Below are 40850 nucleotides of genomic sequence, written 5' to 3' on the forward strand. Positions count from 1 at the left end.
CTTCAAGCATCTAAAGCAGCGCTTAAAAGTATCGACATTCATAGGGACTTCTGAAAATGCAGTGATGATCCAGATCTGGACTTCACTCATTGGCATATTACTGTTAAAATACTTGCAAAAAAAGGCCAAATATGACTGGAACCTGTCCAATCTGGTCGCATTCATCAGAATGAATATCTTCGTGAAAATAAACATCTGGCAATGGATAGATGATCCCTTTTTCAGGCCGCCTATAAAAGGAAAAAAGGGACAGCTAAAGATCTTCGCAGATTGAAAAATAGGGGTCAATATCGAAATGATGAAAAAAGCTATGCCTGTACCACAGAAATCCAATCCTAAAATTTATTTAGGACACATGTGGCTGCATATATTCGTTTTGGTTTAGATAATATGATAACGATCTATGTTGTGAAAATATTGTTTCAAGTTTGTTACAACTTTAAATACAATGATTTTGAGTGTGTTTTTTAAATTTTCTTACTTGAAATAGAAAAATTAGATCGAAAGGCCGAAGGAACAAATTGATGTTTTTCAACGCTTATAGTTCCTTATTTTTGCTAACTACTGGGCAAATATTGTCTTTAAAGGGTATTGGTCTTTTTTATCATTCCCAAATCTTTCCATATTTCAGACGGAGGTTTGTGATATGGAAAACAATAAACTTACTTCTCGGTGCTTGCGCGCATGTTTATTTATATGTGCTATAACTTGTTCTATCGTCGCTCTAGCACAAGAAAATAAATCCCTACCAGATAAAGTACATCATGCCGAACCGTTATATAATGATCTTGTCCGGGATCTTGGTGCGCGGAAAGGGGAGAAGGAATTTAATGTCGGCGCTGATATTAAAAGAACACATTCGGCAGATGAATTTGGCTATCTCATGGAATATGAATTTGCGCCTATAGATCGATTGGGATTGGAAGCGGAGACAGATTTTGCATATTCAAAGAGCCGCATCGCCAATGAGTCTTCCAGCAATCAATTGGAAAGGTTGCGTTTATCTTCGCAATATTCTTTTTATGTTTCCAAAAAACATGCAACGACTTTAGCTGTTGGATATACGCAGATCTTTAATTTTGTCGATGGGGGTACAGCTTTTAACCCATTCTTTATTGCTGCCAAAAACTGGAACAGTAATTGGCATGCATTGGTTTATACAGGTCCAGAATTGGCGTATCATTATGCTTCATCCAGAATGGATATGATGTGGCAGGTGAATACCTCATTTCATTATACCATACCGCAGACAGATCACTTTATCGGTATTGAGGTCAATCAGGAAATTTCTTCTGAGGGCATTGAGACTGTCCTGCACCCGCAGGTCAAGCTGGGGCTTAGCAACCGATTGGCTATTGGTATGGCGGTGGGACTGCCAATTAGCGGGCATGAAAAGGCTCTTAGCTCGTTTTGGCGGTTAATTTATCAATTGTAAGGTCGAATAAAGACCTTGTTCATTATTTTTTGAAATTTGAAGAAGATCGTCGGTGATGATTCGAAAAAAATAAATGGGGCGAACGCCTTCGCCCCATTATATCCATTAATATTATCAAGTCGAACGCAAAAAAAATGACCTGATGGGGCGAAAATAACAAAAATAATATGAAACTTACAATATGAAAATTTTCCGTAGTCGTGTAAAATTGTAAAAGGTAGATGGGGAGCTACAAAATTTTTATAAAAAAAGCGGCTTGATGTAAATCAAGCCGCTTGTAAAGTTTGTTGTTGTATAAAACTGTCTTATTGGCGTACGCAACGCACGTTTTTGAATCTTGTTTCCAATACGTCTATCCCAACTGCACTTACATTTAGGAGATTAGTTTGTCTTACCGAAGTTGCAGCTCCTCCAACTGCTGCATTGTAACCTTCAAATGACACGGCTCCTAGTGAGGCTAGACCTAAAAGGTCAAGCCCTGCAGTTTCTGTCCATTGTTCAATTCTTGAGCCATTGTTACCTAGGTTTAGACTGATAATGCCACTTACTAAACCGAGTGATGTACCTCCTCCATTCATATAGAAACGTAAATTTTTACTCTCATAAGGAGCTCCTGTATTCGTGCTGAGACCAGCATATTCGTAGAAATTAGTTCCTTTTGTAGGGGTTAACTGATTAAGATACCCCAATAATAAAGTGTAAGGTCCCGAAATTTCACCATAATTCTCCGAACTAGCTACTTTCCATGTTCCAGCAGGATAAACTTGCGCACATGCATCAGAATTTACACCAAAATTACTTGACGTTAGTGCTTTGAATGAAAAATATGTTCCTCTATCTGTAGATGCTTTATTCGTATGATGGAAGCGATAAGGATTGTGTGGATTATTGCTTATATAATATAAGTTGTGCCTAGCCCATTGTGCTCCATTTGTCTTAATTTGTACCGGAGATTCTATTAAATTAGTTAACAAACGATAGCTTTTACCCATTACAGGTGTAATCGGGAAAGTGAAATTAGCCGTTTGTGTAAAATTACGATCACTGCTATCATCGAGTTTGATTGTCAGGTTGGAAACTGCAACCTTAACTTCAGATTGAGCGTTATTGGCAGTATAGATATATGCAATTTTAGCGTCACCATACGATGGATCAACATTGGAGAAACTTGCGTAATTAATCGTTTGCGGATCGCTGACGAAATCTTTCAATCCGCCATCGAACATTTGGATGGTGGCTTTCGTTACCGAAAGTCCGGATACCACGACATTTGCATTTACCATATCCGCAAACATTCCCATGGTGTTTAATTCGATACCAAGACGAGAGTATTTGCGTTTAAACGTGATATTGATGCTAGAACTGTTTCCGTTGGCAATTGTTACATCGCCATTTGCGTATAGGACATCTTTCCCGCTTGGTAGTACGATATCTGTGCTCCCCCCAACGGTAAGGTCGTCTACCGTATTCTCATCGTTATACGATAAAGCCGCCCATTTGTAAGTGCCAGGACTCAATGCAATAGAGCCAGCACTACCAGCAGTCATTGATTCTGAACTAACGAAGGTTCCATCTTGTTTAAAGATAAAGAGACGATATTTGACTAGGTTAGTCATATTTTCCGCTTTTGCACCTGAGCTCGAAATGTTAGATGACAAATTAAAATTACCACCTTGAGTGATTTTAGCTATAGGACTTGCTGGTAGTTCGTTGTCAATACTAACCGTTGCGTCAAATTCGGGGTAAGTGACAATCTTGGGCGCTTTTGTTGTGGCTGCAGTTATGCTTCCTTTTGTGTTGATGGATGATTGCTCATCGGCAATGCCGCTTACTTTTACAATTAGTTTTGTTCCTTGTTCATCTATGATTTCTTGTTTACTTTCAGACTTGGAACAGCTTACTGTTGCTACAGTGCCAAGGGCTAATAGCGACATAGCTATAACCCAATTCGAGTTTTTAATATTGAATATTTTCATAATTTTCTGGATTTGTAGTCAATTATAGGCTTCCGTTTTGTGAGCCCCCAGTGTCATTAGTCCAATCGTCAATACCAGGATTACTTGAAGTTGATCCTGTTCCTCCTCCTGAACCTGCAGCAATGCCTTGCTCCAGTTCTACTACGTGCTCCTTGATGGACGGAGCAACGTACATTTTTTTTGCGTTCTTATTCATGATAATATTATTTGGATAATCCACGTCGTTGCCAACGTGGGGTTTAAATTTAATGGACAATTTTAACCCTTTTTTATGTTCAAAAATACAATCGTTGCTGAACAGCGTTGTCTTTGCGTATAGACAAGTAATGCTGTGCTCACGAATGTGTTTTGAGATTTATTTATCTGTTTCTGTGTTTCTAATTTAATTGTTAATACTTTATGCTATTAGCGGTTAGCAATACTTTTATGAATTATATTGTAATATTACGACTCAATATCAACTTGTGCAAAAAAAAAATATAAAACTTTTTTTAGAATAATATTAAGTTCATAATAAAAGGAATTTCTTTATTATAATAATTTTAACTTTTTTGTCGATTCAATATGCTTTTAAATTGCGTTAAGCATCCATAGTTTAATGTGTAGCGCTGGCATAGTGTTTTCCGAATAATTATCTAACAAAGTTAATTTGAGTTTGTTTTTGTTTTCTATAATTTTTTTTAGGCTTATTGTGGTTTTATAATTAAAATGTTTAAACATAGGTGTTTTCCTCCGATTTGCGCTTAATTTATGTGCTATGTTCTGTTTGCATTTTTAAATTTTTTAATATAATATATTGGATATATATTTGTTTGTTAATCATTTTATTATCTAGTATTTTTTACGATTCGTTGCCTGTGTTTATTTTTAGGTGTTGTATGTAATTATTTGCGTGTTTTGGTTAAATATACATTCTTAATTCAAGTTTTTATTGTGTGCTATTTTAATTTTAGAATGTTTTCATTTTTAGGAAAATTGTATTGACAACTATATTGGTAAAACCACACATAAAATTCACAGCTCTTTGGAATTTCAATTCGTAATGGTTCTTTCTTCCCCTTCTTTATATGTTTTAGGTAATAGATGCAGTTAAGGAAGGTCGGTTGGCTAATGGTTTGAAATGCAATTATATAGCATATTATGCCTACTTTTTTTTTCTTTTGGGTGTCTTTTGATCCTATTTATTACTATTTCTATTTCTTATTTAACCTAACGATCCGGTCTTTTAATAGTCATGTAATCTACCATTTTATATATTAAATTTTTCAACCAAAATTTCAGTAATAAGAGTGTGTTTTCTCATTTAAATGTCATGTAATTGATTTTATCATGTGGTTTTTGTAGTTGATTAGCTACAAGAAAATAAACACCTGTTAAAATCTTATCTCAAAACCCAAATATTATCTACTTTCGTTTAAACATCTGAAAAGGATAGCCATATTTATTTTCTTTAATAAACTCTTTATCAGTAGTATACGAATGATTTATAAATGTGATATAATCACTTGATTAAATAAATATTAGCATATTTTAAAATACAAAAAAATGAAAATGAACAAAGAAAACTTCGCTATTTCATATAGCAAAATGGTTTATGAGGCGCCTAGCCTACATGTACAGAAAGTTGAATTGGAATATGGCATCGCGGCTGCTTCGGTAGACCCTGGGGCAAGTAAGCAATGGGAAAGCAGAGAAACGCAGTCTCATGAGGTGGTGAATGATTATTGGGACTAACATTTATTTTTTAACCGAACTAATTAGTTATGAAACTAAATAATACTAAAAGCTTATTGTCGCTCATGGCCGCGATGACCATGTTTATCTTTTCTTGTCAAAAGGACAATAATACAGCTGAGCTATCAACAGGAAAAGCAATTGTCAATGTTAAATTGGGTGGTATTGGACCTGAAGATGGCTCGAAATTGGCCAAGGGATCCATTGGTGGTTCTAGTGCCACAACTGCTGTAGCGCAGCAAATAACAGTGCCATTTGGTGAGGATCTTGTTGTAAGGGCTACTTTGACTGAAGTGAAAGCTTCTGCTGGAACGAGTTTCCGCGCTGCGGCAAACAAGGCGGCAACAACTTCAACAGAATCTGGAGAGATTGTAGCTTTCAATGGTAACTATACCATCCGAGCGTATAAAAAAATTGATGCGAGTAATGAAATATTGGTGCAGACAGTTAACGGTTTAAGTACTAAGAGTAATCAGTTTGAACTTGAACCCGGAAACTATAAGTTTGTTTTCTCAGCATATGGCAACCCCACTGCGACAGGTGAAGATAAGGATCCCTTGTCGCAAGTAATTGAACAAACGGTAACTCCTGGTAATAATACACTTAACGTTATTTTGAAACACAAGCTGACAGAAGTAACAGTAAAATTTGATGCAGGTAGCGGCCGTACAATTAATGCTATCAGCGGTAGTACAGTTAAACCAAACTATAATTATACATTCGATGAGGGGACCGGAGTTGTAACTTTTGGAGCTGAACTTGCAGCAAAAGGCTTTACTTTCCCAACGCAGGCAGCAGCGCAGACTTGGACGAGCACTCCAGTATTGATCGCTGTTGATAATTCAAATGGTGCTGGTGAAGTGAAATTGGCGAATGTAACAATCAATAATAAAGCAGGAAATGTGTCATTAACCGGATTGACTTTGAAAAAAGGTGTTCAATATGTATTGGAGCTGAATTTAGGAGCTAAACAAGGTTTTGAAATTGGTGGGGAAACTTGGTCAAGTGGCAATTTGGAATATAATCCGTCGACAGGGGTTTATAGTTTTGGAAGTGTCAATAGTATAGGTAATTATTTTTATGCTGGATTTTTGCGTCCGAAAGTCTTGCCTCCAGATCCAAATGCAACTGATGCATGGACTTATAATTGCCCTACAGAAGAACGTAACGTAGCAGGGAAAGACCCTTGTGCTTTAGTGGCTCCGAACAATACGTGGAGACTTCCTGAAAAAGCGGAATTCCTGCAACTGCAATCAAGTACTGCAGAAGGAGGAACTAACAATCCTGGGGTTCCAGTTGCATGGAATGCTGCCAGGTATGTAGATACCTATACCCCTAATGTTGGCTCTGCTCTGGGTGTTTTCTTTGGTACACAAGTGCATCCTGGTGTGACAAATCGCGATAAATATCTGTTTTTATTGCTGAGTGGAGAATATGCCGGAAATAATACCATTGGTGCAATGAACACACAAGGTTATTATCTAGTGTCATCAGGGACTGGTTATGAGCATGTGCAAATAGGAGGACAAAAGGGGCAGCCGGCCTGGGACTTTGATTTTAAACTGGGACAAGAAGGTCGTCAATGTCATGCTGTTCAAGTGCGCTGTGTAAAAAAATAGTTCTCAACTAAGCAATAATTATAATTTATTTGGATAATAAATTTGGTGAAAACGCATTCCTCTGTTTGGGGAATGCGTTTTCTGTTTCTCCTCCAGCCTATGCTATCGCTGCATCAGGTTTTTTATGAATGTTTTCCTAAATTAGACGATCCATCACATTGGATCGACCAAAATGACCTTTCGCTACGATATTGGACTACTGAGAGCAATAGCTGTTTTAGCTGTACTGCTATACCATTATGAAATCCCAGGTTTCAAAGGTGGATTTATTGGTGTCGATATCTTTTTCGTGATTTCGGGTTTTCTAATGACACAGATCGTGCTTTCAGGTATGGGAAAAGGCGATTTTTCTTATAAGAAATTCATCACAAAACGTATAAAACGGATTGTACCGGCCCTGTTAGTGGTAAGTGCCTGTCTGCTGCTGTTTATCCCTTTTTTTTACTTTACTTCGGATCTTAGGTTAAATGCCAAGTATATCGGTCTTGGGTTATCCTTTTCCTCCAATAACTATTATGCCTTTCGTTCTGGTGCTTACTTTTCTCCGGATGCAATAGACAATATTTTCCTTCACACCTGGACCCTGGCGGTGGAAATGCAATTTTATGTGCTGTATCCATTGCTACTCCTTGCACTTCGAAAGTTATATCTATATAAATTTTTGCGATTCCGTTTTATCTATGTAGGACTGACCTTACTTTCTTTCCTTTTATGTATGTACTGGCTTAAGACTAAAGCAGATTATGCCTTTTACCTGATGCCGGCCCGAGGTTGGGAGTTTATGCTAGGCGGACTCGCATTTTTATATACGAAAGAAATTAGGGGGACTTTGAATCGCGTGTCTTCTGTTTTATTGTATGGATTATTAATGCTATTGATCTGTTCGATAATCGGAGCTTCGGGAAGATATGCCTGGCCCTCATTATTTGCGCTATTGCCGACTTTGGCAACGGCACTTATTCTTGGGTTGGCGCAGGAATTGGCCTGGCTCCGTGATCGTGGTATTCAATTCTTGGGGAATATTTCCTATTCATTATACCTCTGGCATTGGCCTGTCTATGTTTTATATAGAAAGTATGAATTTGCATTTCCATACAAATTCGGTATAGTCGTGCCCCTGCTGCTTTCTGTCGTGCTCGCTTCGCTATCTTATTATTGGGTTGAAAAAAATAAAGAACAGGTGAACGTGCGTTCTTTGAGGATTGCTTTCCCTGCTTTGACAGGATTGGCTGTTTTGTTGTATCTTGGTGCGGAATGGCCCTTATGGGGGCGGATTCGTTTACTCGGTACAGAATATGCCAATTACTTTGAATACGATGAGCATACGCATCTAAATCCCTGTAATTGTTATATCACAGATAGTAAAAATTACAATTTCTTTGATGCTGATCAGTGTTTGGCGATTGATTCTGCCAAACAGAATATTTTATTAATGGGGGATAGTCATGCGGCAGAGCTTTCGACCGCTTTTCGAAAAGAGTTAAATAAGAACCAGAGATTACAGGAGATTAGTCTGAGTCTTACCTTTCCCTTTCCTAATCCTAGGGGCTACGGCAAATCGGTCGATTTATGGCGCTATTTTTATAAAAAGTACCTTCCTGAAAATTACCAGCATATAGACAAAATCTTTGTTTCCGTGCATTGGCTAATGTATCATTACGAAGGAATGAATTATACAAAAGAGGAGATCAGACAAGGCGTCGGACAGATGCTAAGTATTTTTGAACAGTATGGCTTGGACTATTATTTTATCGGACAGACAGAAGAATATTTGCTTCCATACCACAAAGTTGCTTTGAAGATGAAAACAAATAAAATATTGGATGAAAGTCATTATGTAAATCCTGTTGGTGCTCGGGTAAATTCATACTTAAAGACAATCATTCCTAAGGGACGTTATATTGCTATTTATCAGCTGAAAGAATTGGTGCATGACAGCGATAGCTTGGGGGGACCTTATATGTTTGATACGCATCATCTCAGTCCTGCCGGAGCCAGTCAGGTGATCAATTATCTTAAGCAAAAAAACTATTTTTGAAAAAAAATCCTCCTCTGCTGGGGCTATCAGTTGCCGGATCATTGTAATCATTGGTGCTTATACAATATAAGCCCTGTTTTTATGTTCGGTATTTATTTGCTAAATTGCTTCACGCCTAAGCACGTAAAATGTTTTTCAGGCATTACATGCGGTAAATAATTATTATGGAATTTGGAGTTCATCGGGTAATTGGTGTAGAGCAGGACTTTTTGGAAATTAGGGACGCAACGGCTAAAGAGAACTATGTCGTTCTTTTTGTGTCAAGTGGCGGCTGTAGCATGCAGATCAATAAACAGATCACTGAGATTGAGGAATATAGTCTAGTTTTGATTCCGCGGGGGATACAAATCGAAGCCAACACAAATGAACAGCGCCCATTTTTGATTATCTATTTTTCGGAAAGTTTTTTTGCACGTACCGAAGTCGACACCGCCTTCCTTCGCAACTTCAAGTCATTTAACAAAAATGAATATACCTATAGAGTACTCAGCGTGCCCAAAGAGTATGCAACTTATTATGAATTTGTCGGCATGCAGCTGAAGCTTTCCAAGCAGAATTACAATCAGGCAATTTATCGGGACTTGGCACATAATATCGTGAAACAGATTGTGCTTCTGGCGGCTATATACGCAGAAGATCGTCAATCGGGCGAACTGCTGGGGCAGTGGACGGAAGTATCATTGGTGCGACGTTTTCAGGAGCTTGTTGAAAAACATGTAAAAAAGGAAAAACAGGTTGCTTTCTACGCGGATCAATTAAATATAGGAAGTAAAAAATTGACCAATCTCACCAAGGAGACCCTGGGTACCACACCCAAAGAACTTATCACCAAAGAATTGCTCCGTGTCAGTAAGAAGCTTCTTGTGGAATCTTCACTCAGTATCAAACAAGTAGCTTGGGAATTAGGTTATAAAGACGTGAATAACTTTAGTACCTTTTTTCTGAAAGAAACATCCCTCACACCAACAGAATACCGTAAGCGTTGGCAGCAATAACTTTTCTGTATTAAAAATATTACATGTTTTCCTATTAAAAAGAATTGTTCTTATTCTTTCTTTTTTTTAAAAAAGGTATATTTATAGTAAAGCAACGAAAACGTATGAAATATTTACGCGGTGAAAATTCACGTTCTTTTGGCGTCAAAATTGATAAAGATTCAATAAGAAATGAGGCTATAGGACAGATTATCATAATATGATGGATGGTTTATACGATTGTAAGGATAAGATAGTAGGCTATGAAAAAGGGAATATTGTTTTTGGGATTGGTTCTTTTAGGAGGTACAGCCTTCGCACAGACTGGCGTGAGATTGAATATTGAGCTCCACGATGTGCAGCATCTTGTTATTAATCCAGATCAATCGATCGTTACCTTGGCCTACCATACCTTAGCCGATTATCAAAATGGCGTTGAGTCTATCCAAAAAGCACATCTTTCGGTATTTAGCACGTCGGGCTATGAGGTGAAGGTCAAAATGGCCAATCAAGATTTTATAAAGCTCGGTCAGGCACAGACAGAAAAAATTCCCGCACCATTGATTCGCGTTAAAGCTACTGCCACTCATATAGGGCAAGTCGTAAATACAGCTAGTAGTGTCCTTTCTACCAATAAGGAAACGATCATTTCTTCAGATTCACCCGCCCTCAACGGACTGTTCGATGTTACCTACACTGGTCCCGGAGCTGACGGCTTAATGCAATACGTAGAGAAAAACAATACCGTTACCTTTACAAACGATGTTCTTTATAGCATCGAAACGAGATAATATTCCTTCAACTCATCTTTCTTGCCCCTCAGTTGCTATACACTGTAGTTGTCGCGCTACAAGCTTTTGTAGCTGTACAGCTACAACATTTTACGCACTCCCTTTTTTATACTTTTTGGGCTCAAATTCATATTTTTTGCTCCATTTCCTGCTGTACTTTTGTTTTGTCCAAAGAGGATAAATAATAACGAATAAGTCATATTAAATTATAAAAATTACAAAATGAAAAAAATTATTTTCTTCGCAGCAGCAATCATTGGTTCAGTAACTGCAGCAAACGCTCAATCACAATCACAAGCAAAGGTAAAAGTGAATGTGGAATTGAAGCCTTTTCAGTCTATTGAAATCGGTAGTGGTAAAGGAACGGGTAACGATGGCGCAGTAACCGATGGTTATGATGACGAGGTAACGTTAAAATATCAAAATATCAATGACTATACGAATGGGGTTGAAAAGAGTGTTTTAAAACAGTTGAAAGTGTCTTCGGTAGGCTCTGGTTACAGAGTAAAAGCTACATTGTCTTCTCCTAATTTTACAAAGACAGCTGGTGCGGGCGCTACAGTATATGATGCAAAGAAATTATTAGAAATTCAAGTGGGGGGTAAGAGCGTTAGTACAGATATTAATATGGATTTTGGTCCTATAGGTGAAAATAGCAATGCAGGTTCTTCTGTACTGAACAATGAATTGGATGTAAAATATATTGGTAAACCACTTAATGAAACAGCTGTTACTGAATTATTGGGTAAAAATGGCGATAGAAACACGATCGCAAAATATACCATCGATGTGGTTTACACTATCGCAGCAAACTAATAGATCTATACTATCCTATGAAAATCATATAGATGCAGGTATCGGAAGATACCTGCTTTTTTATGTATTTTTATACCAAATTGTATTTTTATGAAAAACCTGATTACCTCATTTTTCTTGCTGTTTACGTCATCAATAGCTTTTGCTCAAACAGGATTGACCGTTGGCCCGCCCAGGTTGTATTTTGTGGGCGATGCCGGACAGGCGCAAACGCAGTATGTTGACGTAACAAATCCCAGTAAAGATTATACACTCGAATTGGGTGTTTCTTTTGAAGATTGGTCTTATTCGACTGTTGGTGATAATGAACTGAGTCCAAAAGGGACACTTCCAACTAGCTGTGCAAAATGGCTGTCGGTGTCTGAATCGTATTTTTCACTTAAACCTGGGGAATCAAAGCGATTGCAACTGAATATGCAGGTGCCTAAGGATGCAAAATTTACTGCCGAAGTACCCGTTCATACCGCAATGCTCTTTGTGACGCAGATGAACCCGAGAGCAAGAGAAAAACAGGAAGGGGCTAATATCCGTTTGGCGGTACGCTCGGGTGTAAAGGTGTATCATCGTTTCAATGGAAGGGAAACGCCAGATCTTGAAATTACGAATCTGGTTTATAAAGATGTGGATTCTGTTGGACAGTTTCTGGAGGTCAGTTACGATGTGACCGGAAATATTTGGCTGGAAGGAAGGTTGCGTGCCGAGTTTTTAAATCAGGAAACTGGCGAAAAGGAGGTGGTGGACAATCTTAATTTTTACTGCTTGCCCGGAGATAAGCGTAAACAATATATTGCAATTCCCAAATCGTTGAAATCTGGGAATTACCTCGTTTCAGTATTGGCATTTTATGGCGATCAAGATGTGGTGAAGATCGCGGAATTGGAATTTAAACATGTGGCAAAGAACTAAAATAGTAGTACTCTTGATTTGGGGCTTGTTTTCAGCCATGCCCCTTGTTGCGCAATTGCGGTTTTCGGTCTGGTCGGATAACTATTTCGAAGTGACGTCCTACTTGGGCAAAACAACGCCAGATCGATTCAATGTTTTTCAATTTGATCTGAATGGTCTCAATGTATACGAGAAAAATTGGTCGCTCGCCGTGCGTCTACTAGCTCCAATACGGACCATTGCCGGTGGGAAGAATCGCAGTGGCAATACATTTCCGGTCGACAAGATCAGTCTGCGCTGGACCGGAGACAACAATGAAGCGAATTTTCGCCTTGATGGTATCGGCGCAAGCCGCACGCCGATTATTTTGCAAAATAGTAACGATGTGCTGCTGATTAACCGGGCGAAACAACCCATTAGCTCCAATGGAAACTATTACCAGCAATACCAACTTTATAGTGCGCTGACTGTTGCGCAAGGTAAATACCTGGACGACTATCTAAGTCCTGATCAATATACGTACCTGAAGTACCGCGTTCCTCTGTTGTTTACCCTGTATAGTGAAAGCGGAAAAGTGCTGGGGACGCAGGAGATTAATTATGAAATGCAATTGCCGCCGCGTCTCAGTGACGGTGGGATGGTCGATATGGAGCCTGATTATAGCTTGGAGATTGCCGCGGATGCCGCTAATGCCACCTTGCAGTTTTCGACACAAAAAGACTACATGCAGGGAGTAAGTTCGTTGGTTGCAAATGCAATCCGCGTGAATTCAATAACGGACTACGAGCTCCGTGTTAAGTCGATTGATAGTGAGCTTGTTCGCAATGGTGGCGGAACACTACCGCTGTCGACACTGTCACTTCAATTAACTGCAGGAACGGGAATAAACAAGATAAGATCCAACCCCAAAGTAATTTTAACGACACAGGAACAAGTTGCTGTATCTGCGGCTTCGGTGGATAAAAAGCAAGCGCAAACCTTTAATGTGGAGTATAAAGCGAATCTGACGGCTGATCAGGTGTCGGCTGCTAAATCAGGAAGCTATAGTGTTTCTCTCCTCTATTTATTGATTCCACAATAGTTTGATCCCCATCGCGTGTTTAAATGCTCTTATCATAAGATTAGATTTACAGTCTTCGTGCTGTTATTGCTGCTGATCAGGTTCGTTTGTGCACAGCAGGAAAAACCTGTGTACCTGATTTTGCCTGATCAGCTGCGTTTGGAAGCAGGTCTCAACAGTATTGATCTGCAGCTGGTCAACACGAGTGAAAAGGTTTTTACTGGAGAAATCAATTTGGTGTTGCCTCAAGGTTTACGCGCTCTTGGTTCGGATCGTTTAGCGTTTACCGTATCCGCGGGGAAAAAACGCTTTATTACCCAACGTTTACAAAGTCAGACACCTGCACAGCTCAGGGGGCAGGCAGTAGTTGTTCAGCTTCGGGATCCACAGGGGCATATAGTTGACAACAAGATAATGGCTATCGATGTGCCACCCAAAAAAGCAGTGATCTTGCAGGATGTTTCGGAACCGCAGTATCTGAAGCACGTGGGTGACTCCATCTTTATCCGGACACGGGTGATAAATAATGGTACAACGGACGAAGAGATCAAAATCCTGTTTTCCTCTCCCGATCGAATCGGCAATACCAAATTTAAGGAACAGAGCCTTTTCCTTCCAGCTGGACGTGATACGCTTTTCATACTCCGTTTTGCTGTGGAGAAATATATGTTAAACAGGGCGCAATACACGATCAATATCACTGGGCTATACGATAACGGCGATGTGTTTGGAAATCTATCGGTACTATTGTCCAATATTGCAGCAGATCGAAATTATCAGCAATTATTTGACAATCGGGGTAATTTGGCTGCATACTCGCGTAATTTTTTTGATTTGCAGTTAGATAACCTGCTTGGCGAACAAAAGTCCTACTATTTAAGGTCGGAGGGGGAGTATCGTCTGGCCAATGGACAGATTCGATATAGTGCTTACCTGACCAAAACCGGTGGAATGGACCGGCCTACGTTAAGCAATACCTATGCGGCCTTCCAGAAAGGGAACAATACCTACACGGTTGGAAATCTACAGGAAAGCATGGAGGCGTCGGCTTATGGTAGGGGAATTAAATTTGACCATATTGATACCGCTCGGGCAGCCAATTATACGGTTGGCGTTTTACAGCGTTCGGTAGACTTGTTGGAGTATACCGCAACAGATCCCGGTTATACTGTTTTCGGGAAAATCGTGCTGGCGGAAAATAAGCCCGAGCAACGTCGCTATGAGGGACAACTTTTCTATGATCGTAACGGGCTGGATAGCACCAGCAGTATGCTGTGGACAAATAACTTTGACTTTCTGAAACAAAAATATGCCGGCAACACGGTGCTGCGCGGTTTTGTTGCCGCTGGACTTCAAAGCCAAAACGGTCGACAAATAGGACGGGATTCATCTATGCCTTCATGGGCTTTGGGCGTGCGAATGGACCAGCGTTTTGCCAAATGGAGTTTTAGCTCCGATAATTTCTATAGTTCCCCTTATTATACAGGTAATCGTCGCGGTTCTTTACAGTTTGTTGAACGTTTAAATCGAAATTGGGGTAAGTTATCGGCTGCACTAAGTTATACCTTTTACCGGTATAACCCAAGTTATCTAAATACACATTTTCTCAATTACGCAAGCCAATCTTCCCGCTGGGATTTAAGTATGTATATGCCTCTGAGTTCATTTGTGACGCTATCCGTATTGCCAAACTATAATCGCGAGATTGGAACCTATATGTTTGCTGCAGGTACCCGTGAACTGAAGTCAACCTCATGGCGCCTATTGTCAACTGTGAATGTGCGGTCGCGTAACCTACAGCACAACCTGAACGTAACCACTGAGACGGGGCTTGTGTCAATGACCGATCAAGCTACTGGACTTTTTGCGGTACGGACAGATGTAAATTACAATTATAAGAGTCTGGGACTTTCTGCTTCTTACCAGCAGGGTGCCTTTCAGATTTCGGATCTGGTGAGTGCACTATTAATAGGACGTTCGTTTGGAAACCGTTTTTCTTTAGGACCCCGTGTAAGTGGTACGTTGTTTCAGGAGAGATTACAGTGGACGGCCAATGCCCGGGCGAATCTGAGTAGCAGTTATGGAAATAGTTTTGGGGGGAACGCGAGTGTGAATTACCGTGTACTGAAAAACACCTTACTTACAGGTCTTTTTCAATACAATTATAGTGTCATGAAAACAGGATATGACTATGATTTTAATAATTTACGGATTGGTGTTCGGCAAAACTTAAAAGGATCAAATCTTGATCGACCAGCAATCAAGACCGGGAATTTACGTGTCTTCTGTTTTTATGATAGAAATTTTAATGGAATATTTGATCAAGGGGATATTCCGATGGTTGACCATAGCTTTACGGTAAAAGGGGTTTTGTTTGTAACGGATAAAGCAGGATATGCTTCCTTTAAAAAATTACCATATGGATCATACTTGTTTTTTTCGCCAAAGCAGGGACAGTATATGGCGGTTTCGAAGGAGATCGCGATACAGCAGGCAAATCTAGAAATCCAGGTTCCGCTCCAGCGCGGTGGAATGGTGAAGGGAGCTGTTCGTGTCGAGTATACCCAAGGACTTAGCTTGGAGACTGATCTGAATTTAGATATTTACAAAGTGTTGGCAAAAGACAGGAACGGAAGGATCATCGAAATGTATACTGATAAGGATGGACATTTTGAGTTTGGTCTACCAGAGGGTACCTATAGTTTCTATTTGGATAATGCGAGCTTCCCGGTAAACGTATTTACAGATCAAGAGGCACAATCGGGAACGGTGAAACTTGATGCAGACTTGGTCCTTGAGCCTTTTGTTTTAAAAGTGAAGTCAAAAAAGGTCAATGTCAAGCGCTTTGGACAATAAGTTTCCTATCCGGCGATATGCTGAGACTTGACATCGCTGATATGATCTAATAGTGACTGGTTCAAAATGGGGGATGTTTTTAACATTTCTCGTACGGGATATTTTTCAGCAATATCCGTAAGGGCTTTGAGGTGTTTTTCATGGTGAAGGTCAGTGCCCACAAAATCATACATACCTGATTTCAATAAAGTCATTGCGATAGCTTTGACGTCGACACCATAATAACGGCTGATGGATAGCAGATTCAGCTGGAGCAAACAGCCTGCATCTTTAATCTGCTTATAGATGTTAAAATTACCATGATAATAATTATATCTTTCGGGATGCGCAAGAATAGGTTTATAGCCCAACTTCTGAATATCCAATATGGTGTGGAAAAGGGCCTTTGATTCGGATAAATAAGACATTTCAATAAGAACATAGCCTCCGGGTATAACACAAAGCTCATTATCTCGGACAAGATCCGAAAGTCCGTCATCAATCATGTGTTCAGCAGCTGCAAAAATTTCAACCTTGCTGCCGATATTCTTAAGGCCACTTTCAAGATTAATATGTGCTTCTTCTATACTTGATTTGGTATTCGGATGAACGCCAGCCATAATATGAGGAGTGCAAATAAACTTCTTCAATCCCAAACGTTGCAGCCCATCAATATAAGCAAGCGAATTTTGTACCGAACTGCTTCCATCATCAATAGCAGGCAATAGGTGGTTGTGCATGTCCACCTCCAAAAACTCAAGTTGTGCCAGAGGTCTAATAGATGATTTTTTGTTGGTACCGAACAGATTGCTGAAGAAGCCCATAATGAAATGTTTAAAATACTAAGTTAAATTTTGGATATGTGCTTTTGTTGGTGCTTAATATATGATGATGCTGGCATTTAGATCTGAAATTCATATCCCTAAAAGAACTTTACAAACAATATGCCAGTTTTTTTGTTTATCGGAATGGATGTATAGCTTGAGTAAAGCATTCTTGGGCGGAACAAGCTTGCAAGTAATTTTGTTTATGTTTTTATATTTTAATTTGCCTTTGTAACAGTTTCGGTATAATACTTGCTTGTCCCCCCATAGTGGACAAATAGCAAAGAATAGGTTTTTGTTATTGATATTTTAGGAGATTGTTTAATTGCTTGTTAAATTTTAAGTATCTTGGCGTTCTCTTACAATTATTGCAAAAGCCATATATACTGGGGTTAAGACAAAAACCTAATAAAGTATTATAAAAAAATAAAAATAAAAAAGTGGAATTTATGATGGGTTCTCTGGGAGATTTAAGACGACGGCTTCGAAAGGACAATCCGCGATGGGTTATTTTATTGATCGATATGTGGTTTGTGTTTGCGAGTTATGTGTTTTCAAATTATGTTGTTAACAACTTCAGGGGAGTATTTGACGTAGCTTTGATGTTGAAAAAGGTGGTTCTGGTACTTCCTATTTATCTTATTGCTTTTCTTTGTTACAATACATTTAAGGGTATTGTAAGACAAACTGGGATTCGTGATACGATCAAAATCTTTAAAACAGTGGCTTCATCCTATGTGATTTTAATGGTGCTCACATTTTTGATCAAGGCTGTTTTTGAGAAAGGTACGGTGGCAGGTGATTATCTTCGCTTATCCTATGGCGTTTTGACCATGCAGGCTTGTATTTTATTGGTTATTATGGTAGGCGCACGGGTCGTTTATCGCACCATCTATGAGTATCTCTTTTTACCGGCGAGAAAAGGTGAAAATGTACTGATATTCGGTGCCTCACGCCCAGGTTTGGTTTCTTATTCCTTGTTAAAAGAAGATCAGCGTATCAAATATCAGGTTGTCGCTTTTGTGGAAGATAAGATCTCGCGTATTGGCAAGCGTCTTGCAGGATTGAAAATTCGTGATATTACAGAAATATCAAAAGAATTTGTTGAAAAAAATCAGATTTCCCAAGTTATTATTGCTGTTGAAAACAACGATCCCGAACGATTGGAATATGTGTCGGATTGGTTCCAAAATATTGGACTGGAATTGAAGATTATGCCTTCGGCCCGGATTTTACTTAATTCAGGTGCCAAACGTGAAATCAGGCCATTGAAGATTGAAGATTTATTGGGACGCAAGCCAATCAAATTGGATCACCCCGAGATCGAAGAAGAGATGCAAGGAAAAGTGATCCTGGTGACCGGTGCTGCTGGATCTATCGGTTCGGAGCTGGCCCGCCAAATTGCCAGACGTCACTATAAGACCTTGATTTTGTTAGATCAAGCCGAATCAGCGCTATATGATATCCAACAATCGATTAAGACTACACAACCTGAGCAGATGCACTGCGTGGTAGGTGATGTGCGTAACTATGCCTTTATGCAGCAGATATTTGCGCAATACAAGCCCGATTTGGTATTTCATGCAGCAGCTTATAAGCACGTTCCTTTAATGGAGGCAAACCCGTACGAGTCTATTCAGACAAATGTATTGGGTAGCAAAAATGTGGCTGATCTTTGTATGCACTATGGCACTAAAAAGATGGTGATGGTATCGACGGATAAAGCTGTAAATCCAACGAATGTCATGGGGGCAACAAAACGCATGGCTGAAATCTATGTCAGTAGCTGCAGTGGTAAATCAACTACCAGTTTTATCATTACACGTTTTGGAAATGTACTGGGTTCAAACGGTTCGGTTATTCCGCTCTTTGAGAAACAGATGGCTGATGGTGGTCCGCTGACCCTGACCCATCCTGAAATTACCCGTTTCTTTATGACGATACCCGAAGCGTGTCAATTGGTTCAGGAGGCCGGTGTGATGGGAAAAGGAGGCGAGATCTTTGTGTTCGATATGGGAAAATCTGTTAAGATTATTGATCTGGCAAAACGCATGATCAAATTGAAAGGTTATCGCTACCCGGAAGATATTGATATTAAAATTGTTGGATTACGTCCGGGCGAGAAAATTTATGAGGAATTGTTGGCAAATAATGAGAATACGGTGAAGACCCACCATCCAAAGATTATGATCGCAAAAGTAAATCATGATGAATTGTCGCTTAAGGCAGAGCGTATTAATTCGATTTGCCAGCAGATTTTGGATGCGGATAAACAATTGCCAGATTTTATGGCGCTTGTTGCCGGAATGAAGCAGATTGTACCAGAGTTTAAATCTCAAAATTCAGAATATGAGGTGCTGGATACACAGGAGGGGAAGGAAGAAATAGAAATGCTGGATGAGGCGCCGGCAGAGGTGCCAGTTTATTCTTTAGTAAAGAATGTATTATAAGCAGAAAAGTTTTTATATAATTAACAATATAAAGAAATGAAAGGCCTTCTTATGGAAGGCTTTTTTTGTATTTTAGCGAATTATTTGATGCATTCATCATTCGTAGACCAATGGTCTAAACGAGTCTATAGTTAATATATGAATAAAACAATTTTAATTACGGGTGGGGCTGGCTTTATAGGCTCACATGTGGTACGTGAGTTTGTGTTAAAGTATCCCGAATATCAGATTGTTAATCTGGACGCTTTGACCTATGCTGGTAATCTGGAGAATTTAAAAGATATCGAACATTTTCCTAATTATACCTTTGTTAAGGCGGATATTACCGATCAGCAGGCTGTCTCGGCAATTTTTCAAGAATATCAGCCCGATGGTATTATTCATTTGGCGGCGGAGTCCCATGTCGACCGCTCAATTGTCGACCCAATGGCTTTCGTCATGACCAACGTAATTGGAACGGTCAATTTATTGAACGCCGCCCGGATAATCTGGAAGGATAATTTGGAAGGAAAACGTTTTCATCACGTGTCAACAGATGAGGTGTTTGGCGCGCTCGGTGATACGGGTTTTTTTACCGAAGAAACAAAATATGATCCGCACTCACCGTATTCAGCTTCCAAAGCAAGTTCTGATCATTTTGTGCGGGCTTACCACGATACCTACGGCTTGCCCATTGTTTTGACAAACTGCTCCAACAATTATGGACCGAATCATTTCCCCGAGAAATTGATTCCGTTGTGTATTCATAATATTTTGAATAATAAATCACTACCTGTTTATGGTGATGGAAAATATACCCGCGATTGGTTATATGTCATTGATCATGCAAAAGCCATCGATCTCGTTTTTCATGAAGGTAAAAATGGGGGCTCCTATAATGTTGGTGGATTTAATGAGTGGCAAAATATAGACCTGATCAAAGAGCTGTGCAAACAAATGGATGAGAAACTGGGGCGTGAAAAAGGCTCTTCGGCACAATTGATTACTTTTGTTAAGGACCGACCAGGCCATGATTTGCGTTATGCAATTGATGCAACGAAGATCAATAAGGAGTTGGGCTGGAAGCCTTCCGTAACTTTTGAAGAAGGTTTGTCACGGACAATAGACTGGTTCTTATCCAATCAGGAGTGGTTGGCGCATGTGACCTCTGGGGATTATAAAAACTATTACGACAATCAATATAAAGATGCATAAGAATGACGTATACGGAAACTAAATTAAAGGGCTGTTTTATACTCGAACCGACCGTATTTGAAGATGAAAGAGGTTATTTTTTTGAATCATTTAATGAAACGAAACTAAAGGCGATTCTCGGTTATACACCACACTTTGTGCAGGATAATCAATCCAAATCACAGTTTGGTGTGGTGCGTGGCTTGCATATGCAAGTTGGAGAGCATGCACAGGCAAAATTGGTCCGTGTTGTGGAAGGTAGCGTATGGGATGTCGCTGTTGATGTTCGTCCGGGATCACCTACCTTTGGACAATATATTGGCATTGAACTTTCTGCTGAAAATAAAAAACAATTATTTGTGCCTAGAGGCTTTTTGCATGGCTTTTCTGTATTGTCCGAACATGCGGTCTTTTTCTATAAATGTGACAACAACTATCATAAAGAGTCGGAAGATGGGGTAAACCCGTTGGATCTGGAACTTTCGATTGACTGGCAAATTCCTGCCGAACGAATGATTCTCTCCCAAAAGGATCAGGAGGCACAATCCTTTGAAGGGTTACGTTTGAGATTAATATGATAGGATATGCGGATTGTTATAACCGGAGCTTCAGGACAACTTGGCTCAGAACTAAAAGATCTTTTGCTGGATAATATCGAAAAGGAGTGTTATTTTCTGGATCGAAAACAATTACCATTGGATCAAATTCAAATCATACAGCAAATTTTGGCGATGTATGAGCCAGATCTTATTATTCATGCAGGAGCTTATACGGCTGTCGATAAGGCTGAGGAGGATCAGGTAAATGCTGATTTGGTGAACCACGCATCTTGTGAAGAGATCGCACAATACTGTCATCTACATGGTACACGTCTAATCACTATTTCGACAGATTATGTTTTTGATGGATCTTCGGCTACTGCTTTAACAGAAACTGCCGAAACTGCCCCCATCAATGTATATGGTCAAACGAAACTGGCGGGAGAACAGGTAATTCAGAAATGGTGCCCCGACGCCATCATCATACGTACCTCTTGGGTTTATTCCACCTACGGCAAAAATTTTGTTAAGACCATGTGTCGTTTAATGGATGAGCGTAAGGAAGTAGGTGTCATTAACGATCAAATTGGAAGCCCTACCTATGCGAAGGATCTGGCCTTGGCAATCGTAAAAATAGTGGATTCTTCTAAATGGGAGGGCGGTATTTATCATTATAGCAATGAAGGTGAGATTTCTTGGTACGACTTTGCTGTAGCGATACGTGATTTCCGTTCGTTCGATTGTGAAGTAAAACCGATTCCCACAAGTGCCTACCCGACACCTGCACGCAGGCCAAAGTATTCCTTACTCGATAAGTCGAAGATCAAGGCTATTTTTGCAGTTGAGGTACCCAGTTGGGAGATAAGTCTGGCTAAAATGCTAGCCGAAGAGTTTAAAAATTAAGAATAATCAAAATATGAGTACTATGAAAGGAATTATATTGGCAGGAGGCTCAGGAACACGACTACATCCACTTACGTTGGCAGTAAGCAAACAGCTGATGCCTGTATATGATAAGCCGATGATCTATTACCCGCTGTCAACCTTGATGCTGGCCGGGATACGTGAGATTTTGATTATATCGACGCCTCAGGATCTTCCGAATTTTAGGAAATTACTGGGCGATGGGTCACAATTGGGGTGTCGATTTGAATATAAAGAGCAACCAAGTCCCGACGGATTGGCGCAAGCATTTTTATTGGGCGAGGAATTTATTGGCGATGATAAGGTGGCCCTTATTCTCGGAGACAATATTTTCTATGGATCGGGTTTATCGAAGCTTTTACAGTCTTGTGCTGATCCCGATGGAGGTGTTGTTTTTGCATATCCTGTACAGGATCCGGAGCGTTATGGTGTGGTCGAATTTGATGAAACAAATAATGTTATTTCGATTGAGGAAAAGCCACAATCGCCAAAGTCGAATTACGCTGTGCCCGGAGTTTATTTTTATGACAACGAAGTGGTTACTATCGCCAAGAACATAGAGCCTTCTCCTCGCGGTGAACTGGAGATCACAGATATCAATAAAGAGTATCTTCGCCGTGGTAAATTGAAGGTCGGTATTTTTGATCGTGGTACAGCTTGGCTGGATACAGGAACGATACAGTCGCTCATGCAGGCAGGACAATTTGTACAAGTGATTGAGGAGCGGCAAGGGATGAAAATAGGAGCAATTGAAGAGGTCGCTTACAGAATGGGCTACATTGATGGACAACAATTGCTAAAAATTTCAGCCCCGCTCTGTAAGTCGGGGTATGGAGAGTATTTGAAACGGATTATAAAATCATAAATTGCTCTCTCTTTATTGCTTTATATAAGCTTCATAGGCATTGCTGAGCACTTCCCCTTTTTCATTAACCCGGTTAAGTGTCCTATCGTTTACCAGCACATAACGTAGGGATAGCTTTTGCTGATTTTTTGTTGTAGTAATCACAAGATCTTTATTGTCGGTGAGGGTATACGTACCTTCCTCTTTAAGACCAGTAATACGTTCTCCCTTTAGCTGCACAATTTCATAATTATTACTTTTTTTGAAGTTAATCCGAAGATAATTATCACCTCCACCGTAAATAATTTCTGCATCCATGTCTTTGCGAAGCCAAGATGTCTCAGTGAGCATATCATCTTCCTGGAAGACAGCATTTTCATTAGACCCACAGCGTATAAAGGTAAATGAGGTCGCGATAAATAAAATAAATATGAGTTTTCTCATGATGTAAAAGGTTAGAATGTATTATAATATAGCCCATGCGAAATTTCGCATTCTTACGTCAAATATAAAATCATTAATTTCTAATTAATATAGACCCTGGGGTTCTATTTTTTTAGTCGATCTTAAGGAAAAACTTTGTTTATCTTGGAATATGGATCGTGAAAGTACTCCCGAATCCAATACGACTTTCAATCGTTATAGAACATTTTATTCGGTTTGCAAATTCGTGACATAACATTAAACCTATACCATTTCCTTTTTCCTCGAGGGTCCCATCAAGACTATGTTGCTGTTGCATACCTTTCAGTGTCCTAATTTTTGTTTCATCCATGCCTACGCCCTGGTCTGTTATTGAAATAAGGATTTTGCTATCGGTTTCATGTTGTTCAAAAATAATGGCTTTACCACTAAAGCTAAACTTGATGGCGTTGTTAAAAATATTTCGGATGATAAATTCAAATCGTTTAAGGTCACTATGGATGGATAAGTTTGGAGAAATTTTGATGTCTATATATAACTTTTTCAAGTTTATTCGATCCATGAAAAGACTCTCGCAGTCTTTAATAATTTGATAGGGAAAGATTTCCTGTATATCAAGCTTCTCATTAGCCATTTGTTGTGAAGACCATACAAGCAAACTATCGAGCATTTTGGATACAGCAGTAAGCTGATTGCCAATAGTGATCAACATACTTTTAATTTCATGCGCTGGTAGGTCAACGATTTTTGAAACGGAGAGTAAGGCCTGAAATGAAGATAAAGGGCTTCGCAAATCATGCGACACGACAGAAAAGATACTGGCCCGAAAGCGATCTGCCTGGACCAATTCGGCGTGTTGCTGCTTGATTTCCGTCGCCTGTTCATCTACTTTCAATTTCTCCTGATGTAATAATCTATTCTTTTTGATCAGCAAAATGATCATCACCAAAAATATTAGGAGAACAAAAAAGGTCAATAACCCGATCAGCTTTATCCAATGGGCTTCACGCTTTACATTCGCGTTTTTTAATAACAGATTTTTATTTTCAAGCTCCTTCTTTTCGCTTTCATATTTTTCCCGAAGTTCTTCCCGAATCCTTACGCGGAGGACTTCTGCATCTTCATGAAATTTGCGATCTGAGCTATCCTGATCGCTGAGAATTAAATGCTCATCCTGTGCTTTGATCGCTTTAGCTATCTTGTCAAAATCTCCCTGAAGGTCTTCCGTTAAGTTGGTGAAACCGCTTTTGGCGATAATGCGCTTGATAAGGGTTACTTCTTTTGCCGCCAGATCAAACCGCTTTTCTTTGACATAAATATTCGCGCGGTTGATACGGGCATAACTTTCGCCAACAGGATCTTCTTTCTTGGTGGTGATGTCTATCGCGAGGTCGGTATAATAGGTACTCCATTCAAGCTTATCTGCCTTGAGATAGAGATAGCTTAATAGAATATAGGTATTGAAAAGATCAACTTCAGGCGCATTTGCTTTGCAGAATTCAACCGTTTTTACCAAATAATCGATGGCTTTGGTTACATCTTGCTTCTTTCCTCCATTCAATGCATTTTGGGCATATATATTTCCGATATTGGTTGAGATATTGGCTCGGTTTCTTGTATCACGCAGCTCTTTGGAGAGATCTAGTGCACGCTGGTAATACTTTAAGGCCTGATCGGGGTCATAACTCTTGTTGAATACATTGCCTATATTCAGGAAAGAGAGCATCATCCCTTTCCTGTCGTTGCGTTCTTCCCGCTTTTTGAGTACTTTAAAGTGTGTTTTTATGCTTTCATCAAAGTTATTTAACTTCAGATATATAACACCTTGTAGATTTAATAAATCAATTTGCAAAGGTTCGAATTTTTTTTCACTGATGAGACTCAATCCTTTGGAAACGATTTCCTGTGCTTCTTGGGGATTACTGCGGTAAATTTCTGAGGCAACTTTATAATACGCCAATATTCGGGTCGAATCGTTACTTGCCTCCGATAGCTGCTTATCTACCTTGTCCCAGCCAGTGTTTTGGGAATATGCATGATGGGTGAAGAACAATATGGTAAAAAATAATAGGGTGGTTAAACGATGCATGGCTAGTTTGTTTCAATAAAACAGTAAAAATAAAAAAAACTATTAAATACAATGAACTTCACGAATATAAAACCATGCTGGACAAACAGGGAAGATAATTGATTATATTTACAGCCAAATGTCTGAGTCCAAAAGAATTTACCAAATCGATCTGTTTCGTTTTATTGCAGCATCTGCCGTCGTATTATATCATTATTTATATCGGGGGTATGCAGCCGGAAATATGTCGCTATTGGGTTTCGATGGCGTCGGAGAATATTTTAAATACGGCTACCTGGGTGTAGACTTATTTTTTATCATTAGTGGTTTTGTGATTGCTTTTTCCATCAAACATCTTTCACTGCGGAAGTTCTGTTATTCCCGCTTCAAGCGTTTGTATCCGATGTATTGGATTTGTTTGCTGTTGACTTTTATCGTTTCTTATTTGTGGGGCGCACCGCGTTATCATGTCACATTTACACAACTATTGGCCAATCTGACCATGGTGCAAAAACTATGGGGACAGGGGGATGTCGATGGCGCTTATTGGTCACTTTATGTGGAGTTGAAGTTTTACCTGATCATCGCTTTGTTTCTAATTCTGAATCGATTTAAAAAAATAAGCTTGGATTACTTGGTTTATTTTTGGTTGCTATTGTCCAGCCTACGCTTTTTTGTTGGGCCTTCGGAAATTTATGACGCAATCCATGAGTTTTTTTTACTCGACTGGAGTGCGTATTTTATTGCGGGAATTATATTCTGCCAGATTTTTCTGCATGGACCAAAAGTCCAGCATTTTGTCGCTTTACCTTGGTGTTTGTACATTTCCATCGATGGTGCTGTGGGGCGTATTCATTGGCTGGAACGCACTTTTCACAGTGACTTTTCCCCTTATATTATTGGTGCGACCATCGTTGTGTTTTACCTACTCATGTTACTGGTTTCCTGTAAAAAACTGCAGGCGATCAATTCGTCTGGATTTGTTAAAATTGGCATGTTGACCTATCCGCTGTATTTAATCCATCAACACATCGGCTTTATTATTTTTAATCACCTGTATCTGTATCTGAATAAATACCTGCTCCTTTCAGGTGTTATCATTCTTATGCTCGCCGTGGCTTATCTGCTGAGCGATCGGATTGAACCGCGGATCATGAAGCATTTTCGTAGCATATTGGCGTTTTTACCTCTCCTGGCTGGCGGTAGGAGTTGTGGGCCCGTGGACGACAGTAGACTCGACGGACAGTAGTTAAAATCTGGAGAATATCGGCTAAAATAAACCTATGTATAATAATGTAGAGTCATTAATTTTATAAATGTCAAATAGACAGCAATACAGAAAATATTCTTCGATTTTGGAAGCTTATTAATTGGAAGCTTATTAATAGTGATTGCTTTTCTTCTTGTTCGTCTTCTGTTGAAGACAATCAAGGAAAAGGATACGGTAATAGCTTTCACCGGGCTAGAGGGTGATCTTTAAACAATAAATCATTAGCGAATAAAAGATAGCGATATGAAAAGATATACGATATATTTTGCAGCAATTCTCACAATTTTTATCAAAATGACAGCTGTAGCTGTGGCACAGGGTGGGGATCAGATCTTAGATGGTATTGGAGAGACAGGAATGGTGGCCCGCTATGTCTTTGATGGGGATTTTAAGGATTGGTCGCGCAATGGACTACATGGTAAATTCCAGGGCACAAAAGCTTCATTTGTATCAGATAAGCAATTTACAAAGGTGCTTTCTCTCGCTGGAGGAAAGGACGATTTTGTCGTACTTCCAGCGCAAGTACTCGCTGATCTCGAGTCGATCAGCATTACAGGCTGGATGTACTTACGAGCAGCGCAGTCTGGCCAGTATTTATTCGACTTTGGACAGGACATCACCAGGCATTTTGCTGGAACACCAACAGGTACAGCGCAGCAAAATGGCTATATAGGGATAATCGCGCAAAAGAAGGCCGCAGTAAAAAATGCGGTCTCTTCGGCTGTGCCTTTAAACAAATGGGTGCACTTGGCCATCGTAGTTGATATTGCTACAGGGACCATGCAAACATATTTAGATGGTATGCCCGCTGGAGAAGTTAAAGACATCCCACAGGAGCTGACCGAGGTTTTTGGACAGGCAGGTAGCAAGAGGACACTATACATCGGAAAATCCCTGTTAGGTGGCAATGTAAGTTTAAATGCACTGTTGCATGATTTTCGCATTTATCGTGTGCCACTGAATCAAAACCAGATCGGCATGGTGTATAGAAATGCGTTGAAGGGTGTGCGTGAAGATGTTGCTTCTAAAGGTAAGGCTGAGGATGACCTACCGCGATTTCCAATGAATAAAGCAGCGCTTTATAATGCCTTCTTAACAGGGGTTGCAGATGTCTCCGTAGAAACAGCGATAGGCGAGCTGCCACGATTGCCGAGTTATGTCGTCGGTACATATAAAGACGGTATGGTGGGACCAAAAGTGCGTGTGTTGTGGCCTGCGCCAACCGACAATAGTGCCGTCGCGCAGCAAACAGCTTACACCGTCACGGGGCGTGTTCCCGGGACAGATCTGAAACCCAAAGCCATCATTACAGTAAAAGGGAAGGTAAAGTCCAAGATGCCTAGCTTAAAATTGGAGGCATTTCACTTGGATCAGGTTTCCCTTAATACGGATGTAAAGCAGCATCAAACGAAGTTTATTGAAAATCGCAATAAATTCATTGATACATTAGCAAAATCGGATCCCAATTCATTCCTCTATATGTTTCGACACGCGTTTGGGCAAAAACAACCGATCGGTGCGCAACCTTTGGAGGTATGGGACAGCCAGGATATCAAGCTGCGCGGTCATGCTACAGGACATTACCTGACGGCAATTGCACAAGCTTATGCGAGTACAGGCTATGATAAGGCACTCCAGTCAAAATTTTTGGGGAAGATGGATACCATGGTCAACGTGCTTTATTCCTTGTCAAAGTTGTCGGGTACGCCGAGACAAGCGGGGCAGGCTTATGTCGCAGATCCTGCTGCGGTACCTTATGGCCCCGGTAAATCGGCTTATGATTCTGACCTGAGTGACGAAGGAATCCGTACAGATTATTGGAACTGGGGGCTAGGTTTTATCAGTGCCTATCCCCCGGATCAGTTTATTATGCTCGAGCATGGCGCAAAATATGGCGGGCAGAAGAACCAAATTTGGGCTCCTTATTATACCCTGCATAAGATCTTGGCCGGCCTGTTGGATGTTTATGAGGTAAGTGAAAATAAAAAAGCATTGCAGATCGCGCAGGGAATGGGCAACTGGGTGTATACGCGTTTAAATCAAGTCCCGACCGACACACTGATCAAAATGTGGAATACCTATATCGCCGGTGAATTTGGTGGGATGAATGAAGTGATGGCCAGGTTATACCGTATAACGGGTGAAGAGAACTATTTAAAAACCGCCCGTTTATTTGACAATATTGATATGTTCTACGGCAACGCAGCGCATGCACATGGACTGGCCAAAAATGTAGATACTTTTAGAGGGCTACATGCCAATCAGCATATTCCTCAAATTGTGGGCAGTATGGAACTATATCGGGTGTCCAATGAGCCCCAATATTATAAAATAGCGGACAACTTTTGGTATAAAGCCACCAATGATTATATGTATAGTATCGGTGGTGTGGCTGGGGCAAGAAATCCGGCTAATGCCGAATGTTTTATTAGCGAGCCGGCGACATTATATGAAAATGGATTTTCTGCAGGCGGGCAGAACGAAACCTGCGCAACCTATAACATGTTGAAATTGACAAGTGACCTGTTTATGTTCGATCAGCGCGCAGACTTGATGGATTATTATGAACGTGGATTATACAATCATATCTTAGCGTCTGTTGCAGAAAATAGTCCAGCAAATACGTATCATGTGCCTCTACGCGCGGGATCTATCAAGCAGTTTGGAAATGCTGATATGAAAGGCTTTACCTGCTGTAATGGTACGGCTATTGAAAGCAGTACTAAATTGCAGAATACAATCTATTTTAGGAGCAAGGATGATCAGGCGCTGTATGTCAATCTCTATATTCCTTCTACCTTACATTGGACGGAACGGGGAATCAGCGTCGAGCAACAAACCAGTTTTCCGAAAGCGGATCAAACAGCGTTGACCATACGGGGGAATGGCAAATTTGAACTTCATGTGCGGGTGCCAAGCTGGGCAACAAAGGGATTTTTTGTTGCAATAAATGGAGTCGATCAAAAAATTAAAGCTGAGCCGGGCACTTACCTGACCTTAAACCGTACCTGGAAAGATGGGGATGTGATCAACCTCAAAATGCCATTTCAGTTTCATTTGGACCCGGTTATGGATCAGCCCAATATGGCGAGTCTGTTTTATGGGCCAATCCTATTAGCCGCCCAGGAACCTGCAGCAAGAAAAGACTGGCGTAAAGTAACTTTAGATGCAAAGGATATTGCTAAGTCGATTAAAGGAAATCCCGAAACATTGGAATTTTACATTGATGATGTCCTTTATAAACCTTTTTATGATACTTACGGACGTCATTCGGTTTACCTGGATGTCAGCTTAAAATAAGAGGCAAGCAGTGTGTTCCTAAATCTTTCCCAAATTCAAGGTACCTTTGTCATAAACAATTGTGTATGTAAATTGTCATTTAGCATGGACAGAATACTATTGTTTACACAAGTTTTTCGCTAAATAGAATTAAGAAGATGAAAATATTGGTTATTGAAGACGAAGCGGATTTAAGGGAAATTGTGAAGGCATCTTTACTTAAGGAAGAATATACGGTAGAAACTGCCGCTGATTATGGATCAGCTCTAGAAAAAGTCGCTGTTTATGATTACGATTGTATCCTGCTCGACATCATGTTGCCTGGAGGTAATGGTTTGCAGATCCTCGATCAGCTCAAAAATGAAGGTAAGTCCGATAATGTGATCATTATCTCCGCGAAGGATTCTCTGGACGATAAGCTAAAGGGACTCGAGCTTGGGGCCGATGACTATTTGACAAAACCCTTTCATATTGCTGAGCTGAACGCACGGATTAAAGCCGTGTTACGAAGGAAACAACGGGAAGGTAAGCATACATTGGAAATGGGAAACATCGTGTTGGACCTCAATGAACGCTGCTTATTTATTGCACAGGAACCTGTGCCGTTAAATCGGAAAGAGTTCGATATGCTCAACTACTTCTTATTGAACAAAAATAGACTGGTCAGCAAAAGTGCGCTGGCAGAACATGTATGGGGCGATAATACGGACCAGGCGGATAATCTTGATTTCATCTATTCACAGATAAAAAACTTGCGCAAAAAATTCTTGGCTAGTCATGCTGATGTGGATTTTGGTGAATAGTTTCCAACAGAAATTTCCAAAAGCCAAAAAAGTAGATTGGGAATTGAAGGGGAATGTTTATGAAGCTGAGTTTGAAACGGGTTTATTTGGCATTGACCAGGAAGCTTGGTTTCAGCATAACGGAAAACTTTTGCGGTATAAAACTGAAATCAACAAAAGAGAACTACCGAAGAGTGTGCTGGACCGGGTGAAAAGAGATTTTCCGGGCTATAGCATTGAAGACGCAAAAAAGATTACCGCCGAACAGAAAGTGAGTTATGCGTTTGAAGTGAAAAGTCGAAAAGAGGAGTGGAAGCTGGTACTCGATTCAGAGGGAAATGTGCTTACGAAAGTAAGGGACTAAGCAGATATTTCTGTACAAATAAAAAAACCTTCATGATTTTACACGCACTCATAGCGGCGAAATCATGAAGGCTCTTTTGGGCAAGTAAGCTGAGTTTATTGCGCTAACTAATCTTCTCCTTCCTCTGCGTGGAGTTCAAAAGATAGCTTTATGAGGTCTTGACCAGCAAACTTAGTGGCATAATCCGATAAGTTCCAGTCAGTACGGGTAACTTTTGCCTTTGTGCTGGCATCGTTAAACTTGCGAAGCACAAAGAATACATTTTTCTCGCCTTCATTGTCTTTTCCTGCCGTAAAATAAGTGATAATCCCTGTCGTCTCCGTTGCTCCGTTTACTGCAGTGCCATCACCGTAGTTCGTTTCTTTCGTTTGAAAGATTGCACCATTTCCTGTACTGCTATTCGGATTTAAAACGAAAGAACCACCTGAAAGGAACGCCTTGTAGTAGTCTGCTGTTGCTTTATTGGTAATGTACTGTCCCTGTGTCTCTTTGGAGGTAGCATCAAATTGTTTTAATTCAATTTTATAGATACCTGCGGGATGAAGGTGGGCGTGTCCACCAGAAAGTGCTGTTCCCTTTTCGTCAAAGCTGATAGCGATTGGCTCTACCTTTTCCTTGTCCGCAAGATCATGGAAATGGTCGCCATGTGCCTCGCCGTTTACTTCAGTAAAAATGAGTTTGTAAGCAACTTTGACATCTGTACCTTGTATGGTTAATGGCGATTCTACTGTAGTTGTATTTCCGGCTTTGTCAGTTACTGTAAAATGAAAATGATAGGCTCCTGCGGGTGCATCCGCTGGAACATCGATGTGTTCATGAAATGTCGCATTTTTTACACCAATGTATTTCCCATCCGTATAGGCTTTTGTGAACTTATACTGACCACCACCTTCCTGATGAACCTCTATTTCGATCTTAGAAATGAGTGCTTCGGCGAGAATATCACCTTCAAGATGAAGGTCTGATCCTGCCTGAACATTTTTGTTATTGCCACTGCCGATTTCGAGTGCGCTGATCTGGGGCTGTGCAAGTGCTGGAATTTCCTCGTTATCTTTCTTACAGGATGATAAAAAACCGAAAAGAATTGTACTTAACAGGAAGAAGAAGCGAATGTTTCTAGTTTTCATGTAAAATGGATTTAATTAAATTGAGTTGATAAATAGGTATGGTATTATTCGAGTATTCGGATGCTGATTCCTTTTTGGCTGCTCCATCCCGCCAGGTCGGTCACCTGGATCATAAAATGATAATTGCCCGGATCGATATCGGCTGGTACATCAATCTTTAATTCGGCATCATATTGCTGTGGCTGCCCCGGAATATTAACTGTCTTGACCAAAGTAAATGGCTTGACGGGTGTTTTGATCGCCTCAACCGTGCATTCACCGATTTCAGTGCTATGCGAATGATGGTCAAAATTATGGTGTACGTCGATGCTATAGCTCCCGAGCGCGACATTATCAGATAGCTTACTGCGGAAAGTAAAACTTGTGCCTCGTTTAATTGTGCTGCATTGTTTTGGGAAAGCCGTTTCCGAATCGATGGCGATGGTCGGTTTTTCGGTATCAATGCTTTCCTTATCTTTTTTACAGGCAACAGTCATGGCAAGTAACACTGTAATAAGTGTGTATTTTTGAAGTGTTTTCATATATAAATTTTATTCGTTCTTGTATTTGTTAAGCGCTATTTATATGTTCGCTTTGCTCGATTATTCATTCGCTTTGCTGTTGTACTCGGTTTGCTGTGCTCATCGCACACTGCTCAACGGGTGGTTATTGAAAGCAAAGGCTTATTTAAAGCTGTGATCTTTAATTGAATCTTATTTTATTCTTCATTCGTTGTAATTCATGTTATGATCGGGACTGTTTCCCAAAGGGAACTCCAATGGATAGTATAAAATTCCTTCCCTGTTCAGGCAAAGAGATCAGCCGATAAAAGCTGGTATGATCCATATATTTCTTGTCAAAGAGATTTTGAACCTGTAAGCGTAATTGAAGGACAGATCCCGAAAACTGAAGTTGTGTTCCTGCCCGGAAGTTGAAGACCTGATAATCTGCTGTGGACTCTTCTGGTGGAACAACATGATACTGCGCTGCTGTCCATTTGCAATCGACGGAAAGGTAGGTCTCTTTAAAATGTTTGCCATTTTTTGCTGTCCAGCTGATGTCCATCAAAGCTGAAGGTGCCGGAGAGAAAGGAAGTGTATATCCTTTCTTTGCGCCCGATAGTTGTTCCGATCGAACATATTCACCCAATAATTCTACTTTCCATTGTTTCAGAGGCTGGTAGCTGAGTTTCAATTCTGCTCCATAACGGCGAACACGACTTTCCATATATTCAAAGATTTGATTGCCGGCGCCATAATATTGATCGTAGCTCGACGTAGGATTGAGGTAGATATAATTGGAAAAGTAATTAAAGAATGGTGTAAAGGCAACAAAGACTTTTCTAGGACTCCAGGTCAATGATAAATCCAGTTGATAGGATTGTTCGGGAGACAATGATTGATTGCCTCTTTCATAACTGAAGTAGTGATAGTTGACACCATTGGCGCCGAGCTCCTGTGCAATGGGGGCCCTGAAACTTTTTCCTACATTGATTTTTGTTTCCAGATCGCCGAATTGATGTGCCGCTCCTACAGACCAAACCAGACTATTGAAACGGCGACTGAGCGCCGAAGCCCGGACTATTCTGCCCGACTGATTCTCTTCCAGCTGTGATTCGAACCAATCCTGATAAGGTGAGGTTTGAATATGGCTGTAATCGTAACGCAATGCCCCATATAGCATGGTTTCGTCCGCGAATTTGTATTGATCGTAAACGAATAGGCCCATTGCCTTTTGGCGAAAAGTTGGGATAAGGAAGCTCCAACCATTGATACGGTTATCCTGATACTCTCCATTTGCGCCAATGGTAAGTCGATGTGTGGCCAACTCAAATTGATCTTTTACAGTGATACTATAGACCTGTTTGTCATATAACCTTTCCAAATTGATGGGGATAGTCATATCTTTTGGATAAACAGGTGGCATATAACCATGCGCGGTGTAATTGTTATATTCTTGCCGGTAGTTTTTCTGATAGCCCAGGTCTATCCAAAGCTTATGCTTATCCAGATCGATAAAGTTGCGGTTAATAAGCTTCAGGTGATTGACCGTCTGGCTTGGGAAACCGATGTCACGACTGGATTTGTCATAAAGAGCTGTATCTACGCCCCTTGGTTCCAAGCCGTGCGCATTGGCAAAGAAGCCTAGCTTTGTATGATAATTACTCAGGTAGAAAATCGAAGAAAAACGATCCGATAGATATCCGCCGCGTAGTTGAAAATGTGTCTCTCGTCCCGCAGTGTTGCGAACATGCCGATCTTTTAGGCGTACCGCATAATTGTAAACATAGACTGTATCTGTGGGGACACGGTAATCGCCATATTCCAGGTGCGTGAATCCTCCTCCAAATACCCAATTCCCTTTTCGGCCCTGTGCTTGTAGCGATCCGCCAAAAGTAGCGTTGTTTGACTTTGTCAATAGGTTAAACTGGCCCTTAAAACCTGTCTCCTGTAGTTCCGCTGGCGGTGATAGCCGAATGACACCGCCAATGGCATCCGAGCCATATAGAAATGAGCTAGCCCCCTTAAGTACCTCGGCACTCCCCACACTGAATTGATCGATTTCCAACCCATGATCCAATCCCCACTGCTGGCCTTCATGTTTAATACCGTTTTCTACCGTGGCCACACGATTAAATCCGAGCCCTCTAATCTGCGGTTTAGACTGATTAGCACCTATGCCTATGGCATTAACGCCGGGAAGTCTGCTTAATGTCTGCATTAAACTTCCCGCCTGGTATTTTTGTATAGAGTCGGCAGTCAATAGCTGGATCGATAATGCTCCTTCTGCTGCCCGATGGTAACGTCGCCCTCCAACTTTTACTTCTTCAAGCTCGATACTCTTCTCCTGTCCATAACATGGGAAAAATAGCTGTTGTGCTGCGATAAGTGAAAAAATGATATACCTATTCATCTATATGGATTCGATTCGTAAAGCGTAATTCGTGCAATACATATGGTATTCCAATTAATATATATTGCAATTAAGTTGCAACAAATATAGGGAAAAAGATTTTAAAAGCAATATAGTTGCATTATAAGGCTTGAAGAAACAAATCCCTGATTTCAGCGATAGTAATATTTTTCGGCTTCAATTATCTTTGATTTAGAGTGTTATGCATTGGTGAGTGATATTCATAATTAGAAAAAGGCACTGGTGAAATAGCGGTTGCTAGCGTAACCTAAACAGATTTTTGATGCACTAAAGCTTGTCCTATGGATGATGTGGTGTTGCTATTTTTACGAAAAATGAGGAAAAACAAATTATAAAATAGATCAAAATGATTAAACAATTTATTACGGGCATGATGACCGCAGCGGTTCTGAGCCTATCAAGTTGTGGTTCGGGAGAAAAAGATCCTGCAGCATACAACAATTCAATTATTACCGTTATAAACAGTAGTGAAAAACATGTGACAGACATGAATGCCGCCATGAATGGCTCCGATTATTCTAAGGCTGAACAGGTGCGGGCAGATTGGGAGAAGTCTTTAAATGACGATATCAAAAAAGTAGAGGAACTTGGTGATTTCAAGGGTGATGCGACATTCCAAAAGGCGGTGCTCGATGGCCTGAACGGGTATAAAAAAATTGTTACGGAGGATTATCCAAAATTGATTGAGCTTCGAAAAAATAAGACACCCGATGCAGCTAAAGAATCCGCATTGCTTGATAATATTAATAAAGCATTTGAAAATATGAGTAATGGGGTCAATCAAGCATCCACAGCATTTGAAAGTAAATATAAAAGTTAATCTTTTTGCATAAACAATAAGCAATCAGTTAAGCCACATCAGCAAAAAATGATGTGGCTTTGTTTTTTGCAGTACAGCTGTTGTTGCTTGAGAAATACGGCTGTATTGACTGTATTATTAGGGATCGTTTTTAGGGATCTTAAAATCTTTGCACAGTATTGTAGGAATGCCCTAGCAAAACAAAATGCTAACAAACGTTAAAACTCCGAAGGCCGAACTTGAATTTCATATTTTTATGTAGCTTTACCTTACGTATAGTAGCGCATGCCATGGGATTTAAAAATAGTGCAAAACAAATGTTCAAATGAAAGCCATATCAATTTTAACTGCTGTGTTTTTTTCTTGCTTCGCCAGTATACTAATGACAGCTCGTGCACAGGAAGCCGCAAAAAAATTAGATTACTTGGTGCTTATGAACGCAGATACCCTTTACGGAAAAATCTCCTCCATCAAGGATCACAAACTCAAATTTGAAAATCAACAGAAAGAGAAGCTAACTTTTGCCCCCGGCCAGGTGTTTCGTGCTTACTGGGAATCTAAAAGAAAAGTTTATGCACCTTCTTATGTCGAAAATGGCTTGGAGCCCGTTCAGGGAACTTCTCCACAAGTATTTCAAATAGGTCGATATTATACGGAGGAGCCAACTTTTGCTGAAGTGTTGGTTGATGGAGAAATAATGGTTTATTATGTGTCTAATTTGAACCTTGGTGGTGGCGGAGGAATGATGTTTGGTACGGGTGGTGGTGGTACAATGTTGTCCATTGGAATCAGTAAGTCTAAATATGCTTATGCATTAAAAAAGTCAACCGGTGAAGTGATTGAAATAAGTAGTAATACGAACGAACTTTTTAGCAACAGCAAAAAAAAGCGGACAATTGCTTTAGGGCGTTTGATCAATGACGAACCGGAGCTATTTGCTGAGTTTGAAAATGAAAAAAAGTACGATTATGATCTTTTTATAAAATACGTTATGCGCTATAATGAGCTTCAACTTTCAAAAATCTCTTCCGAGGAGAGAAAGCAACTAATTATTTATTGAGATTTTTTATTCACTGATACTGCATTTAAAACAATTTTATGATACTTACCATCTTTATTGTATTGACTATAGTTGCAGCCTATGGCTTTTGGTTGCTATTTGAAAAGGCAGGACGCAAAGGTTGGGAAGGAGTTGTTCCTGTCTATAGTCAGTTTATCCAATCGCGGATACTCGGCAAGAAGACCTGGCAGCTTATCCTTTTGCTTGTTCCGATCGTCAATGTTTTTATCTTTTATAATCTCTACCTCGATTTTATTCATTGTTTTGGGAAAAGAAGGTTTTGGGAAAATTGCGCTGCGGTGCTGCTTCCATTTATCGTACTGCCACTTTGGGGTAGCGATAAAAACGTGCAATTTCTGAATGGGCTATATGCCAAAAATCTGAAAGCAGCGCATGCCGAAGGTCGCCTGGCGACAAAGGAATCTGAACTGGAAATTGCGCATCAATCGTATATAGACTATAAGAAGAAATATCCCTATAAAAAATCGATGGTACGAGAATGGGCGGATGCGATTGTTTTTGCGACTGTCGCTGCAACCTTGATTCGTGGTTTTTTATTGGAGGCATTTATGATTCCTTCGGGGTCTATGCAACAGTCTCTCCTCATTGGAGATTATCTTTTTGTCAGTAAACTAAATTACGGGCCCCGTATTCCAAATACACCTATAGCGTTTCCTTTTGCACATCATACGATGCCATTAGTAGGAGGAAAAGCATTCTCCGAACTCATTAAAATTCCTTACAAACGATTGCCCGGATTTCAAGAAATAAAACGGAATGATGTGATCGTTTTTAATGCACCTGCCGGTGATACCGTTGCTGTCGAAAATCAAGACTCGCCCTATTATGACTTGGTGCGTAGCATGGGACGTGAAGCAGTACATCAACAATTTACAATTCAAACCCGTCCAGTGGATAAACGCGAACATTTAATTAAACGCTGTGTGGGAATGCCTGGGGATAAAATCAGCATGACAGAAGGAGTATTGTTTGTGAACGACCAACCAGGTTTTGTAGCCCCGGAAAGCCAGATGGATTATACCGTGATCACAGATGAGGCAGGTCTGGACGAACAGCGCCTAAGAGATATGGGAATAGAAGTCTCTGCTATTCAGCCCGGAGTTTATGTAATCTTTTTAACGAAAGATCAGGCAGCCATGGTGAAATCCTGGTCCAATGTCAAATCCATGCAAATGAACTTGCGTAAACCTGGGGAAGCCGAAGCAAATACCTTTCCGAACGACCCACAATACAAATGGAATTATGATAATTTCGGCCCCTTTGTTATTCCTCGAAAGGGGATGACTATTCCACTGAATGCACAGACCTTGCCACTCTATGAGCGAGCCATACGAGTGTATGAAAATAACCTGTTGGAAAAGAAAACGGATGGGCTTTATATCAATGGAAATCGAACAGATTCCTACACCTTTAAAATGGATTATTATTGGATGATGGGAGATAATAGGCACAACTCGCTCGATGCTAGGGATTGGGGATTTGTTCCTGAGGATCATATTGTCGGAAAAGCATTATTTACCTGGATGAGCTGGAACGCAAATGGCAATGGGCTTTCCAAAATACGGTGGAATAGAATTTTTAAAGGCATCCATTAGAAAAGAAAGCTTCTCGCCACCACTATTAATACCACCTAGATCTACCTGCACGGGAAATTGATTGATAATATAGTATTTTAATCCCGCTTTATAAATAAACGAATGTGTAGAATTCAATTCGATTTTTTGGCCATCAAAATCGAATACATATCTTTGACCAGTGAAACCTAATCCTGCTTTGACAGCTAGTTTATCTTGGAAAAAATAACCTGCTTCACCGCCTACAGACCAGAGCTGGGCGCCATTGTTGGAATAAAAGCTAAAGCCGGAAGTAGAAAGGCCGGTCAGTGGCGAGAGATTCGTTTCGACCATCCATTTTCCTTTAGAGATCGCTGTTGGAGTTTCTTGGGCCGATACAGTTTGCAAACCCAACAGGGTAAGCATTATAAAAAGACTCTTTTTGGGAGATTCTGTTTAAATAACGAATAAGAAGAGATTATTTTTATTTTTTAATACAACGAACTTGAACGGTTGCATTTTGATTGAGTGCTGCAATTTGTGTAAAGTATAACAACAATACCTTTTGTGGCTGATTTGTGGCTTATGTTTTTCTCGCGCGCTCATTGGCTATTTATGGTGCTAAAGCTGCTACAGGGGTAGTTGCCATTACCACCAAAAAAGGAACAGGCGATAAACCCGTGTTGACGGCGAATATCAACTGGAGAGTAGCTCCGCTAGTACGTAATCAACGTGCTTACGATGGCTCTGGTTTTCTGAAATGGCGAGCAGATGTGGGGCACGCTGGTGGTAAATACAATCCGGATGGCACATTAAGGCGGATTCCGACAGGTGATAGCGGATTGAATGCCCGTAATCCTTTTCTAAATATGACCTACAATGACCGGATGAACAAGCAGAATACCCTTTTTGCAAGTCTCTTCGCAAAAGTTAACTTGCCTTTTGGTATTACTTATCAGTTCAACTTTAGTCCCGGAATTGAGGTAGGCCACGTACACCTGACACGTCCATTGTTTAATTTCCGTCAGCAGAATATGAATAAACCGAGAAGACAGCGTTCGGATTGGAGCTCCGATCGGATGATGGGAGAGCGTAATCCTGCCGTTCATCAACTGAATTTTGTTAAAACAGCCTGCGAAGTGGCCAAATTGGATTTGACAGATTTATTTGATAAATACGGATTGTTTTTTGTTGGTACGCTGGAATACGACGATTATGTATACCTATACCATGACGCAGGAAATGGTTGATGCCTGTCTCCTGGCAATTAAAAACATGAACTTGCCCAAGCCTAAGGCTGATCTTACAGCATTAAGAGATTAGAGCATGTAAACTATAATAACGTCTGACGCTCCGAATCATCTAAATTGATTCGGAGCCTTTTGTTTGGTTGTTATGTTTTTTGAACTTAGTCGTTATTCTAAACGTGTTACAAGCTGAACGCTTTCTCTTGCTCATTTTCTTTGATCCCATAAACCCTCCAAAAATGCCTATATCATGGTGATTCTGGTTGGATGCTGGGACACTTGTAGGGTTATTTACATAATGTTATGTTTATTCGCTTTTATTTAGTTCTTCTTTAAGTTAGATTTTAATTAGTATTTAGTTAGCTTTTGGTTAGGATTTATTTAGCTATAACCTAAGCTATACCTAAACAAACCTTAAGTAAAGTAGTAAAAGAGTGTGTTCATTTAATGGGTAATCCGGAGCGGTGTATGCTCTCATTCTTTTGCTGTGCTGCGGTATTCTTCTGTTGTTCTCTGTTCGGCTATGTTTGCGTTTTCCGATCTCCCTTTGCTATGTCGGTGGGGCAATAGATCCGGCAGGTGCAATTCAGGATGTTTTCGTTGCCTGATGCCGCTATCTGTCCCAATCTGGCGGCCGGATCAGCCTTTTTTCGCCTTCCTCTGCAGCTTCCACCGCTAAAATGAAAAAGAATCTTGCACCGTTACAGGTAGTTAAGGATAAAATGAAAATAATAAGAACAAAAGGCTTGGAAGTTTGTTAGTAAACTCCCTATCTTTGCACCACTCCGCAAGGGAGGGACGGTTACCACGAAAGAGGGAATCATGAAAAAAGAAGGGTTTAAGAGAAGTTTGGCAGGATTTAAAATCCCGCTCAGTTTATTTTAAACGCGGAAATCGAAAAAAGAGAAAAGAAAAAAACTTCAAAAAGTTTTTGGAAGTTCAAAAAAGATTTCTACCTTTGCAGTCCCAACGGAAACGAAGGGAAAAACAAAACGATAAAGAGGGGCGCAATGCCTATCGGAATATA

At 40.2% G+C, this 40850-nt stretch carries 32 protein-coding genes and 1 pseudogene; 24 read left to right on the forward strand and 9 right to left on the reverse strand.

All coding sequences use genetic code 11. The features are described 5' to 3' along the window. Together IQ31_RS27475 and IQ31_RS24830 are read left to right on the forward strand one after the other, a co-directional pair. Nucleotides 1–274: pseudogene (locus IQ31_RS27475) on the forward strand (IS4 family transposase); the annotation flags it as partial. 372 nt (nt 275–646) lie between these two features. Beyond that, on the forward strand, nt 647–1435 hold the full coding sequence (locus tag IQ31_RS24830) for an HAEPLYID family protein (RefSeq protein WP_145330871.1): 789 nt from the start codon (nt 647–649) through the stop codon (nt 1433–1435). A gap of 305 nt (nt 1436–1740) precedes the next feature. Here IQ31_RS24830 and IQ31_RS24835 read toward each other — a convergent pair whose 3' ends face one another. After that, entirely contained in the window at nt 1741–3411 is a 1671-nt protein-coding gene (locus tag IQ31_RS24835; protein ID WP_145330873.1) for a hypothetical protein, read from the reverse strand. 22 nt (nt 3412–3433) lie between these two features. After that, on the reverse strand, nt 3434–3607 hold the full coding sequence (locus IQ31_RS27550; protein WP_167512275.1) for a hypothetical protein: 174 nt from the start codon (nt 3605–3607) through the stop codon (nt 3434–3436). A gap of 1349 nt (nt 3608–4956) precedes the next feature. On the opposite strand from IQ31_RS27550, the gene IQ31_RS24840 reads away from it, so the two are divergent. The 9 genes from IQ31_RS24840 (at nt 4957) to IQ31_RS24880 (ending at nt 16184) form a co-directional block, all read left to right on the forward strand. Beyond that, nucleotides 4957–5145: a hypothetical protein gene (locus IQ31_RS24840; protein ID WP_145330875.1), complete on the forward strand. Its 189-nt coding sequence runs from the start codon at nt 4957–4959 to the stop codon at nt 5143–5145. Nucleotides 5146–5174: 29 nt separating this feature from the next. Continuing rightward, nucleotides 5175–6764 (forward strand): hypothetical protein, encoded by a 1590-nt coding sequence (locus IQ31_RS24845; RefSeq protein ID WP_145330877.1) that lies wholly within the window; start codon nt 5175–5177, stop codon nt 6762–6764. A gap of 172 nt (nt 6765–6936) precedes the next feature. Then, the gene (locus IQ31_RS24850; protein ID WP_145330879.1) at nt 6937–8802 is read left to right on the forward strand and encodes an acyltransferase family protein; all 1866 of its coding nucleotides are present in this window, start codon (nt 6937–6939) and stop codon (nt 8800–8802) included. Nucleotides 8803–8966: 164 nt separating this feature from the next. After that, nucleotides 8967–9797 (forward strand): helix-turn-helix domain-containing protein, encoded by an 831-nt coding sequence (locus tag IQ31_RS24855; protein WP_145330881.1) that lies wholly within the window; start codon nt 8967–8969, stop codon nt 9795–9797. A 242-nt stretch (nt 9798–10039) separates the two neighbouring features. Then, nucleotides 10040–10567 carry a hypothetical protein gene (locus tag IQ31_RS24860; RefSeq protein WP_145330883.1) on the forward strand — a complete coding sequence of 176 codons (528 nt, stop codon included), beginning with the start codon at nt 10040–10042 and terminating at the stop codon, nt 10565–10567. 222 nt (nt 10568–10789) lie between these two features. After that, nucleotides 10790–11383, forward strand: a complete 594-nt coding sequence (locus IQ31_RS24865; RefSeq protein WP_145330885.1) for a hypothetical protein — start codon at nt 10790–10792, stop codon at nt 11381–11383. 90 nt (nt 11384–11473) lie between these two features. Beyond that, nucleotides 11474–12289, forward strand: a complete 816-nt coding sequence (locus IQ31_RS24870; RefSeq protein ID WP_145330887.1) for a fimbrial biogenesis chaperone — start codon at nt 11474–11476, stop codon at nt 12287–12289. Further along, a complete protein-coding gene (locus tag IQ31_RS24875) occupies nt 12273–13349 on the forward strand; it encodes a hypothetical protein (protein ID WP_145330889.1) in 1077 nt (358 codons plus the stop codon). Before IQ31_RS24870 ends, IQ31_RS24875 begins: the two co-directional genes overlap by 17 nt. A gap of 108 nt (nt 13350–13457) precedes the next feature. Continuing rightward, the gene (locus tag IQ31_RS24880; RefSeq protein WP_145330890.1) at nt 13458–16184 is read left to right on the forward strand and encodes an MSCRAMM family protein; all 2727 of its coding nucleotides are present in this window, start codon (nt 13458–13460) and stop codon (nt 16182–16184) included. Nucleotides 16185–16189: 5 nt separating this feature from the next. On the opposite strand, the gene IQ31_RS24885 is transcribed toward IQ31_RS24880, so the two are convergent. Continuing rightward, a complete protein-coding gene (locus IQ31_RS24885; RefSeq protein WP_244294574.1) occupies nt 16190–16987 on the reverse strand; it encodes a tyrosine-protein phosphatase in 798 nt (265 codons plus the stop codon). A 449-nt stretch (nt 16988–17436) separates the two neighbouring features. Between IQ31_RS24885 and IQ31_RS24890 the strand changes: the two genes are divergently transcribed. The 5 genes from IQ31_RS24890 (at nt 17437) to rfbA (ending at nt 22938) form a co-directional block, all read left to right on the forward strand. Next, nucleotides 17437–19437 (forward strand): polysaccharide biosynthesis protein, encoded by a 2001-nt coding sequence (locus tag IQ31_RS24890; RefSeq protein WP_244294575.1) that lies wholly within the window; start codon nt 17437–17439, stop codon nt 19435–19437. A 138-nt stretch (nt 19438–19575) separates the two neighbouring features. Continuing rightward, nucleotides 19576–20631, forward strand: a complete 1056-nt coding sequence (gene rfbB / locus IQ31_RS24895) for a dTDP-glucose 4,6-dehydratase (RefSeq protein ID WP_145330892.1) — start codon at nt 19576–19578, stop codon at nt 20629–20631. Nucleotides 20632–20633: 2 nt separating this feature from the next. After that, nucleotides 20634–21188: a dTDP-4-dehydrorhamnose 3,5-epimerase gene (rfbC, locus tag IQ31_RS24900; protein ID WP_145330894.1), complete on the forward strand. Its 555-nt coding sequence runs from the start codon at nt 20634–20636 to the stop codon at nt 21186–21188. Between the two features lie 6 nt (nt 21189–21194). Next, nucleotides 21195–22052 (forward strand): dTDP-4-dehydrorhamnose reductase, encoded by an 858-nt coding sequence (gene rfbD, locus IQ31_RS24905; RefSeq protein ID WP_145330896.1) that lies wholly within the window; start codon nt 21195–21197, stop codon nt 22050–22052. Nucleotides 22053–22074: 22 nt separating this feature from the next. Further along, on the forward strand, nt 22075–22938 hold the full coding sequence (gene rfbA, locus IQ31_RS24910) for a glucose-1-phosphate thymidylyltransferase RfbA (protein ID WP_145330898.1): 864 nt from the start codon (nt 22075–22077) through the stop codon (nt 22936–22938). A gap of 12 nt (nt 22939–22950) precedes the next feature. Here the strand turns inward: rfbA and IQ31_RS24915 are convergent, their stop codons facing one another. Continuing rightward, entirely contained in the window at nt 22951–23361 is a 411-nt protein-coding gene (locus IQ31_RS24915) for a hypothetical protein (protein ID WP_145330900.1), read from the reverse strand. A 139-nt stretch (nt 23362–23500) separates the two neighbouring features. Beyond that, complete coding sequence (locus tag IQ31_RS24920; RefSeq protein ID WP_145330902.1) at nt 23501–25429, reverse strand: tetratricopeptide repeat-containing sensor histidine kinase; 1929 nt, start codon at nt 25427–25429, stop codon at nt 23501–23503. 118 nt (nt 25430–25547) lie between these two features. On the opposite strand from IQ31_RS24920, the gene IQ31_RS24925 reads away from it, so the two are divergent. The 4 genes from IQ31_RS24925 to IQ31_RS24940 all read left to right on the forward strand — a co-directional run bounded on the left by IQ31_RS24925 (nt 25548) and on the right by IQ31_RS24940 (nt 31103). Further along, nucleotides 25548–26657 (forward strand): acyltransferase family protein, encoded by a 1110-nt coding sequence (locus IQ31_RS24925; protein ID WP_145330904.1) that lies wholly within the window; start codon nt 25548–25550, stop codon nt 26655–26657. Nucleotides 26658–26921: 264 nt separating this feature from the next. Beyond that, nucleotides 26922–29978, forward strand: coding sequence for a beta-L-arabinofuranosidase domain-containing protein (locus IQ31_RS24930; RefSeq protein ID WP_145330906.1), 3057 nt, complete (start codon nt 26922–26924; stop codon nt 29976–29978). Nucleotides 29979–30115: 137 nt separating this feature from the next. Next, a complete protein-coding gene (locus IQ31_RS24935; protein ID WP_145330908.1) occupies nt 30116–30760 on the forward strand; it encodes a response regulator transcription factor in 645 nt (214 codons plus the stop codon). After that, complete coding sequence (locus IQ31_RS24940; RefSeq protein WP_145330910.1) at nt 30735–31103, forward strand: PepSY-like domain-containing protein; 369 nt, start codon at nt 30735–30737, stop codon at nt 31101–31103. The genes IQ31_RS24935 and IQ31_RS24940 overlap by 26 nt, the downstream gene beginning before the upstream one ends. Before the next feature lie 107 nt (nt 31104–31210). Here the strand turns inward: IQ31_RS24940 and IQ31_RS24945 are convergent, their stop codons facing one another. The 3 genes from IQ31_RS24945 to IQ31_RS24955 form a co-directional block, all read right to left on the reverse strand. Beyond that, the gene (locus IQ31_RS24945; RefSeq protein WP_145330913.1) at nt 31211–32230 is read right to left on the reverse strand and encodes a DUF4625 domain-containing protein; all 1020 of its coding nucleotides are present in this window, start codon (nt 32228–32230) and stop codon (nt 31211–31213) included. 44 nt (nt 32231–32274) lie between these two features. Next, on the reverse strand, nt 32275–32751 hold the full coding sequence (locus tag IQ31_RS24950) for a DUF4625 domain-containing protein (RefSeq protein WP_115045816.1): 477 nt from the start codon (nt 32749–32751) through the stop codon (nt 32275–32277). 202 nt (nt 32752–32953) lie between these two features. Then, on the reverse strand, nt 32954–35122 hold the full coding sequence (locus tag IQ31_RS24955) for a TonB-dependent receptor (RefSeq protein WP_145330915.1): 2169 nt from the start codon (nt 35120–35122) through the stop codon (nt 32954–32956). A gap of 367 nt (nt 35123–35489) precedes the next feature. On the opposite strand from IQ31_RS24955, the gene IQ31_RS24960 reads away from it, so the two are divergent. The 3 genes from IQ31_RS24960 to lepB all read left to right on the forward strand — a co-directional run bounded on the left by IQ31_RS24960 (nt 35490) and on the right by lepB (nt 38618). Further along, entirely contained in the window at nt 35490–35963 is a 474-nt protein-coding gene (locus IQ31_RS24960) for an LIC11966 family surface protein (RefSeq protein ID WP_145330917.1), read from the forward strand. A 304-nt stretch (nt 35964–36267) separates the two neighbouring features. Further along, nucleotides 36268–37002 (forward strand): hypothetical protein, encoded by a 735-nt coding sequence (locus IQ31_RS24965; protein ID WP_145330920.1) that lies wholly within the window; start codon nt 36268–36270, stop codon nt 37000–37002. Between the two features lie 38 nt (nt 37003–37040). Further along, the gene (lepB, locus tag IQ31_RS24970; RefSeq protein ID WP_145330922.1) at nt 37041–38618 is read left to right on the forward strand and encodes a signal peptidase I; all 1578 of its coding nucleotides are present in this window, start codon (nt 37041–37043) and stop codon (nt 38616–38618) included. Here the strand turns inward: lepB and IQ31_RS24975 are convergent. Further along, on the reverse strand, nt 38535–39002 hold the full coding sequence (locus IQ31_RS24975; protein ID WP_145330924.1) for a hypothetical protein: 468 nt from the start codon (nt 39000–39002) through the stop codon (nt 38535–38537). The genes lepB and IQ31_RS24975 overlap by 84 nt on opposite strands. 152 nt (nt 39003–39154) lie before the next feature. Between IQ31_RS24975 and IQ31_RS24980 the strand changes: the two genes are divergently transcribed. Further along, nucleotides 39155–39826, forward strand: a complete 672-nt coding sequence (locus IQ31_RS24980; RefSeq protein WP_145330926.1) for a SusC/RagA family TonB-linked outer membrane protein — start codon at nt 39155–39157, stop codon at nt 39824–39826. Nucleotides 39827–40850: the final 1024 nt, after the last annotated feature.

It is taken from the genome of Sphingobacterium siyangense (genome assembly GCF_007830445.1).
GTDB classification, from domain to species: Bacteria; Bacteroidota; Bacteroidia; order Sphingobacteriales; family Sphingobacteriaceae; genus Sphingobacterium; species Sphingobacterium siyangense.

Bases quoted from the DNA above. Each gene is read 5' to 3' on its own strand.
- IQ31_RS24830 (WP_145330871.1), top strand. From the start codon at position 647: ATGGAAAACAATAAACTTACTTCTCGGTGCTTGCGCGCATGTTTATTT.
- IQ31_RS24835 (WP_145330873.1), bottom strand. From the start codon at position 3,411: ATGAAAATATTCAATATTAAAAACTCGAATTGGGTTATAGCTATGTCG.
- IQ31_RS27550 (WP_167512275.1), bottom strand. From the start codon at position 3,607: ATGAATAAGAACGCAAAAAAAATGTACGTTGCTCCGTCCATCAAGGAG.
- IQ31_RS24840 (WP_145330875.1), top strand. From the start codon at position 4,957: ATGAAAATGAACAAAGAAAACTTCGCTATTTCATATAGCAAAATGGTT.
- IQ31_RS24845 (WP_145330877.1), top strand. From the start codon at position 5,175: ATGAAACTAAATAATACTAAAAGCTTATTGTCGCTCATGGCCGCGATG.
- IQ31_RS24850 (WP_145330879.1), top strand. From the start codon at position 6,937: ATGACCTTTCGCTACGATATTGGACTACTGAGAGCAATAGCTGTTTTA.
- IQ31_RS24855 (WP_145330881.1), top strand. From the start codon at position 8,967: ATGGAATTTGGAGTTCATCGGGTAATTGGTGTAGAGCAGGACTTTTTG.
- IQ31_RS24860 (WP_145330883.1), top strand. From the start codon at position 10,040: ATGAAAAAGGGAATATTGTTTTTGGGATTGGTTCTTTTAGGAGGTACA.
- IQ31_RS24865 (WP_145330885.1), top strand. From the start codon at position 10,790: ATGAAAAAAATTATTTTCTTCGCAGCAGCAATCATTGGTTCAGTAACT.
- IQ31_RS24870 (WP_145330887.1), top strand. From the start codon at position 11,474: ATGAAAAACCTGATTACCTCATTTTTCTTGCTGTTTACGTCATCAATA.
- IQ31_RS24875 (WP_145330889.1), top strand. From the start codon at position 12,273: ATGTGGCAAAGAACTAAAATAGTAGTACTCTTGATTTGGGGCTTGTTT.
- IQ31_RS24885 (WP_244294574.1), bottom strand. From the start codon at position 16,987: ATGGGCTTCTTCAGCAATCTGTTCGGTACCAACAAAAAATCATCTATT.
- IQ31_RS24890 (WP_244294575.1), top strand. From the start codon at position 17,437: ATGATGGGTTCTCTGGGAGATTTAAGACGACGGCTTCGAAAGGACAAT.
- rfbB (WP_145330892.1), top strand. From the start codon at position 19,576: ATGAATAAAACAATTTTAATTACGGGTGGGGCTGGCTTTATAGGCTCA.
- rfbC (WP_145330894.1), top strand. From the start codon at position 20,634: ATGACGTATACGGAAACTAAATTAAAGGGCTGTTTTATACTCGAACCG.
- rfbD (WP_145330896.1), top strand. From the start codon at position 21,195: ATGCGGATTGTTATAACCGGAGCTTCAGGACAACTTGGCTCAGAACTA.
- rfbA (WP_145330898.1), top strand. From the start codon at position 22,075: ATGAAAGGAATTATATTGGCAGGAGGCTCAGGAACACGACTACATCCA.
- IQ31_RS24915 (WP_145330900.1), bottom strand. From the start codon at position 23,361: ATGAGAAAACTCATATTTATTTTATTTATCGCGACCTCATTTACCTTT.
- IQ31_RS24920 (WP_145330902.1), bottom strand. From the start codon at position 25,429: ATGCATCGTTTAACCACCCTATTATTTTTTACCATATTGTTCTTCACC.
- IQ31_RS24925 (WP_145330904.1), top strand. From the start codon at position 25,548: ATGTCTGAGTCCAAAAGAATTTACCAAATCGATCTGTTTCGTTTTATT.
- IQ31_RS24930 (WP_145330906.1), top strand. From the start codon at position 26,922: ATGAAAAGATATACGATATATTTTGCAGCAATTCTCACAATTTTTATC.
- IQ31_RS24935 (WP_145330908.1), top strand. From the start codon at position 30,116: ATGAAAATATTGGTTATTGAAGACGAAGCGGATTTAAGGGAAATTGTG.
- IQ31_RS24940 (WP_145330910.1), top strand. From the start codon at position 30,735: ATGCTGATGTGGATTTTGGTGAATAGTTTCCAACAGAAATTTCCAAAA.
- IQ31_RS24945 (WP_145330913.1), bottom strand. From the start codon at position 32,230: ATGAAAACTAGAAACATTCGCTTCTTCTTCCTGTTAAGTACAATTCTT.
- IQ31_RS24950 (WP_115045816.1), bottom strand. From the start codon at position 32,751: ATGAAAACACTTCAAAAATACACACTTATTACAGTGTTACTTGCCATG.
- IQ31_RS24955 (WP_145330915.1), bottom strand. From the start codon at position 35,122: ATGAATAGGTATATCATTTTTTCACTTATCGCAGCACAACAGCTATTT.
- IQ31_RS24960 (WP_145330917.1), top strand. From the start codon at position 35,490: ATGATTAAACAATTTATTACGGGCATGATGACCGCAGCGGTTCTGAGC.
- IQ31_RS24965 (WP_145330920.1), top strand. From the start codon at position 36,268: ATGAAAGCCATATCAATTTTAACTGCTGTGTTTTTTTCTTGCTTCGCC.
- lepB (WP_145330922.1), top strand. From the start codon at position 37,041: ATGATACTTACCATCTTTATTGTATTGACTATAGTTGCAGCCTATGGC.
- IQ31_RS24975 (WP_145330924.1), bottom strand. From the start codon at position 39,002: ATGCTTACCCTGTTGGGTTTGCAAACTGTATCGGCCCAAGAAACTCCA.